Here is a 55,835-nt window from a genome sequence, read left to right as displayed (position 1 = left end):
GGTCGCGACGATCATCACGGCCGTGCCGATGAGCAGCAGCTTCCGGCCCATCTTCTCGGCCAGGCCCGCGCCCGCCGCCACGAAGCCGGCGACCGTGCCAAGCGCCTGCGGCAGCGTGGTGAGGCCGGCCTTGAGCGGCGAGTAGCCGAGGCCGATCTGCAGGTAGAACGTGAAGACCAGGCCGGTGCCGATGAGCGAGGCGAAGAAGACCAGGCCGACCGCGAGCCCGCCGGAGAAGGCCCGCTTGCGGAACAGGCTGGGCGTGACCAGCGGGTCGAGGCGCCGGCGCTCGCGACGCGTCTCGTACCTCGCGAACAGGCCGAAGACGATGACGCCGGCCGCCAGCAGCACGAAGCACCACACCGGCCAGTCCAGCTCGCGGCCCTGCACGAGCGGGTAGAGCAGCAGGAACGCGCCGACCGCGGCCAGCAGCACGCCGAGCACGTCGAGATTTGGCGCCTTCTCGCTCTTGAACTCGGGCAGGAACTTGATCGCGCCGAAGACCGCGAACAGGCCGAGCGGCAGGTTGATGAAGAAGATCATCCGCCAGCCGGCATCGAGGTAGTTCGCGTCGACGAGCCAGCCGGCCAGGATCGGGCCGCCCACCGAGGACAGGCCCATCACCGGCCCGAACGCGCCGAACGCCTTGGCCTGCTCCCGGTCGGAGAACATCTGCTTGATCATGCCGAGGCCCTGGGGCAGCATGACCGCGCCGAACAGGCCCTGCACGGCCCGGCCCACGATCAGCTGGGTGGGCGACTGGGCGATGCCGCAGGCCAGCGAGGCGAGCGTGAAGCCGGCCGCGCCGATCAGGAACATGCGGCGGCGGCCGTAGATGTCGCCGAGACGGCCGCCGGTCAGCAGGCCGATCGCCATGGCCAGCGTGTATGCGGCGCCGAGCCACTGGATCAAGCTGTACGACCCGCCGAGCTCCAGGCGGATCGACGGGCCGGCGATGTTGGTGACCAGGGCGTCGAGCAGGTCCATGACCTCGACGCTCAGGATCACGAAGAGCGCGACCCAGCGGTAGCGGTAGGCGCTCGCGACCGCGGGACTCGCGGGGTTCTGAACAGCGTTCGTTGTCACGAACACCGTTCTACTAGCGAACATCGTTCGCGTCAAGGTAAATTAGCCGACGATGAAGGAGTCACCGTTCCTCCGCCGGGCGATCAAACCGCAGCGCCCCGCCAAGGCGCCGCTGAGCCGCGACCAGATCGTGCAGGCCGCCCTGCGCATCGTGCGGGTCGAGGGCATCGACGGCGTCAGCATGCGGCGCATCGCGGCCGAGTTCGACACCGGCCCGTCGAGCCTCTACGCCCACGTGGCCAACAAGGACGAGCTGCTCCAGCTCATGTTCGACGAGATCTGCGGCCTGATGCCGGTCCCCGCGGTCGAGCCCGGCCGGTGGAAGGAGCAGATCCTCGAGATGGCTCGCGACGGCCACCGGGTGCTGCTCGACCACTACGACCTGGCCCGCGCCGCGCTCGCCACGATCCCCACCGGGCCCAACGCGCTGCGCATCTCCGAGGCCATGCTGGGCATGATGCTGGCCGGCGGCCTCCCGCCGCGGGTCGCTTCCTGGGCGATGGACCGCATCTTCCTGTACATCACCGCCGACGCGTACGAGATGTCCATCTGGCGCGGTGAGGTGGGCGCGGCCGGCACCGACCGGGAAAGCTTCGTCGCCGAGCTCGGCAACGACCTGATGAGCTACTTCGAGCAGCTCCCCGAGGACGAGTTCCCGCACCTCCGCAAGCACGCGAAGGACATGGTCGGCGGCGGGACCGAGGAGCGTTTCGAGCTCGGTCTGGCGATGCTCGTCGATGGGCTCGACAAATATGTCACGAAATGAGCGATCAACGATGTCTTCAACATCGACTATCCCGGGCCGTCACCCGTAGTTGATCTGACCAGTTTTGTTGATACTGGGTCGCATGGAAGGCCTACCGGTCCCGGTCACCGCGTTCGGTCCACTGCACCTGCACGCCCTGCGGGTGCACCGGCTGGCAAACACGGGCCGGGGCCACGAGGCGATCCAGGCGGCCGACGCCTACCTCGCGCTGGCCCGGCTCTGCGGCGACCGGAAGACCATTCCCTTCCTGGTGCAAGGCAAGATGTACGCCAACCTGAACATGGGCCGCTTCCAGGAGGGCGCCGAGCTCGCCGCCGAGCTGCTGCGCATGCACCGCGCCACCGGTTCGGCCCTCGGCGAGGCCAAGACCCTGTGCGACCTGGCCCAGTTCGACGTGCTGCGGTCCCGCTACGTCGACGGCATGCGCAACCTGGCCCGCGCCTCGGTGCTGCTCGACCTGCCGCATCCCGGCCGCGACCGCCGGACCTCCGCGCTCTGCTCGTTCGCCGAGGCCGCCACCGCCGCCGAGATGTACGAGACCGCCTCCGCCAGCTACGAGCAGCTCAGCGAGGCCACCTCGGCGTTCGACCTGGTGCACGCGACGACGCTGCTCTACTGGGGCCTGCGCCTCGACCACATCGGCCGCCACGACGAGAGCGCCACCCGCCTGCGCCGCAGCGCCGAGATCACCCGCCGGCACGTCGACCAGCGCCCCGACGACGTCGGCCCGGCCGCGATGCTGGCGCTGGCCCTGGCCAAGCTCGGCGACGTGATCCCCGCGGAAAAGCTCGCCCGCGACGCGATCCTCCCGCTGCGCCAGGCCGAGAGCTTCCAGTACGCCCGCATGGCCCACCTGGCGCTCGGCATCAGCCTGCGCGCCCAGGGCGCCCTGCACGACTCGCGCACCGAGCTGGTCGCCGCCCGCGAGCTGTGCGCCTTCGGCGGCCGCCCCGACGAGAAGCCGATCATCCGCTTCGAGCTGGCCCTCACCGCCCTCGAGATCGACGGCGGCCAGTCCAGCCAGGACCTGTTCGACGCCGTCGAGGGCCAGGCCCGCGAGCTGTGGCGGGTCCGCATGCAACGGTTGGCGATGCTGCGCCAGGCCCGCCAGCAGGAGGAAGCCGAGGCCGCGCGGGCGCGGGCCGAGCGCGAGGTCCTCCGCGACCCGCTGACGGGTCTGGGCAACCGCCGCCGCTTCGACCTCCTGCTGGACCGCATCGACTCGGCCCGCCTGACGCCGCCCTTGGTGCTGCTGCTGGTGGACGTCGACCATTTCAAGGCGGTCAACGACGCCTACTCCCACTCGGTCGGCGACCGAGCTCTGCGCGAGGTGGCCCGCATTCTGCGCGCCCATTGCCGCGCCGAGGACGTGCCGGTCCGCTACGCCGGCGACGAGTTCACCCTGTTCCTCCGCGGCGACCTGGCCGTCGGCCGCGAGGTGGCCGAACGCATCCGGGCCGCGGTCGCCCACTCCGACATAATCCCCGGCGTCCGCCTCACGGTGAGCGTCGGCCTGGCCACCCTCACTCCCGACATGACCGGCGAGGCCCTCTTCCGAGCCGCCGACGACCGCCTCTACGCCGCCAAATTCAGCGGCCGCAACACCATCGCCTCCTGATTTTTCCGATACGCGCGACGGCCTCCCCAACCGCAAGTGCGCCGCCCCTGCGCACAGCGCGATCTCCGTGCCACACCGGCCCGTGCCGCGACCGCCGGGCTGAGCTCAGTGGCCGGCCGCCCGGGTTCGTGCACGGCCGACGTGGCTGCCGCCCGTCACGGTTTCCGTCGGCCGAGCTGGGCCGCCATGCCCGGCGCGTGCGTGGCCGACGTCGCTGCCGCCCGTCACGGTTTCCGCCGCCCGAGCTGGGCCGCCATGCCCGGCGCGTGCGTGGCCGACGTCGCTGCCGCCCGTCACGGTCGTCGTCGTGCCGCGCCGTCAAGCGATCTTGATGACTTGCTGCGTGCGGCGCGCACTAAGACGCTCCTATAGATGTCAAGCGGCGGGTTCGTGGGTGTTGGTGGTGATGAGTTGGTAGAGCTCGCGGGCTATGTAGCGTTTGAGGCAGCGGATGATTTCTTTTTTGGACAGGCCGTCTTTGGTGCGGCGTTGCGCGTAGGCGCGGGTGTTGGGGTCGCTGCGGAGCCGGACGATGGCGACGCGGTGGAGGGCGGCGTTGGCTTGGCGGTCGCCGCCGCGGTTGAGCCGGTGCCGGCGGGTTTTGCCGGACGAGGCGGGGATCGGCGCGACGCCGCAGAGCATGGCGAACGCGGCTTCGCTGGTGAGTCGCTGGTGGTTCTGGCCGACGGTGACCAGTAGTTGACCGGCGATGTCGGTGCCGACGCCGTGGGCGGCGGTCAGGGCCGGGTTGATCGCGGCCACCAGGGGTTTGAGCAGGCTGTCCAGGTCGGTGATCTCGGCCGTCAGGTGCTGGTGGCGGCGGGCCAGCGAGCGCAGGGCGATTTTGGTGGCGGTGGCCGGGCTGGCGGCGTCGGCTCGGTCCGGCCGCAGGTTCGCGCAGGTGCCGATCAGTTCTTTGACGCTCAGCTCGCGGAGCCGGGCGCGCAGCTGGTCGTCGGCGGTGACGATCAGGGCTTTGATCTGGCGTTGGGTGTCGGCGCGCTGGTCGATGGCGCTGCGCCGGGCCAGCCGCAGGTGGCGCAGGGCCTCGACCTGGCCGTCGCGTTGTTTCGGCAGGCCGGTGCGTTCGCCGGCCAGGGCGGTCTTGGCCGCGGCGATGGCGTCGATCGGGTCGGACTTGCCCTGTGACCGGCGGGTCTTGCGGTCCGGGCGGTCGACCTCGATCACCTCAACGGCCGCGGCGCGCAGCCGGCGGGCCAGCCCGGCACCGTAGACGCCGGTGCCCTCGACGCCGACCCGCCACAGCCGGCCGTGCCCGCGCATCCAGGCCAGCAACGCCTGATAGCCGGCCGCCGTGGCCGGGAACTGCTCGGTGCCCAGGACCCGCCCGACCAGGTCGATGACCGCCGCGGTGTGAGTGTCCAGGTGGGTGTCGACGCCGCCGACGACATCGAAAAGGGCCGGGTCAGGTGTAATGGAGGGCATCGTCGTCCTGTCGTTCGTGACTGTGGGCAGGGCGGCACGCACCGGCCGGGCAACGATGGACAAGACAGAGATGGGGCCTCTGGCCAGGCTCCTATGAAGTCACAACGCCACGACCCGGCACGTGCACGAGCACCTCCCGACCGGAGCCGACAAGTCTTACGAAGGACCCGAAGTCAGTCATCAAGCGGGTCAGACCCCGGCGGGAGGTGCTCACCCACCATCATCTCTGTCATCAAGCCTCGGCGACTCTCCCCGACCGACGGGGGATATAACCGGATATTTCCGGCGCGCGCGCCGGAGACTTCCCGCATGCTGAACGCCTCGCCCAGCGGCTGGGACACCCCGTCAGCAGGCGGGATCTGCTCCCGCTTTCCGAGAGCCACCGTCCACATCGCGGGAGCTGCAGCCGGCAGCGCCAACCTCGGTCGTCCCACCCCCGCGCCGTGGCAGCCGAGCCTGGGCGTTACAAGGGTTTGACGACGCCCGATTTGCCGCTGTAGAGGCTTCGGGAACCGTCGATGTCGCGTGGGGTGTCGGGGGCGTCCAGCCAGATGATGTACGGCGCACCCGACGTCAACCCGGTGATGGTCGTCGATACCGTGCAGCCCGAGCCCGCGTTGACCGTCTGCCAGGACGGCTCCGGCTGCGGGCCCGCCACCAAACCCTGGGGCACCGCCGTGACGCGGTAGGTCGGCCCGTACGCGGAAGGCCACTCGATCTTGAATCCGCCCGCGACCGGGGTGATGTTCATCGGGATCAGCACCTGGCCGGAGTCGGGCCAGCCGACCGTGCAGGACGCCGCGTCGGTCGGCAGGAACGACACCGGTGGCAGGCCGGCGGGGCGCGAACCGGTGTACCTCGGGGCGCGCGCGCTGGGTGTCGGGTTCCCGGAGTCGAAGAGCACCCAGGGGCCGGCGGTCGGGGTCGGCGACGACGACGAGGCGCTGGGGGTCGAGGCGCCGCCGCAGCCGGTCAGGCAGAGTGGCAGCGCCGCCAGCGCCAGCGCGAACGACCGGCCTCGCATCCGACCCCTTCCCCGCGGCTTCCCCTACCTCCCGATCGGCCTGTGCGCCGCCGCGCTTAGCGGCGGCGCGAACACCCAACCCCCCGCGAGCAGGTCGTCGGTCGCCCGCACTGCCGCGCGCAGGCGCTGCGCATAACTTCCGGTCAATTCCCGATTCCGTACGCCGTGAGCACCCAACTCGTCGCGGAAGCGCCCGGTCATCCACCGGCGGAGGTGCTCCCCGTCGCGCAGGCCGTCGTCTTCGAACGGCACCCCTTCGTCGTCGGTGAGCAGATAGAGGTCGGCCGGGCGCACCAGCTCCCGCACGGCCGCCGAAGCGCTGCCGAGGTAGCGCTCCTCCCAGATCGTGGTGGCGAACGCGTCGGTGTCGCAGAACAGCACCGGCGACCCGTCGCGGGCCGCCGCGTCCGCCATCGCGTTCTGCGTCGCGGCGACCGTCGCGAAGTCGTCGCGGTCCCAGGTCACGTCGAAGATCGTGGCGCCCGGCGCGAGCGCTGCCAGCTTGCGCTCGGTGAGCTCCCGCCCGAACTCGGGCACCCATCGGGTCCGCCCCCACACCCCGCCGCGCAGCCGATAGTGCCGGGCCAGCGCCCGCGCCATCGTGGTGGTCCCGCTCGACTCGGCGCCCACCACGACGACCCGCTTCGCCAGCCAGCCGCGCACTCCCGGCCCGAGCATTCCCCAGTGCCCGATCGGGTCGGCCCGCACCGCCGTCCCCGACACCGGCACCTTCTCGCGCGGCAGGTCGACGATCACCGGCGTCGCGTGGAAGCGGGCCGCCAGCTCCACCCCGTACGCCTCGGAGGAGAAGACCGCGTCGACCCGGTCGGTGCCCGCCGCGGCGCGGAAGACCGCCACGTGCAGCTCCCACGCCTGCGGGTCGTCGTAGTCGATCGGGTGGTCGTCGTGCACGCCGACGAAGCGCACCCGCTGACCGTGCTCCTCGCGCAGCCACTCCAGGCGCAGCTCGAGCGGCACCGACTCGGCCGACGACGGCGCGACGACAACGGTCACCCGCTCGCACTCGCGCTCCGCCGCCCTGATCAACTCGTGGTGCCCGAGGTGCGGCGGGTAGAACTTCCCGACGATCAGACCGTGCCCGAACCTCACGCCGCGACCACCTCCCGGCGGGCGGCCCGCCAGGAGCGCAGGCCGAGGATGCAGAGGACGAGGAACGCCACGTACAGGATCGCGGTCAGCCACAGGTCCTTGTAGCCGTAGAGCGGGATGTAGATCAGATCCGCGGCGATCCAGAGCCACCAGCTCTCCACCAGCTTGCGCGTCTGGCCGTAGGTGGCGAGCAACGACAGCGCGGTGGTGACCGCGTCGGCGAACGGCACGGTCGACTCGGTGAGCCGGTCGAGGAAGAGCCAGAGCCCGCCGGTGAGCACCACTCCCGCGGCGGCCAGCGCCAGCCACTCGCGCGGCGTGGTCGAGCGGACGACCAGCCGGCTGCGGCGCTCGCCGCCGTAGAGCCAGGCCCACCAGCCGTACAGGCCGAGGACGACGTAGACGATCTGCAGGCCGGCGTCGGCGTACAGCCCCGCCGACCAGAACACGACCATGAGCAGCAGAACGTTGAGGATGCCGAGCGGCCAGTTCAGAATGTGCTGCCGCACGAGCAGGGCCACGTTCACCAGGCCGGTGGCGAACCCGAGCAGCTCGGCCCAGGTAGTCGGCGCGCCGAAGGCGGTAAACGCGGCGCTGGTCAACCAATCGATCACGCTGAGATCATTCCGGCTGGTCCGCCCGGTCCGCTGACCACCCCTGGAATCCGGGGCACTGGGTGGGGCCCAGTAGAGCAGCCGGCTACGACATTTCTCGGCCGTCGTCCACAGCGCAGCGGCTCACTCGCCCGGTGGCGGGCCGGCGGTGCCGCGGATGACCAGGTGGGGTGGGATGACGGTCTCGCGGTGGACGACGGGCGTGCCGGCGATGCGCTCGACCGCCCGCGACACCGCGAGCGTGCTCATCGTGTCGATGTCCTGGGCGACCGTGGTCAGGTCGATGTGGGCGAGCCGGCTGAAGCTGCTGTTGTCGTAGCCGACCACGCTGATGTCGCCGGGCACGTCGAGACCGCCGCGGCGCAAGCCGTCCAGCAGGCCGGTGGCGGACAGGTCGTTGAACGTGGTGACCGCGGTCGGCGGGTCGTCCAGCAGGAGGCGGGCGGCCCGGGCGCCGTCCTCCTCGCCGGAGCCGCCGGGGATGACCCGGATGAGCTCCTCGAGCCCGTGGCGGCGCATCGCGTCCTTGTAGCCCTCGCGGCGGTCGCCGGCGGCCACCCAGCGGGCGCCGTCGACGTGCGCGATCCGCCGGTGGCCCAGCCCGACCAGGTGGTCGACGGCCAGGTGGAGGCCGCGCGAGTCGTCGGTGCGCACCACGTCGACGGCGCGGTGGCGTACGGCCTTGAACATCACCACGACCGGCATGCGCTCGGCGAGGGCGGCCAGCTCGGCGGTCGGCGACAGCGGGCCGAGCAGGATCAGCGCGGCGCAGCGGTCCTGCAGCAGGCCGGCGAAGGCGGTGCGCTCGTCGCGGCGCGGGGTCACGGCGCTGAGCGTCAGCTCGTACCCGATCCGGTCGGCCGCGTCGTAGAGGCCGGTCAGCACGTCGTCGTGGAACGGGTGCTGCACGGCGAAGACGACGCCGAGCAGCCGGCTCTCGCCGCTGCGCAGCAGCCGGGCTCGGCTGTCGGGCTGGTAGTCGAGGCGGCGGGCCACCTCGAGGACCCGGCGGCGGGTGGCGGCGCTGGCGCCGGGCGCGTCCCGCATGACGATCGAGACCAGCGCGACCGAGACGCCCGCCTCGGCGGCGACGTCGGCCAGCGTGGGTCGGCGCTCCCCTGCCCGCATGACCCGGAAGTTTACGTGTGATCACTAGAACGTTCTACGACGCCACGGACTAGAACGTTCTAGAGTCGATCACGTGGAGAAACTCACCGCCGGCCGCCGCTGGGCAGCCCTGCTCACCCTCGCCCTCGGCGGCTTCGGACTCGGCCTGACCGAGTTCGTGGCCATGGGCCTGCTGCCCGACATGGCCCGCGACCTGCTGCCGGCCGCGTACGCGCACTCCAGCTCCGACGCCGTCGCCAAGGCCGGCTGGATGATCACGATCTACGCGCTCGGCGTCGTCGTCGGCGCGCCCACGATCGCCGCCCTCACCGCCCGCATGCCGCGCCGCCGCCTGGTGGTCGGCCTGCTGGGGCTGTTCGTGATCGGCACCGTGGCCTCCGCGCTCGCGCCCACGTTCGGCCTGGTGCTCGCCGGCCGGTTCCTGGCGGCCCTGGCCCACGGCGCGTACTTCGGCGCGGCCGGCCTGCTCGCCGCGGCCATGCTCGGTCCCGGCAGCCAGGGCCGCGGCTTCGCGATCGTGCTGGGCGGCCTCACCGCCGCGAACGTCTTCGGCGTACCCCTGATCACGAGCCTCGGACAGGCCGCCGGATGGCGGATCGCTTACCTGGCCGTGGCCGGCGTCTTCGCGCTGACCCTGGTGGCCGTGCTCCTGGTCGTACCCGAGGTCGCGGCGCACCCCGACGGCTCACCGCGAGATGAGCTCGCGGCCTTCCGCCTCCCCCAGGTCTGGCTCGCGGCGCTCGTCGCCGCGGTCGGTTTCGGCGGCTTCTTCGCGGTGAACAGCTACATCGCGCCCGTCACCACCCACGTCACCGGTTTGAGCGAATCTGCCGTCCCATGGGTGCTGGCGTTGATGGGCCTCGGCATGACCATCGGCAACGCGGTCGGCGGCGTCGCCGCGGACCGCAATCTCAAGCGCAGCGTCTTGCTGGGCTTCGGCGGGATGATCGCCGCGGTCGCCCTGTTCGGCCTGATCGCGCGCTTCCCCGTCGGCCTGTTCGCGGGCGCGTTCCTGATCGGCGCCGCCAGCCTCTTCGTCGGTCCCGCCCTGCAGGCCCGGCTGATCGCCGTCGCGCCCGGCGCCCAGCTGATGGGCGCCGCCGTCAACCAGTCCGCCAGCAACGTGGCCAACAGCGCCGGCGCGGCCCTGGGCGGCGCGGTCATCGCGGCCGGCTGGGGCTACCTCTCCGCCGCCTGGATCGGCGTCGCGCTGGCCGTGAGCGGCCTGCTCCTCGCCGTCGTCAGCTTCCGCGGGGACGCCCGCCCGACCGAACAGGCCCCCGAGCGGGAACCTGCACTCGTCTGAAAAACGCGCATCCTGAGCGGCCCACGTGCTGTTGTTGACAGCAAAGGCGCTGGATACGGGGGCACATCATGCGCAAGAGCATCAGGAGTCTGTTCACGGTCTGCGCCGTCGCGGCGGCGCTCGCGCCGGCCGTTCCGGCCGCGGCCGCGCCGGCGCAGGCAAGCCGGATCGAGGTCGAGCGCGCGGGTGGTTTCGCCGGGCGCCATGACACGTACGTCGTAGACCGCTGGACTGACGGCGGCCGGCGCCCGCTGCGGACGGCGAGCAGCGGCGCGTTCCTCCGGCTGCGCGGCTCCTACGGCCAGCTGAACGCGTGCTGCGACCTCTTCTCGTACCGGGTCACCGTCACCTACCGCGGCGGCCGGCAGAAGGAGATCTCGACGATCCAGGGCGCCCCGGCGCCGCGCATCCTCTGGGACGTCATCGCCGACGTCCAGCGAGTCGGTCAGCAGCCCGCCGGGCTCAGGTGATAGCCGGCCATCTCGAGCCCGCCCTCGCCGAGCGCCACCGGCGTGTAGAGGCCCGAGTCGTCGCTCAGGGTCATCGTCGCGCCGTCGATGTAGTAGGTGCCGTGTGCGTGGCGTTTGCGGCCGGCGACCTGCCCGTCGTACGTGCCGTCGTCGAAGATGTCGAGACGGACCGTGCCGTCCTCGCTCAGCCAGACCCCCACCGGCGCCGTGGTTTTGACCTTGGCCGGCTTGCCGGTGGGGCCCATGGCCCGCTTGAGCAGGGCGGTGGCGTCCAGGGCGTGGGGGTCGACGGCGCGCTTGAGCATGGCGGCTCCTGGCTGAAGGGCTCGGCGAAGGGGGAGGGAACGGCCTCTAACTTCGGCCTCGCGGGCCGATCTCGGAGTGCAGGCGGGTTGCAGTTCAGTTGGACGCGCGCAGAGCGGCGGTCACCGCCGTGATCATCTTGTCGAGGTAGTCGTCGCTCAGCGGGGTGCGCGCCACGGCGAGCCGCCAGTAGAGCGGGCCCAGGATCAGGTCGACGGCCACCTCGGGGTCGGTGCCCTGGGGCAGCTCGCCCCGCGCCATCGCCTGACCGATGAGCTTGTCGCCGACCGCCTGCTGGTGGGTGCGCAGCGCCTTCTGGAGGGTCTCGGCGATCTGCGGGTTGCGGGACGCCTCGGCCATCAGGTCGGGGATGATCTGTGAGGCGATCCGATGCTGGAGCGCCCGGCTTACGATCATCATGAGCAGCTGGAGGTCACCGGCGAAGCTGCCGGTGTCGGGCAGCGGGACGCTGCGGCCCGCCACGTCGGAGACAATCTCGAGTACCATTTCGAGCTTGTTGCTCCAACGCCGGTAGATCGCGGTCTTGCCGACCCCGGCTCGGCGGGCCACCGCCTCGATCGAGAGCCGGCCATAACCCACCTCGGCCAGCTCCTGCATGACCGCGTTGCGGATCGCCACGGTGATGTCGCCTCGGAGCACTGCCGCTCCGGCTGGTGCACGCTTCGCTGTCGCCACGCGGTCACTATACGCCAGGACGTAACGGTTGCGTTCCGCCGTTTGGTCGGATAGCCTTCCGTCACGTCGATACGAACCCGTTCCATCGACAGCGGCTTGACATGCTGAAGTTGTGTTCTCGCGGAAAGCAGCGCGTAAAGCAGCAGGTCCCGATGACCCCCTCGGGCCGACGAGATCGGAGCACCACCCCATGGCTCAGACGACCGTCGTCGAGTCCTACTCCGGGCCCACTCCCAAGGAGCTGGCCCGGAAGCACGGACTAGGCGCCGCCGGGCGACTGCCCAGCCTGCCGGAGTACACCAGGCTGATCTGGTCGTACCGGCACTTCATCTGGGAGTTCGCGAGCGCCAAGGTCTCGGCCGCCCTGGGCAACACCCGCCTGGGCATGATCTGGCAGGTCCTGACCCCGCTGTTCAACGCGGGCGTCTACTACGTGATCTTCGGCGTGCTGCTGAACACCAAGCGCGACGTCGACAACTTCATCGCGTACCTGTGCGCCGGTGTCTTCATCTTCGGCTACACCCAGTCCGTGGTGCAGGCCGGCGTCCAGGCGATCAGCGGCAACCTCGGGCTGATCAGGGCACTGCACTTCCCGCGGGCCAGCTTGCCGATCTCGATCGTCCTGGTCGAGGCACGCAACATGATCGCCTCGATGGCCGTGCTCATCGCGATCGTGCTGTTCACCGGCGAGCCGCTCACGTGGGAGTGGCTGCTGGCGATACCGGCGCTGCTGCTGCAGACGTTCTTCAACGCCGGCTTCACGATGCTGGTGGCCCGGCTCGGCTCCAAGCTGCACGACCTGCGCCAGCTGATCCCGTTCATCATGCGCGTCTGGATGTACGGCTCGGCCGTGCTCTACCCGGTCACCCAGTTCACCCAGCACCTGCACGGGTGGAAGCTCGCCGTGGTCCAGGCCAACCCGCTGCTGGTCTACATCGAGTTGATCCGGCACGCGCTGATGGAGGACGTGCCGCTGGCCGGCACGCCGACCCGGCTGTGGATCCAGGCGATCATCTGGGCGCTGGTGGTCGGCATCGGCGGGTACGCGTACTTCTGGCGTGGAGAGAAGGGTTATGGCCGTGGCTGACGACGAGCGGGTCCCCACGATCATCGCGGAGAACGCGCACATCATCTACCGCATCCACGGTTCGGTGTCGGCCGCGCAGAACTCGCCGCTGAGCAGCTTCAAGCGGCTGGTCACCCGCACCAAGAGCGCCGCCGTGCGCGAGGTGCACGCGGTCAAGGGCGTCAGCTTCGTGGCCTACAAGGGCGAGGCCATCGGCCTGATCGGCACCAACGGCTCGGGCAAGTCGACGCTGTTGCGGGCGATCGCCGGGCTGTTGCCGGTCGAGCCGGGCGGCGCGATCTACGCGGCCGGCCAGCCCTCGCTGCTGGGCGTGAACGCGGCGCTGATGAACGACCTGTCCGGCGAGCGCAACGTGATGCTCGGCTGCCTGGCCATGGGCATGAGCCCGGCCGAGGTCAAGGGCCAGGTGCAGGACATCATCGAGTTCTCCGGCATCAACGAGCGGGGCGACTTCAGCTCGCTGCCGATGCGGACCTACTCGTCCGGCATGGGAGCCCGGCTGCGCTTCGCGATCGCCGCGGCCAAGAAGCACGACGTGCTGCTCATCGACGAGGCCCTCGCCACCGGCGACGCGAAGTTCCGCAAGCGCAGCGAGCAGCGGGTGCGCGACCTGCGCGCCGAGGCCGGCACTGTCTTCCTGGTCAGCCACAGCGAGCAGTCGATCCGGGACACCTGCGAGCGCAGCATCTGGCTCGAAGGCGGCGTGATCAAGGCCGACGGCCCGACCGAGGACGTGATGAAGGAGTACGAGACCTTCGTCAAGAAGTGAAGGTCCCGTACTCCCCTCGAGCTACGGGCGCACTGACAGGTGCACGTGGTTGGTGTGGTCGCTCGACGGGTCGCCGTTGCCACCCGAGTACGACTTCCAGCCGCTCGACGGCAGCCAGATGCGTCGGAACCAGATGACGTAGAGCACGCCGAGCTTGCTCGAGTTGTTGATGAAATAGTTCGCCAGGTTGGTCCCGTACGTCTTGCTGCTGCCGGTCGCCACCCCGCCGAACCCGTCCTTGTCGGCGGCGAAGTCGCAGGCTCTCCCCTTCGGATGCTCGCCGCTGTTCTGTTCGCGGAAGCAGTGCACGTAGTGGTTGAAGCCGGCCGACTGGGCCTGCCGCATGGCGAACAGCATGCGCTGGGTGATGCGGCCGCCGCTGGTCGGGTCGTCCACCATGCCGCTGCCGCCCTGGAACGAGCCCGAGCTCGCGCTGCTGCCGCCGTCGCTCGGCTGCGGGTCGTCCTGCCCGGCGTTGGCCGCCTTCAGCGCGCTCTCGGCCTGGACCTTGCGCTTGGCCATCACGTTGACCTGCTTCTGCTGGTCGCGGATGGTTGCGTCGATCGCGAGCTTCGCCTTGGCCTGACCGTCGCGGGTGGCCTCCAGGTCGGCCATCACGGCCTTCTGCTTCGCCGCGACCGTCTGGAGCGTCTCCGCACGGTCCAGGAAACCGCCGGACGAGTCCGCCGTGAGCAGCGCGCTCATCGGGCCGAGCCGGCCGCTCATGTAGGACTGCTGGACGATCTGGTCGAACGCCGCCTGCCGGGGTGCGAGCTCGGTGTCCAGCTCCTTGAGCCGGGCGGTCAGCTCGACCTGCCGTTTCTTGCTCGCGGCCAGCGCGTCCTTGGCTTCGAGGTAGCCCTTGGAGGCCGCCTCGAGCTGCTGGATCAGGGTCTTGGAGCCGCCCTCGCCGTCGTCGCCGGTGTCGCCGGGGGCCGCGCCGGCCGGCGACGCGACCGCGAAGGCCAGGCCGCAGGCGGCCACCACCATGGCGAGCGACGCCGCTAATCGCCGGCGGACAGTAATGTGCCGCACAACCATTCCTTCCGTCGGCCGCCGACCGGGTTAGCTGACGGGTTCGGGACGGAAGTTCCCTACCGCTGAGAGCGGATTCACCCCAACAAAAACCTGGGTCCCCGACTCGCCAAAGGCGATTAGGCGGCGATCCCCGGGCGGGGATCGCGACCGACGATACCCATGACATCGATTGATCGACAGATCTCGCACTCCACGCGATCACCGGATGACCGTGCGTCGACTTATCACGGAAAGTGCTCGAAGGATTACCGCATTCGCATTTTCCGGAGACTGAAGTGTCGCGCGACCTCGGGTAAACTCACCCGCGGCTCTGCCACCGAGGCGCCGCCCCCGAGGTGCCGGCAGGCCGCCGCCCAATCGCCGCAAGGCGAGCCGGGGACCCAATGTCCCACTGGGGTGAATCCGCGAGAGCGGTAGGGATCGCTTCCGTCCCGAACCCGTCAGCTAACCCGGTCGGCGGTAACCCGGAAGGAACGTGGATGACCGTACGCCCCCGCCGGTGGCTGACCCTCGCCCTGGCGCCGCTCGTGGCTGCCTCGATCTTCGCGGCGCCCGCCGCGCCCGCGAGCGCCGATCCCGACGACTCGTCGTCCTCGTCGGCCCAGCCCGACGAGAAGGGTGACGAGATCGAGTCGAACTCCACCCTCAACGAAGTGCTCGAGTCGTCGAACCGCAAGTTCGTGCAGGCCAAGGCCGCCGTGGCGAAGTCGACCACGACGCAGAAGAAGCTGGCCATCCAGATCAACCTGGCCGAGGCGAAACGCGACTCGCTGGTTCCCGAGGTCAACGCGATCGCCGCGCAGCAGTACCGCACCGGTCACCTCGGCGCCGCGAGCTTCCTGCTCGGCAGCCAGGGGTCGGACGACTTCCTGGCCAAGGCGGTCTCGCTCGAGGAGATCAACACCCTGCACGACCGGAAGCTGCGCGAGCTGAACGCGGCCATCGACGACGTGACCGCCAAGAAGGCCGCGCTCGACGCCGAGGTGAAGCAGCAGCAGACCAACCTGGTCGCGATGAAGAAGCAGAAGGACGCGGCCGACAAGGCGCTGTCGCTGGTCGGTGGCGAGAGTCTCACCGGCGGCTTCGTGGACGCGGTGTCCAAGCAGGCGGCGCCGGCCCCGCGCAACTCCGAAGGCGGATTCTCGGCGGAGAAATGCACGGTGAAGGATCCGACCACAAGCGGTTGCATCACCGCCCGTACATTGCACATGTACCAAGAGGTGAAGAAGGCGGGCTTCAATCGCTTCGTCGGTTGTCACCGCAACGGCGGTCCGTTCGAGCACCCGAAGGGCCGGGCCTGCGACTGGTCGTTGCAGAAGAGCGGATTCTCGGTCGCGCACAACGCCGACATGAAGAACTACGGCAACGACCTCATGGCGTTCCTGGTGCGCAACGCCGACCGGTTGGGCATCTACTACGTCATCTGGTACGCGCAGATCTGGTTCCCGGCCACCGGCTGGCACGCCTATCACGGCGCGAGCAACCACAAGGACCACGTACACGTATCAATGCTTTAAGAAGTCGTTTCAAGAAAAGGGCCCCCAAGGGGGCCCTTTTCAGTCAGTGCGTCAGTCCTGCGGCGCCCGGCGCACCGGGGAGCGACCGGCCGGCTGGGTCGGCGGCGGCCCGACCGGACCCTGCGGCGGGATCGGCACGGTCACCGGCTTCACCTGGGTCACCTCGATCTCCTTGCCGTGGTGGCTGAACACCAGGCGGGCCGAGCCGCCACCGTTGCGCAGCGAGTAGGTGGCCTCGTCGGCGGTCACGTTCACCCGCACCCGCAGGCCCCGCCACAGCAGCGAGAACTCCAGGTTGCTGATCCGGCTGGGCAGGCGCGGCGCGAACGACAGCTGGCCGTTGAAGTCCCGCATGCCGCCGAGGCCGGCGATCAACGAGATCCACGTTCCGGCCAGCGACGCCACGTGCACGCCGTCCCGCGAGTTCTGGTGCAGGTCGTGCAGGTCCATCAGGGCGGCCTCGCCCAGGTAGTCGTGGGCCAGCTCGAGATGGCCCACCTCGGCCGCCATGACGGCCTGGATGCACGCCGACAGCGACGAGTCCCGGACGGTCCGCGCGTCGTAGTAGGCGAAGTTGCGCTGCTTCTCCTCTGGCGTGAACGCGTCGCCGCGGATGTACATCGCCATGACCAGGTCGGCCTGCTTGACCACCTGCTTGCGGTACAGGTCGAAGTACGGGTAGTTCAGCAGCAGCGGGTACGCCTCCGGGGGCGTGTTCTCGAAGTCCCACTCCTGCAGCCGGGTGAAGCCCTCCGACTGCTGGTGCACGTGGAGCTCCCGGTCGTACGGGATGTGCACGGCCGCCGCCGCGTCCCGCCAGGAGGCCATCTCCTCGTCGTCCACGCCGAGCTGACGGGCCAGGTCGGGGTGGCGCTTGGCCGCCTCGACCGCGCTGAACATGTTCTGCTGGGCCATCAGGTTGGTGTAGATGTTGTCGTCGACCACGGCCGTGTATTCGTCGGGGCCGGTGACGCCGTCGATGTGGAAGCGGCCGTGCCGGTCGTGGTGGCCCAGCGACCGCCACAGCCGGGCGGTCTCGATCAGCAGCTCGAGGCCCACCTCGCGCTCGAAGTCGTAGTCGCCGGTGGCCTGCACGTAACGGCGGACCGCGTCGGCGATGTCGGCGCCGATGTGGAAGCCCGCGGTGCCGGCCGGCCAGTACGCGGAGCACTCCTGGCCGCGGATCGTGCGCCACGGGAAGGCCGCGCCCTGCAGGCCGAGCGTCTGCGCGCGCTCCCGGGCCAGGTCGAGCGTCGAGTGCCGCCAGCGCAGCACGTCGGCCGCCGCCGAGGGCTGGGTGTAGGTCAGCGCGGGCAGCACGAAGGTCTCGGCGTCCCAGAACGTGTGGCCGTCGTAGCCGGGGCCGGACAGTCCCTTGGAGCCGATCGGGCGCTGCTCGGCCCGGGCGCCCGCCTGCAGCGTGTGGAACAGCCCGAAGCGGACCGCCTGCTGCACCTCAGGGTCGCCCTCGACCTTGACGTCGGAGTGGTCCCAGAAGGCGTCCAGGTACTCCCGCTGGGCGTCCACGAGGCCTTCCCAGCCGTCCAGCCGGGCGCTGGCGAGCGCGGCGCCCACCTGGTCGCGGATGGCGGGCAGCGAGCGGCTTCCGGACCACCCGTACGCGGCGAGCTTGACCACCCGCAGCTTCTGGCCCGGCTCGAGCTTGGTGGCGACCGTCGTGCGCAGCCAGTCGGGGTGGCCCTCGGTGGTGATCGCGTGCTTGCCGGGCGCCTCGACCAGGTGTTCCATGGCCGCGGCCATCCGCAGGTCGCTGGCCTTGGTGCGGTGCACGAGCAGGCCGCCGGTGCGCTGCTCGAGCATCTCCTCGGCCTGCAGCGGGTGGTCCAGCACCGCCGCCACGCGCGGGTCCTTGCTCATCGGCGGCAGCTGCTCGTTGGCGACCAGCTCGGACTGCAGGATCAGCCGGCAGGACGCGTCCAGCGGCTCGACCTCGTACATGTAGGCGACCACGGCGCGCTGGGTGAACGAGACCAGCCGTACGGTGCGCACGCGGATCGCCTGGCCGGACGGCGAGACCCACTCGACGTTGCGCTCGAGCGTGCCGGCCCGCAGGTCGAGCACCCGCTCGTGGGAGCGGAGCTCGCCGTACCGCACGTCGAACGGCTCGTCGTCGACCAGCAGCCGCATGAGCTTGCTGTTGGTCACGTTGATCATCGTCTGGCCGGACTCGGGGAATCCGTAGCCGGCCTCGGCGTACGGCAGCGGGCGCAGCTCGTAGAACGAGTTCAGGTACGTACCCGGCAGGCCGTGGGGCTCGCCCTCGTCCAGGTTTCCGCGTATCCCGATGTGCCCGTTGGCCAACGCGAACACCGACTCGGACTGGGCCAGCAGGTCCAGGTCCAGCCGGGTCTCCCGGATGTGCCAGGGGTCCACGGGATATGCCCGTTCACGGATCACGGTGGTGCCTCTCGCGAATGAGAAAGAGAAAGACGTCGAAGATATAAGCGCTGATGCGTGCTCAGCGCTTCAGCAGTTCGGACAGGTCCGTGACAACGATGTCGGCCCCGTGCTCCACCAAAGCGGCACGTTGCCCGACTCGGTCCACGCCGACCACGATCCCGAAATGACCGGCCCGACCTGCGGCAACGCCCGCTTGGGCGTCCTCGAAGACGGCACACGCCTCGGGCGGAAGACCCAGGAGTTTCGCCCCGTACAGGAAAGTGTCGGGTGCCGGCTTGCCAGGCAAGTTTTGCTCGCGTGCGGTCACACCGTCCACGCGTTCCTCTATGAGGTCGGCTATACCCGCCGCCTCGAGCACGTCCTTGCAGTTGGCGCTCGCCGAGACCACCGCGCGGCGCAGGCCCGCGTCGCGGGCGGCCTTGAGGTACTCCACCGAGCCCTCGTAGACCTGCACGGCGCCCTCTTTGATCTTCTGCAGGACGAGGATGTTCTTCTTGTTGCCGAGCCCGTTCACGGTCAGCTGGTCGGGACCGTCGTCGGGGGTGCCCTCGGGCAGGGTGATACCGCGAGAGGCCAGGAAGGTGCGGACACCATCGGCGCGTGGCCGGCCGTCGACATAGTCGTGATAGTCGGCGCCGGAGTCGAACGGCACGAACTCTTGCCCGTGCTGTGCCGACCACGTCTGGAGGAACGCGTCGAACGTCTGTTTCCACGCAGCATTGTGCACAAGTGCGGTCTGCGTAAGCACGCCGTCAAGATCAAAAAGGCATGCCGTCACATGCGGAGGTAGTCCGAGCACGCGCCCAATGTAGTCGCATGCGGCCCGCCGCGAGCCCCGAAGGGCGCCTTCACATTTTCTGTGACCTTTACGCCCAGTTCAAACTGCTGTTTCAGGCGGATGTCGCCCGGCGTGGCAAAGCGATCCTCAGCCCGATCGTGGTACCGATGGGGCCGGTCGCCACCGTCACCTCGTCGCAGAGCTGATGGGCGAGCCAGATGCCCCGGCCGCCCACCTCGAACGAGTCGGGCACCTCGGGCGGCCGCAGGTACCGCGCGGGGATGCCGGGGCCCGAGTCGGTGACCGTGCACCAGGCCGAGCCGCCGGCCAGCCAGAGCACCGCTCGCCCCTGGCCACCGGCGTGCAGCACGACGTTGGTGATCACCTCGTTGACCGCCAGCACGAAGCCCTGGAGCCGGTCGCCGGTCAGGCCCGCGGCGGCGAGCCGGGCGGACACCTCGTGCCGCACCACGGCGATCTCGTCGCGGCCGAAGCGCCGGTCGAGAAGCTGGGGAGCGCCCGCCGACTCGGCTTCCGGGGCCGAAGTGCCCGGAGCCGATCGCACGCTCTGTCCCATTCTCTCCTCCACCGTGGTGCAGCCTACGCGGTGTGCTCGCCCCGTGGCAGGAGGCCTCGCAGAAGAGATCGTCACCGCCAGCCGACATCGATGCGGTCGCCGCGCTCGTCGAAGAAGTGGAGCATGTCCATGCGCACCGCGACCGACAGCGGATGCCCGGGCGAGACGGCCGGGTACGGCGCGAGGCGCACCGCCAGCTCGGCGGGGCGCCGGTGGTGCCGGCCCGGGTCGAGCACGCTCGTGCGGTCCTCGCGGGTCTGCACGGCCGTGGCGCTGCCGTTGGCGGTGCGGCCGGTCAGCTTCTGCAGCGCCCCGCCGAACCGCCGGAACGCGCCGTTGGGCTCCGGGTCGGGCTTGCCGGTGCCCATCTCGTCCACCACGATCGCGGTCGCCCCGATGTCGAGGTAGGCCAGCGACTCGTGCCCGTGGTGCTCGAGGTAGCGGATCCGGCCGCGGAGCACGTCGCCCTGCACCTCGGGCGCCACCGGGGTGAGCGCCTCGGCCCGCATGCCGACCACGATGCGCTCGCCGTGGTAGTGCGCCACCGCGCGGGCCCGGATGTCATTCCACGGCAGGTACAGCGCCTGCTCGCCGAAGTTCAGCGCGACGTACTGGTCGAGGTGGACGTAGACGGACGCCTCGAGCAGGTTCATCCGGGGCGAGCCGAGGAACGCGGCGACGTAGAGGGTGGCCGGCCGGCCGTACACCTCGGTGGGCGTGCCGACGTCCTGCAGGACGCCCTTGCGCATGATCGCGACACGGTCGGCCATGGTGAGCGCCTCGGCCTGGTCGTGCGTGACGTACATGGTGGTGACGCCGAGCTCGCGGGTGAGGCCGGTGATCTCGGCGCGCAGCTCGGCCCGGAGCCCGCTGTCGAGATTGGACAGCGGCTCGTCCATCAGGAACAGGCCGGGGCGGCGCACGATGGCGCGGCCCATGGCGACGCGCTGGCGCTGGCCGCCGGAGAGCTGGCTCGGCTTGCGGTTGAGCACGTCGCCGATGCCGAGGGCGCTGGCCACGTCGCCGACCCGCTCGAGCCGGTTGCCCGGCTCCATACCGGACAAACGCAGCGGAAAGCCGATATTGTCATTCACCGTCATATGCGGATAAAGAGCGAAGTCCTGGAAGACCATCGCAATGCTGCGGTCCCGCGGCGCCAATTCGAGCACCGGGTCGCCATTGAGAAGGATGTCCCCTTCGGACGGATCCTCAAGACCCGCGATCATTCGCAAAATCGTTGATTTCCCGCAGCCGGACGGACCCAGGAGCACGAGAAACTCACCGTCGTCCACGTCGAGACTCACGTGGTTGACGGCAACCGTGCCATCGGGCCAAATCTTGGTGACGTCCTTGAGCAAGACGGTGGACACCGTCTCTACCTCCTGCCGGGAAAGTACGCAATGATCCCGGTCCCACGATGGCCGGCGATCTAGCTCACTTTGACGAGGAGTATCGATATGCCGCCATCGGGTGAACGTGCCATTTGCCCACAGTAACGGATCGATTACACCTAACTATCGCTGGTCGAGAAAGACCCGGCGAACCACGCGTTCGGCCGCACGGCCGTCGTCGAGGTAGCAGAACCGCTCGCGGAACGCCGCGCGCGCCGCGTCGTCCCGGCGATCTTCCTGGAAGATCGTCACAAGCTCGTCAAATGTGGTGGCGACCGGTCCGGGCGGCTCGGCCGTCAGGTCGAAGTAGACGCCGCGCAACTCGCGGTAGACCTGCCAATCGGGCGCGTAGATCACGACGGGCTTGTCAAGGACTGCGAAATCGAACATCGCGGACGAATAGTCGGTGAGCATGACGTCGGCCGCCAGATAGAGGTCCTCGACCTCCGGGTGGCCCGAGACGTCGACGATCTGCCCGGCGCCACCGACCGGGCGGGCCGGGCCCACGTAGAAGTAGTGCGCGCGCACCAGCAGCACGGTCTCCGGGCCCAGGGCGGAAGCCAGGCGCTCCACATCGAGCACGGCGGTGCCCTTCGGCAGCCACTCCCGATGGGTGGGGGTGTAGAGCACCACCCGCTTGCCGGGGGCGATGCCGAGGCGCTCCCGGACCGCGGCGGCCTCCGCGGGAGACGCGATGGCGAGCCGGTCGTTGCGCGGATAGCCAACCTCCAGCGTCTCGTACCCGCACGGGTACGCCCGCTCCCACGCGATCGTCGTGTGCGCGTTGGCCGTCACGCTGAAGTCCCACCGGTCGGCCCGGCGCATCTGCCCGGCGAAGTCGGTGTCGCGCACCGCCGCCGGATGGTCCAGCTGGTCCATCCCCATCATCTTCAGCGGGGTGCCGTGGTGGGTCATCACGTGCGTGGTGCCGCGCCGCTTGACCATCATGTTCGGCCAGTTCACGTTGTTGACCAGATAGCGGGCGCGGGCCAGGGCGCGGTAGTAGGGCAGCGTGCCGGCCACCACGTGGTCGACGCCGGGCGGCACGGCGGCTACCCGGGACGGGCCGATCACCCACACCGCGCGCACGCCCGGGGCGAGCTCGGCGGCCTTCGCCGCGATCGCGGCCGGGTTGCAGGTGACACCCCGGTACCAGTACGCGGCGTAGAGCGCGAGCGACCCGTCCACCGGCAACAGCAAGTGCAACCGGTAGTAAAGAAGTCCGGCCACCTGCCGGGAGCGCTTGGCAACCTTCCAATGCGGCCGGCGCAGCGCCGCGCGCGCCGTCCGCATGCCGATCTCGGCGGCCCGGAACGCCGAGTACGACCCCCGGGCGACCAGCCGGTAGCGCAGGCCCTCTCCCCCGCCCGGCGACGGGAAACCGGCCGGCGGCAGGTGACGGCGGTACATCTCCTGCATCCGGGCGAAGAAGCGGCGGCGCGCCGACGCCGGCACCCGGTTGTCGTGCCGCAGCACCCGCATGAAGTGCCACAACATCCGGCGGAACAGCAGCCCGCGCACCTCGTCGCCGGGATCCGCGTACTTGGCGCAGAGCGCGAGCGCGTGCTCCCAGTGGTCGAAGACCTCGAAGTGCCTCTCGCCGACGGTCTGGGTGATCGCCCCGGTCCGCCGCTGCCGGTAGTGCACGCAGGTGCGTGGCAGCCCGCTGATCCGGCTCGCCGCCAGCATCAGCGGGAACGTGAACGAGACGTCCTCGTACCAGCCGGCCTCGAACGCCAGGCCGAGCCGGCTCAGCAGGTCGCGGCGGATCACCTTGTTCCACGCCACGTGCAGGATCTCGAGCACCTGCGGCCACTGCTCCGCCGAAAAGACCCGGGGCGCGTCGCCGAGCAGCCGCTTGGCCGAGCCGGTCTGCACCGGGCCGTCCCAATGCACCCTGTCCCAGCCCACCACCAGCACCTCGGCGTCGGTGGCCCGCAACCTGGCGGCGACCGCGGCGAGCGCGCCGGCGGCCAGCCAGTCGTCGCTGTCCAGGAACCAGACGTACTCGCCGCGGGCGTGCTCGAGGCCCAGGTTGCGGGCGCGGCCGAGGCCGACGTTGGACGGCGAGGTGATCACCCGGAGCCGGGGGTCGCGGGCCGCGTACTCGGCCAGGATCCGGCCGCTGTAGTCCGGCGAGCAGTCGTCGACCGCCACGATCTCGAAGTCCTCGAAGCTCTGGCTCAGCAGCGAGTCGAGGCACTGCCCCAGGTACCCCTGGACCCGGTAGACCGGCAGAACGATGCTCAGGAACGTCACGAGCGTCGCCAGTCGGCGATCGCGTGGACCAGGAACGAGCCGCCCACCAGCGCGGCCAGCCCGGCCTCGGCGAGCGTGGGGTGCCCGGCGAGCGCGAGCGCCACGAGCACCACCACCCGCACCTCCCAGCCGAACAGGGCGCCGGCGCCGCGGACCGCGGGCGCGCCCTTCTCCATTCTCGCGGTCAGGTCGTAGTGGCGCAGGGCGAGCGTGAACAGCAGCAGGAACACCACCGGCGGCGGCACCGAGCCGGACAGGCCGACCGCGACCACGAAGAGGTACTCGGCGGCGCGCAGGAAGGCGGGGACCAGCCAGTCGAGGGGGCCGTCGTGCCGCGCCTTCGCCGGGATGCCGGCGCCGAGCAGCACGAGGGCGACGGCCCCGGTCGCGGCCTCGGACGACGAGCCGAACAGCTCCGAGACGACCAGGATCAGCGAGGCCAGGGCGGCGAGCGCGGCGAAGGCGAGCGGCGCCGGGGCGCCCGGGAAGGCGATCAGGTGGCGGACAAGCGGACCGTCGTCGCGGTGCCGCATGGTGTCGACCTTGTCGAGCACGCCCACCCGCATCGAGAGCGACCGCAAAGAGCGCAGGGCCAGGGTGTACGCGAACGCGAGCAGCCCGAAGCCGACCACCGCGCCGAGCGCCACCCGCCCGTTGGTCAGCATCGCCAGCACGGCGATCAGCGCCCACCGCTCGCCGATCGGGAACACCACGATCCGCTTGAGCCAGTACGCCGCCGACCCGGTCTGGCCCTGCACCTTGTTCGACGCGGCGGACAGGCGCGCGCCGACCCCGCCGGACGCCTGGGCCCGCGGCCGGGCAGCGGCCTCGTCGTGCAGCGCGCCGTACCAGGTGTCGGTCATGTGCCGGACGGTCTGCAGCACGATCGCGGTGATCGCCAGCGGCCACGCGTACGGCAGGCCGATCCGCTCGGCGCCGGCGGCGAGGCCGGCGTACACGGCGTATTCCTTCGCCCGGTCGGCCATGGTGTCGAGCCAGCCGCCGAACGCGCCGAACCGGCGGGTGTACCGGGCCAGCTGGCCGTCGACGCAGTCGAGCACGAAGCCCAGGTAGAGCAGGATGCCGCCGGCGATCATCGCGGGCCGGGAGGCCTGCCAGAAGGCGAGCGCGGCGGCCACCGCGAACAGCACCGAGATCCAGGTGACGGCCGTGGGCGACAGGCCCAGGCGCGCGGCGGTCCGGGTCACGATCGGCGACCAGGTGCTGACCGCGTACGTCGTGAAGAAGTCGTCTTTCTCCTTGACGGCCAGACGCAGGCGCGCGGCGTCCTCGTCGACGGCCGCGACCTCGGCGCGGGCGTGGGCCAGCTCGGCCGATGTGTGCACCTGCTCGGCCCGCAGCAGCCGCACCGGGGTGGCAACCGGCACCACCCCCGCGTCGAGCAGGGCGGACAGCAGGTCGGGACAGTCGGCGACCTTTTCCAGCGCGGGCAGGTCGGCCGGGGCGAGGCAGAGCGCGCCGAGGTAACGGACCGTGCCGCCACCGGGCTCGGCCGGCAGCAGCTTGCCGCGGTCGTCGCGCAGGTCACCGGCCGGGTCGGCGATCACCAGCGCGGTGCTGCGCCCGCCCGGCTCGGTGGCCAGGGTGCGGAGCAGGCTCGGGTGGGCGACCAGATTGTCGGCGCAGATCAGCAGCCGCTGATCGGTGTCGTGCGCTCGACGGGACATCACCCGCAACCGCGCCGGGTCGCCGAGGCGCTCCACCTCGGAAGCGCCCGCCGCCCGCAGCGCGCTGACCAGATCGTTCTCCAACCGGCCGGCGTCGCTCGGGTCGAGGGCATTGCCGCTGCCGGCGGCGAGGACGGCCAGCGTCACGGAACTATCACCGCCTTGACCGGAGACCCGCAATCGGCGTCCAGGTTAACAGCGAGTGTCTCTCGGGTACGGGTCACCCTTACGGGAACGGAGCCGCTCATCTCCATCTGCGGACCGAGGGACACGGGCCTCGGCGCACCTACCGTCGGCTCAAGGAAACAGAACCAGAAGGAGTGAGTGACAGTGACCCGCCGCCTCGCCCGCCCCCGCGACGACCGCTGGATCGCCGGGGTCTGCTCCGGACTGGGCCGCCGCTTCGGACTTTCGTCCGGCGTGGTCCGCCTGATCTTCGTGATCTCCTGCTTGCTGCCCGGACCGCAGTTCCTCATCTACCTCATCCTCTGGGCCCTGCTGCCCAACGAGTGAGGTCCGCGCCGGGCTCGCTCCGCGAGCGAGCCCGGCATCATCTCACGGCGTCCCTCCTACGGCGTCCCTCCTACGGCGTCGTAAAGGTGACCGTCACCGAGGTGTAGCCGAGACGGCTGAACAGGCTCTCCAGCATGCGCTGGGTGTTGTCGCGGGCCCGCTGGTCGAGGCCGCTCGAGTGGGCCGCCTCGGTGATCCGCTGCTGGGCGACCTGATAGACCCGCTGCTGCTTGTCGGTGTCGCTCTTGAACGCGTCGCCGATGCTGGTCAGCAGGCCGCGGTTCTCCTCGACGACGTAGCTTTTCTGCAGGTCGAGCGCCGCGTCGCCCTGCTGCGGCGGCGGCAGGGTGATCTTGATGGTCTTCTTCTCGTTGTCGACCTCGAGCGCCTTGTCGGAGAGCGTGGAAAAGTCCACATACTCCTCCACGGTGCCGGAGCCGACGAACAGGATCCGGCGGTTGAGAAGCCAGTCGGGGATGTACTTGCGATCCTCCTGAAGGTCGACGATCACCTGGAAGGTGCCGTCGGCCGCGACGTAGCGGCTGAGGTCGCGCATGGACTGCAGCAGCACGGGCTGGCTGCGGTCGGTGGTCTGCTGGTCGAAGGGATTGTCGAAGCTCGGCAGCACGTTCAGCGAGCGCAGCCCGAAGCAGGCGGCGACGATGACGGCGAAGACCACGCCGAAGAAGATGAGGACACGAGCGACGATGCTCTTGCGCGGGGGTTCGGGGGTTTCCGGGGTTTCCGGCGGGGACTCATCGGGAACCGACGGGTACTCCCGTGTGGGTTCGTCGACATCCGGTGACTGAGCCATACCCATAAGGTACGAGGGGGGTACGACAGTCGCACGTCAGTCGGAGACGACCAGCACCCGGGCGTGGATCTGGTTGCGCTGCTGCAGGGCGGCCCGCAGCGCGCGGTGCAGCCCGTCCTCCAGATAGAGGGAGCCTTGGTACTCCACCACGTGGGGGAAGAGGTCGCCGTAGAAGGTCGAGTCCTCGGCCAGCAGCTTGTCGAGCGCGAGCTCGCGTTTCGTGGTGATCAGGTCGGCCAGCCGGATCGGCCTGGGCGGAATCTCGGCCCAGGCCTTCAGCGTGGTGTGGTGATCGGGATACGGGGCTCCGTCCCGGACCGCTTTGAAGATCACGCCGGTTGCCCCCTTCCCGAAGCACCCAAGTTACCGGCTAGCCTAGCCGCGCCCATCGGCCATGATGCACCACCTCGTCTACCGGGCGGTGCCCCCGCTTCAGCGACGGCGACTTCTTGTCGGTGGCCCGGTAACCCACCGTGAGCGTGCCGATCGGGTTGTACTCCTCCGGCACGCCGAAGGCGTCCTTGAAGCTCTGCGTCATCTCGACCGGGATGCCGAAGAAGCACGAGCCGAGGCCCTCGTCGACCGCGCTGAGGTGCATCAGCAGCGCCGCGAACCCGGTGTCGATGTCCCAGTACGGCACCGGCCAGTGCTTCTCGGACTTGTCGGTCCAGCCCTTGTCGGGCTGCGCGTACCGCTCCAAGTAGGCCGACTTGTTGGCAAGGCAGACGATGATCACCGGGGCGATCCGCATGCGGGTCAGCCAGTCGCCACGCCAGACCGGCTCGGCCTCGCCGCCGGTGGTGACCGACCAGTACCGATCGCGGTCCGCCTGGTCGGTGAGCACCAGGAAGCCCCAGCCCTGCGAGAAACCGGCGCTCGGCGCCCGCAGGCCGTGCTTGACGATCTTGTCGACGATCTCCGGGGCGACCGGGCGGTCCGGGTCGTAGGTGCGCACCATCCGCCGCTTGCGGACGACCTCGGCGAACTCCATCAGTTCCGGATCCCCCACGCCGCGGTCCAGCTCTCGCCGGGGGCCAGCACGATCAGGTCGCGGCCGGTGCGGAACGCGTCGGGCGGGCAGGTCATCGGCTCGATCGCCACCGAGCGGCGGAACCGCTCGCCGTGCAGGGTGTCGCCGGAGAAGACCTGCCAGTACTTGAACTTCTCGTCGGCCCAGACCACGACCTTGGCCGGCGAGGCCGGGTCGGCGATGGTGACCTCGGTGATCCCGGCGGCGTCGTGCTCGATGTCGCCGAACGTCGTATCGAGCACCAGGTCACCGATCTTGCGAGGCTCGGTGAAGTCGTACTCGGTGCCGGCCACCCCGACCGCGCCGATCGGCAGCAGCCGGTTGTCGGCCAGGATCCGGGTCTTGCCGGGGACGTGCAGCAGGATGTCGTCCACGGCGACGCCGGTCAGCTGCAGGTACGGGTGGACCGAGTACCCCCAGGGCGCGTTGGAGGCGCTGTTGTTGACGACCTCCTGCTCGCAGCGCAGGCCGTCGGCCGAGACCGACCAGCGGGCCCGCAGCGTCAGCCACCACGGGTAGCCGATCTGGGCCGGCAGCTCGAGCTCGAGGGTGACCGCGTCGGCGGACTGCTCGGCGAGCGTCCAGCGCGACCAGTTGGCCAGGCCGTGGATCGCGTTGTGCCGGGCCGGCTCGGTCAGCGGCAGCTGATGGCTCTGCTCCTCGAACGTGTACTTCCCGTCCCGGATCCGGTTCGGCCAGGGCGCCAGGATCTGACCGGCCGACGCGGGCGACAGCTCATCGGCCTCGAATCCGTCCAGCACCTGCACGTCACCGACGGAGTAGTGGCGCAGCGTGCCACCGACCTCGACGACGACGGCCCGGGTGCCGCCCGACTCGATCGACCACTGGGTTCCGGATATCGCCGGCACGACACTCGTCATGGTTTTTGAGACTAGCCTTCAGGCCGCTTTTGGGTGGTGGGTGGGGCGGTTGGATGGCGGTTCGGGGTCCTCCGACGGAGGCCGGTAGCGCACCAACGCGGGGAACGTGAGCCCCAGCACGACGGCCAATCCGGCCGCCACGAAGCCGCCACCGGCCCAGGATCCGGTCGCCCCGGCGAAGTCGGCGGTGGCGCCGGCCCGCAGATCGCCCAGGCGCGGGCCGCCGGCCACCACCACGATGAAGACGCCCTGCAGCCGGCCGCGCAACCGGTCCGGCGCGAAGGTCTGCAGCATCGACTGCCGGTACACGGCGCTGACCAGGTCGGCCGCGCCGCCGACGGCGAGCAGCAGCACCATCAGCCACAGCGAGTGCGCGAACCCGGAGAACCCGATCGCCACACCCCAGCCGACCACCGCCACCACCAGCGCGACGCCCTGCCGTTTGATGCGGCCGATCCAGCCCGAGGTCAGGCCGGCCACCACCGAGCCGATCGCGATCGCGGCGTACAGCCAGCCGACCGCCGAACCGCCGCCGAACCGGTCCGCCGCCACCTCGGGGAACAGCGCCCGCGGCATGGCGAACACCATCGCGATGATGTCGACCGCGAAGGAGAGCAGCAACACCGGCTGGGTGGCCAGGAACCGCAGGCCGTCGAGGATGCCGCGCACGCCGGCCGAGGGCTTCTCCTCGTCCTCGGCGTGCACGATCGGCGGGATCGGCGGCAGCTTCCAGGTCGCCCAGAAGGAGATCGTGAACAGCACCGCGTCGACCAGGTAGGCCACGGTCACCCCGGCGCCGGTCGAGGCCACGCCGAAGATCAGGCCGGCCGCCAGCGGGCCGAGCACGCCGCCCGCGGTGGTGGTCGTGTAGCTGAGCGTGTTGGCCGCCGGGACCAGGCCGGTCGGCACGATCCGGGGCACGATCGCCTGCCGGGTGGGCGAGCTCACCGCGAAGCCGGCCGACTGCAGCGCGGTCAGCGCGAGAAGCAGCCAGCCGCTGTGCACGCCGAGCAGCGCCTGCGCCAGCAGCCCGACGGTCGACAGCCAGGCCAGCGTCGAGCTGATCAGCAGCAGCTTGCGCCGGTCGATCACGTCGGCCGCCGCGCCGCCCCACAGCCCGAAGATCAGCAGCGGGATCAGGCCGGCGATGCCGAGCAGGCCCACCCACGCCGAGGAGTGGGTGATCGCGTACATCTCGACCGGCACCGCCACCGACGTGAACTGGAAGCCGAAGAACGAGACCCCGTTCCCGATCCACATGCGGCGATAGGCGGTGACTTTGAGCGGCCGGGTGTCGATCACCCAGGACTTACGCTCCCGCTCCTCGACTATCTCCTCGGTCGCCTCCACGGCTTCCTGGCTCAAGGGGCAAGCCTTTCCAAATTCCAAGACCCGTTTCCCGTACGGCGAAAGCGCAGTCGATCGTGCAGGCGATTCGAGCGCCCTTGCCAGAACTCCACGGTCTCCGGCACGACCCTCAGCCCACCCCAGTGCGGGGGCGCCGGCACCGGCCCGTCACCGAACCTCTCCTCCGCCGCCGCCAGTCCCGCCTCGACCGCGGCCCGCCCGGGCAGCACCCGCGACTGCGGGCTCGCCCACGCGCCGAGCTGCGAGCCGCGCGGCCGGGAGGCGAAGTACTCCTCGGTCTCGGCCCGCGACACCCGCTCCACCGCTCCGGTCACGATCACCTGGCGCTGCATGGCAAACCACGGGAAGACCAGGCTCGCGTACGGGTTGGCGGCCAGCTCCGAGCCCTTGCGCGACTCGTAGTTGGTGAAGAACGTGAAGCCGCGCTCGTCGTACCCCTTGAGCAGCACGGTCCGCGCCGAAGGGCGACCGTCCGCGCCCGCCGTGGCCACGATCATCGCGTTGGGCTCCGGCAGGCCGAAGGCCGCCGCGTCCGCGAACCAGGCCTCGAACTGCCTGGTCCAGCTGGTGGCGAGGTTCGATTCCAGCAGTTCGCCACGCTCGGTGTAGTCGCGCCGCATCGCTGCGGGCGAGGGGGGTTCCACGGTCACGAGCGCTCCCTGAATACTTTCGGCCACAACGACCGTAAGTCCGAGCGGCCCTTACGTCAGCTCGGTAAGGATGGGTGTCGCCGAGAGCACATCGCATCGCCCCTATCAAGCGGGCAATATGAAAGACTCGTAGCATTTCTTCGCAGGGAGCCTGTCTCAATTGTCCGACTTTAAGCCCGGCCTCGAAGGCGTGGTCGCGTTCGAGACCGAGATCGCCGAGCCTGACAAGGCCGGTGGCTCACTGCGCTATCGCGGCGTCGACATCGAAGACCTGATCGGCACGGTCTCCTTCGGCGACGTGTGGGGCCTGCTGGTCGACGGCAAGTTCGGACCCGGGCTGCCGCCCGCCGAGCCGTTCCCGGTTCCGGTGCACTCCGGCGACATCCGCGTCGACGTGCAGTCCGCGGTCGCCATGCTCGCCCCCTACTGGGGTCTGCGGCAGCTGCTCGACATCGACGACGAGCAGGCGCGGCGCGACCTCGCCCGGGTCTCGGTGACCGCGCTGTCGTTCATCGCCCAGTCCGCCCGCGGCCTCGGCCTGCCCGCGGTCCCGCAGAAAGACATCGACAAGGCGTCGACGATCGTCGAGCGGTTCATGCGGCGCTGGCGGGGCGAGCCCGACCCGCGGCACGTCAAGGCCGTCGACGCCTACTTCATCTCGGCCGCCGAGCACGGGCTCAACGCGTCCACCTTCACCACCCGCATCGCCGCCTCGGTCGGCGCCGACGTGGCCGCCTGCATCTCCTCCGGCATCGGCGCGCTCTCCGGCCCGCTGCACGGTGGCGCCCCCTCCCGCGTGCTGCACATGATCGAGGCGGTCGAACGCAGCGGCGACGCCGAGGCGTACGTGAAAAACGCTCTTGATCGTGGCGAGCGGCTGATGGGCTTCGGCCACCGCGTCTACCGCGCCGAGGACCCCCGCGCCCGGGTGCTCCGGCAGATCGCCCGCGAGCTCGGCGCGCCCCGCTACGAGGTCGCCGCCGCGCTCGAACAGGCCGCCCTGGCCGAGCTCCAGGCCCGCAAGCCCGACCGGGTGATCGCCACCAACGTCGAGTTCTGGTCGGCGGTCGTGCTCGACTTCGCCGAGGTGCCGGCCCAGATGTTCACGCCGATGTTCACCTGCGCGCGGGTGGCCGGCTGGAGCGCGCACATCCTCGAGCAGAAGCGGCTCGGCCGGATCCTGCGCCCGAGCCTGCACTACGTCGGGCCCGGCCCGCGCGAGCCGCAGGATGTCGATGGCTGGGCCCTGCTCGCCGCCGCATAATGTTTCCTCGTGACTGACATCCGGATTCCTGACGAGATCAAACCGGTCGACGGACGCTTCGGCTCGGGCCCCAGCAAGGTGCGACCGGAAGGCGTCGAGGCGCTGTCCGCGGTGTCACGCACATTCATGGGCACCTCCCACCGGCAGAAGACGGTGAAGGACCAGGTCGCCCGGCTGCGCCGCGGCCTCGCCGAGTTCTTCTCGATGCCGGACGGATACGAGGTCGTCCTCGCCAACGGCGGCACCAGCGCGTTCTGGGAGGTCGCGACGTTCGGCCTGATCCGCGACAAGGCCCAGTTCGCCGAGTTCGGCGAGTTCGGCGCCAAGTTCGCCAAGGCCGCCGCCGACGCGCCCTTCCTCGCCGACCCGACCGTGCACAGGGCGCCCGGCGGGCAGGCGGCGTTCCTCACCGCCGAGGCCGGCGTCGACACGTACGCGTCGGTCCAGAACGAGACCTCGACCGGTGTCGCCGTGCCGGTCCGCCGCGTCTCCGGCGCCGACGAGGGCGCGCTGATGCTCATCGACGCCACGTCCGGCGGCGGCAGCCTCGACGTCGACCTGCGCGAGACCGATGTGTACTACCTGGCCCCGCAGAAGGCGCTCGGCTCCGACGGCGGCATCTGGCTCGCGCTCATGTCGCCGGCCGCCATCGCGCGCGCCTTCGAACTGAAGTCCTCCGGCCGGTACATCCCGCAGTTCCTCGACCTGGTCACCGCCATCGAGCAGTCCCGCCTCGAGCAGACGTACAACACGCCCGCCCTGGCCACGGTCTTCCTGGCCGCCGAGCAGCTCGACTGGATGAACTCGCAGGGCGGCCTCTCCTGGGCGGTCAAGCGCAGCGCCGAGAGCGCCTCGGCCATCTACGGCTGGGCCGACCGCTCGTCGTACGCGACCCCGTTCGTCACCGACCCCGCGCTGCGCTCGGCCGCCGTCGCGACCATCGACTTCGACGAGAGCATCGACGCGGCCGCGATCGCCAAGGTGCTGCGGGCCAACGACGTCGTCGACACCGAGCCGTACCGCAAGCTCGGCCGCAACCAGCTGCGGATCGCGCTCTACCCGACCGTCGACCCGACCGACGTCACCGCCCTCACCGCCTGCATCGACTACGTGGCCGAACGCCTCTCATAGGCTCTCCACAGCTCGATTCGCTTCACTGTCCGGATGGGTGATCCGGACAACGCGGCCTTCGTACGCCGCGTCCACGACAAGGGCCTGCGCTTCGACCGCCGGCGGCTGCTCGGCATGCTGGGCGGCGCCGGCGCGCTGGCCGCCCTCAATGCCTGCACCTCCTCCTCATCTTCTTCCTCGTCGTCGTCACTGAAAGAAATCGAATCGGAGACGGCCGGCCCCTACCCCGCCGACGGCTCGAACGGCCCCGACGTGCGCACCATCGACGGGGTCGTGCGCAAGGACATCCGCACCTCGTTCGGGACCGCCTCGGGCACCGCGCCCGGCGTCCCGCTCGAGTTCGCCCTCGTGGTGCAGGACCGCGCCGGCAAGCCCCTGAGCGATCTCGCCGTCTACGCCTGGCACTGCGACCGGGACGGCAACTACTCGCTGTACTCGACCGCGGTGACCGACCAGAACTACCTGCGCGGCATCCAGACCACCGACGCGACCGGGACCGTGAGCTTCACCAGCATCTTCCCGGCCTGCTACTCCGGGCGGTGGCCGCACATCCACTTCGAGGTGTACGGCACCCTGGCCAACGCCACCAGCGGCGACGGGCCGATCGTGAAGACCTCGCAGATCGCGCTGCCCGAGGACGTGTCGAGCAAGGTCTACGCCACCGAGGGCTACACACAGAGCGTCACCAACCTGAAGCGGGTGACGCTGGCCTCGGACAACGTCTTCGGCGACGACTCGGCCGTCACCGAGATGGCCACCGTGACCGGCTCGGTCGAGGCGGGTTACAAGGCCACGCTGACGATCTCGATCGACCCCGCCGACGAGGAATCCGGAGGCGGCATGGCCCCACCCGGCGGCGGCGCCCCACCCAGCGGCATGCCCGGCGGCCCGGGCGGCACTCCACCCACCGGCATGCCCGCCGGCCCAGGCGGCGCCCCACCCAGCGGAGCGCCCGCTTAGGACGCACCCCTGTCGATCATGCCCCAGGCCGACCCCGCCCTCCCTGGGGGCGCCCCCGCTGGTCATTTTCCAGGAAAAGCGGCTCGATCGCGCGGCGTGCGCGCCGCGCCTGTGGATAACTCACGACTGTGGAAAACGTGCGGCCGGTCGCGCCGCGTCGCTGGCCCGGCTGGGCTGCCACGGCCCGGGCGGGTGCATGGCCAGGGTGGCTGCGGCCCGTCGCGCTCTGCCCCGGCCGGGCTGGGTCGCCATGGCCCGGGCGGGTGCATGGCCAGGGTGGCTGCGGCCCGTCGCGCTCTGCCCCGGCCGGGCTGGGTCGCCATGGCCCGGGCGAGTGCATGGCCAGGGTGGCTGCGGCCCGTCGCGCACTGCCCCGGCCGGGCTGGGTCGCCATGGCCCGGGCGAGTGCATGGCCAGGGTGGCTGCGGCCCGTCGCGCACTGCCCGGCCGGGCTGGGTCGCCACGGCCGGACGGGTGCACGGGCCAGCGTGGATGCGGCCCCTTGCGGTCGTCGTTGGGGCACCCGCTTGGGCAATCTTGATGACGTCCTGCTTGGTGCGAGCGGCAAGTCATCAGTGCTAGCTGGTCGCGCTTGGCCGCTGGGTGAATATGGGTCGATATTTCCGGCAGCGGCGGCGCGGATTTCTCGCTTGCTGGACGGCCGGCCAGCCAGCGGGACGCGTGGTCAACATGCGGGAGTCGGGCCACGATCCGAGACGTGCCGCCACATCGCGGGATGGGTGCTCAGGGCGACGGGCCGCACCGCGCGCGACGGGCGCCCCGAGTGTGGGGGCACGGCGGGCGCGGCGGTACGGGGGACGGCGGGCGCGGGGATGCGGGCTTGGCGGGCGCGGGGCGTGGCGGCGCGGGGCGTGGCGGGCGCGGGGCGTGGCGGGCGTGGCGGGCGCGGGGAGTGGCGGGCGCGGGGAGTGGCGGGCGCGGGGAGTGGCGGGCGCGGGGAGTGGCGGGCGCGGGGAGTGGCGGGCGCGGGGGCGCGGGGGCACGGGGGCGCGGCGGCAGCTCAGCCCGGCGGGCGCGGCACCGGGCGTGACGGTGCAATAAGGTCGCGGTGGGAGCCGCGGAGTGTGCCCGTGCTTCTGGTCACTCGCCTGCTCGTACCCTAAATGGGGTTTATGGGGGTTGATCTGTGAAGTTGAAGATCATCTTCGCAGGTCAGCGAATGTGAAGGCCACTTGAACACCGGCGCGTCATCCCCCAAAGGGTGAGGTTGGCGCGTACCGTGTTCCAGAACGCGCCCGGGTGACCGACTCTCGGGGACACAGGCCAACGCGACGGGACGGAGGCAACGCATGCGGCCGGTACGCTTCGTCGCCCTCTCCGAGGATGGTCAGGCTCTGGTGCTCGCCGATGAGGTCGGCCGGCTTCTGGCCCTCCCCCTCGACGACCGGATCAACAGCGCGGTTTCCCACGAGAATCACCCGACTTCGCCGGGTGCCGTGGCGGCCGTGATGTCACCCGAGGGCCCGCCGTCGTTGTCTCCGCGCGACATCCAGGCCCGCATTCGCTCCGGCGAGTCCGCTGAGGATGTTGCTCGCATCGCCGGCGTCCCGGTCGACCGCGTGCTGCGCTACGCCGGGCCGGTGCTGCAGGAGCGGGCCATGCTCGCCCAGCACGCGCGCCGCACCCGGCTCAAGACTTCGGACTCGGGCGCGCCGCTCGCCGAGGTGGTCGACAGCCGCCTCGCCCAGCACGGCATCGACACCGAGAAGATCTCGTGGGACGCGTTCCGTCGCGAGGACGGCACCTGGCGCATCGTCGCCACCTGGCCGTCCGGCAAAGCGACCGCGCAGGCCATCTGGGATCTCGACAAGGGACGCCAAGTCGTCTCGCCGCACGACGACATGGCTCAGTACCTGTGCGCCGAGCGCCCCACTCAGATCCTGGGTCAGGACCCGGTGCCCGAGCGCACGTTCCTCGAGCCCGCCCGCGGCGGTCACGGCCTGCCCGGTCCGGCCCGCACGACCGAGCCCGCCCGCGGCGGGCACACCCTGCCCGCGGCCGAGACTCCGGCGGCGCGGCCCGCGCGCGACCCGATCCGTGCCGGGCGTGACGCTTTGCTCGCCGGCCTCGACCGGCCGCTCGGCGGTGGCCGCGGCCTCGAGTCCAACGAGCCCCGGCGCCCGGTCGCCGGCGGCGCGGCAGCCCTGCTCGGCGGCGGTTCCGGCTCGGCCTTCGACGACGACGCCGACCTGCCCAAGGAGGTGCCGGCCGTCCCGTCGCTCGCGGTGCTGCGGCCCCGGCGCACGGTCGGCCAGGCCAGCCAGCAGCAGGGCGAGTCCACCGACGAGACGAAGCCGCGCAAGCGCCTGCCCAGCTGGGACGATGTGCTGTTCGGTGGCGGTCCGGCGGCTCGCGAGTCGTCCTGACCCGGCTTTTCGTCGCGGTTTTCCCGCCTTCGTCGGCCGTTGAGCCGCTGAGGGCTTGCCTTCCCGCGGGCGCCAAGCTGACCCGGCCGTCCCAATGGCACGTCACGCTGGTGTTCCTGGGTGAGGCGCAGCCCGATGAGGTGGCGGCTGCTCTCGACACAGTGCCCGCCCAAGAGCCGTTCTCGTTGCGGCTCGCCGGGGGCGGCCGTTTCGGGACAGCCGCATGGGCGGGAGTAAGCGGAGATGTCGCAGCACTAGGTGCTTTACAGGTGAACGTCCGAAATGTTCTCGGAAGAAACGACCGGCCCTACCGGCCTCATCTGACGGTGTCTTACCGCAATGACCGCGAAGTGCAGGCGGCCCTCGCCGGCTTCGCGGGCGATGAATGGATCGTGGACGAATTCGCGCTGGTCAACAGCCACGACGGCAAATACGAGACGCTCAGGACGTGGCCACTGCGGCCGCCAGCAGGGCGTGGGCCGAGTCGCGCATCAGGCTGACGGCGTCGTCGCGGGTCAGGCCGGCGATGTCGGTCAGCCAGATCAGCGACTCGATGCCGGTGGTGGCGCGGATGGCGATCGCCAGGCGGCGGATGTCGACGCCGGGGTGGCTGTCGCGCAGCGGGAGCAGCGCCTCCTCGATCCAGCCGATGGCCCGGCCCTGGCGCAGCACGGGCTGCTCGGCGCCCGGCTCCAGCGAGAGGCGCAGCGATGTGCGCAGCTGCGGCTCCCAGTCGAGGTTGACCCGGGCGAAGGCCTGCAGCACCAGGTCGAGCCGGGCCGGCACGTCGTCGGGGGCGTCGGCGGGCAGCAGCGAGGGCTGGACGATCTCCGGGTGGGCGGCCAGCAGCAGGGACCGCTGGCTGGGGAAATAGCGGTACGCCGTGGTGCGGGAGATGCGGGCCGCGGCGGCGGCCTGCTCGACGGTGGGGTCGATGCCGTCGGCCAGCAGGCGGCGGGTGGCGGCGACCAGGGCCTCGCGGGTGCGCGCCTTCTGGTCGCGGCGGCCCGTTGACTCATATGGCACTGGCATGGCCATAATGGTATCCGAGTCCCACGATGGCGCACAGAGAGGATCAGCGATGGATCCCACCGAGGTCAGCCCCGAGCTCTACCAGGTCGCCTTCGAAAACGAACGGGTGCGAGTCCTGAAATATCGGGACAAGCCCGGGGATCACACGCGGCCGCACGCCCACCCCGACTCGGTCATGGTCACGCTGTCGTCCTTCCGCCGCCGCATCTCGAGCGGCGAGCGCAGCGTCGAGGTCGAGCTGGGCGAGGGCGAGATCCGCTGGCTCGACGCCCAGGAGCACGCCGGCGAGAACATCGGCGACACCGAGACCGTGAGTGTCTTCATCGAGCTCAAGGAGCCGGCGCCGGAAAGAACGCCGGTCCTGGGCCCGCGCTAGCGCAGAGCCAGCCCGGCAGCCTGCAACTCGCTCTCCACCCGCAGCCGCTCGAGCTCACGATCCATCCCCTGCAGCGGCCCGAGGTGCTCGGTCAGCCCGAGCGCCCGGCAGGCCAGGCACAGCCGCTCGTCATAGGCCCGCAGCACGGCCGCCCGCCACTTCTCCGACTGCTGGCTCGGGCCGCCGCGCCGTTGCTGGGCCAGCCGGCGCAGGTCGAACGCCAGCTGCTCGATCGACGGCGTGTCGAGCAGCGCCAGCGACGGGATCGGGTCGGAGGCGCGCAGGGCACGGTCGAGCCGCCGCAGAGCTCGGAGCTCGCGCCGGCCCTGGCGGGTCCACCAGCGGCGCGGGCCCGCCTCATCGGCGCAGAACACGGCCGCCACGACGCACGGCAGGAACAGCAGCGTCAGCACCGCCACCAGAAGCACCACAATGTGCGCCACGCTCAAAACCTAGGACGGACGGGAGCCGGGCCGGAATGACCGTTCGGCCGACCCGATCTGCCAATCCCTGAGGATGCGGCCGGGCGGTACTGTCGAGCCCGCCATGCGCCCCTCGACCGTTCTCGCCGTGCTCGCCGAGCTGGCGCCGGCGGGCGGTGACCGCGTGCTCGACGTGACCCGGGGCGGGCAGGCGCTCGCCTGGCTCGACGACGCCGAGCGCACCCGACGCCGCAAGGAGATCGACCGGCTCGCCGCGCTGGACGCCCTGCATCGCGACGAGCGGCTGCTGCGCCGCGGCTGGGGTTTCCTGGCCGGCCGCACCGAGGTGGACGGCAAGGCCCGCAAGATCCGGTTGCCGTTGCTGAGCCAGCCGGTGCGCCTCGAGCGGGCGCTCACCGGCTATCGCGTCGTCCCGGCCGGCGATGTCGAGGTCACGCCGTTGGTCACCGACCGCGATCTGGCCGCGGCGCTGGAGGCAGCGCCGGGCCTGGCCGCTCCCGGCTGGCTCGAGGCGACGGGCACGAAGGCGTGGCTGCGCTCGGCGGCCGCGGCGACCGGGCTGACGATGGACGCGCTGGTCGACGACGCCCGCCACATTCCGGCCGACCGCATCGTGCTGGTCGCTCGGGCCGCGCTGTTCGTGGCCCGCGACGTCTTCGGCGGCGGCCTGCAGGACAGTCTGCGCAGCTGGGCGGGGCGCGATCTGAGCGGGACGGCGCTCGCGGCGATCTACAACGGCACAGCGACGGAAACCCCGGACAACTCCCCCGTCCTCTCGCCGCTGCCGTTGACCGCGGCGCAGGCCGAGGTGGTCGCGCGGGCGCGCACGGCGCCGATCACGGTGGTGTCCGGTCCGCCGGGCAACGGCAAGAGCCACACCGTCGTGGCCGCCGCTCTCGAGGTGGTGCATCGGGGCGGGTCCGTGCTGGTGGCGACGCAGTCGCCGCACGCGGCCGAGGTGCTGGCGGCGCTGCTGGCCCGCTATCCGGGTCCGACGCCGGTGCTCTTCGGCGACGCCGGGCGACGCGAGAGCCTGGCGGCCGAGCTCACGGCCGGTGCCGAGCAAGGACCAAGCGAGCGAGACCTGCGTGCGGACCTCACGGCCGTCGATCAAACCCATGATTCCGTACGCCGAGAGCGCACCCGGATAATCGACGCACTCGACCAGGAGCTGCGGGCGGCGGAGCTGTCCCATTGGGAGCCACGCCTCCCCGGGTTGGCCGCCGACGTGCCGGGCGCGTTCGCCGACGACTTCGACCCGGCCCGGTTGACACGCCGGGGCCTGGTCGGCTGGTGGGCCCGCCGGCGGTTGCGCGCGCGCCGGGGCGTACCCGGGGAAAGAGTCACCGAAGCCGTCACCGCGGCCACCGCGCAGCGTGCCGCCGCCCGCCTCGCCGCGACCGGCGGCACCGACCTCGTGCCGCACTGGCTCGCCCTGCACGCGGCCGAGCAGGAGCTGGCCACCGCGGTCGGCATCGCCATGCGGAACGCGGCCCGCAGCGAGAAACGCTGGGACCGGGACGCCCGCCGCGGCGCCGCCTCGCTGGCCGCCGCCCTGCGCGCCGGCCGCAACCGCCGCCGCGAGCTGCTGGCCCAGCTGGACGCGCCGCCGCTGGTGCGCGCGCTGCCGCTGTGGATCGGCACGGTCGCCGACGTGGAAGATCTGCTGCCGTCGTCGCCCGGGATGTTCGACCTGGTGGTGATCGACGAGGCGTCGCACGTGGACCAGGTGCGGGCCGCGCCGGTGCTGGCCCGGGCCCGGCGCGCGCTGATCGTCGGCGACCCGCGGCAGTTGCGGTTCGTGTCGTTCGTGAGCGACGTCGACGTGGCCGAGGTGCTCGACCGGCACGGCGCCGACGAGCGGCTGGACGTGCGCCGGGTGAGCGCCTACGACCTGGCGGCGGGCGCGGCGCCGGCGACGTGGCTGACCGAGCACCACCGCAGCGCCCCGCATCTGATCGGTTTCTCGGCGCACCGCTTCTACGGCGACCGGATCGAGGTGATGACCCGCACGCCGGCGGCCGAGGCGACCGACGCGATCGACGTGGTGCGGGTGCCGTCGGCTTCGCTCGCCGGCGAGGTCGACGCGGTCCTCAAGGTGGTGGGCGACCTGGTCGCCGAGGGCCGGCGCGGGATCGGGGTGATCTCGCCGTTCCGGGCGCAGGCCGAGGCCTTGGAGGCGGCGCTGGTGGCGGCCTACTCGGTGGAGCAGATCGAGGAGCTGGGCCTGCGGGTCGGGACGGTGCACGCCTTCCAGGGCAGCGAGGCTTCGGTGGTCGTGGTCTCGCTCGGCCTGCTACCCACCGACCCGGCCGGGCGCCGACGCTTCGTCGCGGATCCGCACCTCTTCAACGTGATGATCACCCGAGCCCGCCGCCGGATCGTCGTGGTGACAGCGCTCGCCGAGGCGGACGGCCTGATCGGCGAGTACCTCGCTTACGCGGCCGCCGCCCTCGCCGCTGTCCCCTCCCACGGGGCCGCCCTCGCCGCCGGCGGCCCTTCCTCCGCGGCCGTTCTCGCGCCCGCCCGCAAATCCCCCATTCCCGATTTATCCGTAAAGGGGGACGACGTCTGGAGGGCCGAGCTCACGGCCGAGTTGCAACGGCTCGAAGTCGAGGTGCGCGCCGGCTATCGAGTTGGTTCGTGGACGGTTGACCTCTGCGTCGGGTCGGCCGAGGAGCCGGTGGGCATCATCTGCGGGGCGCATCCTGAGGGGCCCGAGGCGCATCTCGCCCGCCAGCGCGCCCTGCATCAGGCCGGATGGCGCCTGCTCGACGCCTTCGCCAGCCGCTGGGCCGGTGACCCGCGCCGCGCCGCCCTGGAGATAGCGGCGGCGCAGCGCCCGGCCACCACGCCGTCGTCCGGTTAGCAGCGGCGCGGAACCCGATCGCCGCCGCCGACGGCGGGACACCCACTCACCGCGTCGCGCTCAGCGCCGGTGAGGGGCCAGATTCGATCTCCGCGTCCCGCCCGGTGGTCCCGCTCGCTGCCGGCTCGGTGAGCTCCGCGAGCTCGCTGGTGGCCGGCACCGGCGCGCCGCCGCCGGCCACCGCGTCCACCGGCGGCTCGTCGATCACCGGCACGTCCTCGGCGGGCGCCTCCTCGCGGACCCGCCGCACGACCTGCACCCGGGGCCACGGCCGCACCCGCACGACGATCCGGTCGCCGCTGACCCGCAGCTGCCAGACCAGCGCCACCGCCGCGGCCACGAAGCACACCAGCCCCGCGCCCCAGATGCTCGACGGCACCCCGTAGTGGTCGCCCCACCAGCCGACCACCGACGCCCCGATCGGCGTCGTCCCGAGGAAGACCAGCACGTAGAGGGCCATCACCCGGCCTCGGTACTCGGCGTGGACGCCCATCTGGACGCGGTGGTTCGCGGCCTGGGCCAGGAAGATCGAGAAGAAGCCGGTCGGCAGCAGGACCGCCATCGCGACCACGAAGTTCGGCGCGAAGCCGACCGCGAACTCCAGCAGCCCGAACGCCAGCGCCGCGCCCAGCACCAGGTAGGCGCCGGGCCGCGCCCGCCGCGCGCTGCCGGCCAGCGCCCCGCAGAGCGCCCCGACCGCGAGCGTGGTGGTGAGCAGCCCGAACGACTCCGGGCCGGCGTGGAAGTTGATTTTCGCGAGCGCAGCGAGGGTGACCGGGAAGTTGAAGCCGATCATGCCGACCACCGCCATCAGGCTTATCGGCAACAGCAGGTCGGGGCGCTTGCGCACGTACTGGAGGCCGTCCATGACCCGGGCGTCCTTCTTGGCCGCCGCCTCCTTGCGATACAGGTCGGCCGGCCGCATCCGGGTGTAGCTGAAGATCGGCGCGATCGACAGCACGGTCGCGATCAGGAAGACCGGGCCGGTGTTGAAGGCGGCGAGCGCCACCCCGGCCAGCGCCGGGCCGCCGATGCGCGCCGTGTTGAAGGTCGCGGCCGACAGCGCCAGCGCGTTGGGCAGCAGCGGCAGCTCGACGAGCTCGGAGACGAACGCCTGCCGGACCGGGGTCTCGACGGCGTTGGCGATGCCGAGCAGGCCGGCGAAGAGGAAGACGTGCCAGAGGCGTACGACGCCGGCGGCGACCAGGACGGCGAAGACGATCGCGGTGATCGCGAACGCGGCGTTGGAGGCGACCAGGATCTTGCGCTTGTCGTACCGGTCGGCGAGCCGGCCGGTGTAGAGGGTGAGCAGCAGCACCGGCAGGAACTGGAGGGCGGCCACCGTGCCGAGCGCCCCCGGCGAGTTGCCGGAGAGGTCGAGCACCAGCCAGTCCTGAGCGGTGAACATCATCCACACGCCGACCAGCTTCACGAGCTGGCCGGTGGCGAAGAGCCGGTAGTTGTGGACCCTCAGGGAACTGAACGTGGTACTCAGCACTGCCCGCACTAGGCTGCGCCTCCTTCTCGGCCGTACGCGTCATCGACGTGTGATGAAGCGCGGCGACCGGGAAGCCGGTCAGGCCCGGGCGACCTGCTGCATGATCTCCGCGGCCCGGACGAGCACCTCGCGGTCCTCGTCGCCGAGGGTGGCCAGCTGTTCGGCCAGCCACTCATTGCGCGCCTTCTCGAACTGGGCGTACATCGCCCGCCCCTGCTCGGTGGGCGCCAGGATGACCTGCCGCCCGTCGGTGGGGTGCGGCGTGCGGACCACGAGCCCGCGGTCCTCCAGCTTTCCGACGATCTTGGTCATCGTCGGTGGCTGGACCCGTTCGACGTCGGCGAGCTCGCGCGGGGTCAGCGCGCCGGCCAGCTGGAGGCTGGTCAGGGCGGAGAGCTGGCTGAACGTGAGATCGCCGACCGCTCGGGTCTGCCGGACCCGCCGGTTGAGCCGCTGGATGGCCTCGCGCAGCGTCCTGGCCAGCTCGTCCGCTGTCCCTCGCTCCGTAGCCACCGGCCACTCCATCACGATTCTTAGCCTAGCTAACGAGATAGGCTGACGACCATCGAAAACGCGTATGACCGCCGTCACCGGACGCGCGCGAGCACGCCCGGTAGACGGAAGTCTAAGTAGTACGTCAGAGGATCCAGGTCTCCAGGGGACCCCGGAGGAAATACAGAACGAAGAGCGCGGCAACGCCGTACAGAATGGGGTGAATCTCCCGGGCCTTTCCGACCGCCACCTTGAGCACGACGTACGAGATGACCCCGGCCCCGATGCCGTTGGAGATCGAGTACGTGAACGGCATCAGCGTGATCGTCAGGAACGCCGGCACCGCGATCGAGTAGTCGGTCCAGTCGATCTGCCGCACCGACATCATCATCAGGAAGCCGACCACGACGAGCGCCGTCGACGCCGCCTCGAACGGCACGACCTGCACCAGCGGCGACAGGAACATGGCGAACAGGAACAGCACGCCGGTGACCAGGTTGGCGACGCCGGTCCGGGCGCCCTCGCCGACGCCGGCCGCGCTCTCGATGTAGGACGTGTTGCTGGACACGCTGGCCGCACCGCCGGCCGCGGCGGCGACCGAATCGACCAGCAGGATCTCCCGCGTACGCGGCGGCATGCCGTTCTCGTCGAGCAGGCCGCCCTCCTGGCCGATCGCGACCATCGTGCCCATGGTGTCGAAGAAGTCGGTGATCAGCAGCGTGAAGACGAACATCAGGCAGACCAGCCAGCCGGCCGTCGACCAGGAGTCGAGCACGTTGAAGTGGCCGATCAGCGAGAGGTCGGGCGAGCTGACCACCTTCTCCGGCAGCTTGGGCACGTTCAGCGACCAGCCGTGCGGGTTGGTCGCCGACGAGCCCACGCCCGCGATCGCCTCCACGATGATCGCCAGGATCGTGCTGCCGAGGATGCCGATCAGGATCGCGCCCTTCACCCGGCGCACGAACAGCACCAGCGTGAACAGCAGGCCGATCACGAAGACGAACGACGGCCAGGTCAGCAGGGCGCCGCCGAGGCCCATCTCGACCGGCACGGTGGTGTTCGCGGCGTCCGGCACCCGGTGCACGAACCCCGCGTCGACCAGCCCGATGATCATCAGGAACAGGCCGATGCCCACGCCGATCGCGGTCTTGAGCTGGGTCGGGACGGCGCGGAACACGAGCTGGCGAAGGCCGGTGAGCACCAGGATGGCGATCAGGACACCCTCGATCACCACCAGACCCATGGCGTCGGCCCAGGTCATTTCAGGAGCGATCTCGTACGCGACGAGGGCGTTGACGCCGAGCCCGGCCGCCAGCGCGAGCGGGAAGCGGGCCACCACGCCCATCAGGATGGTCATCACGCCGGCTACCAGGGCAGTGCCGGCCGCAAGCGCCGCGAGCGGTAGCTTCGCGCCGTCGCCGTCGACCGCCGAACCCAGGATCAGGGGGTTGAGGACGACGATGTAGGCCATGGTGAAGAAGGTCGCGAAGCCACCGCGGATCTCCCGGGACAGGTTTGATCCGCGCGCAGATATCTCGAAATATCGGTCGAAAGAGTTACGCACACCTGTATCGGCGGCGGCGGTCGACATGCGGGTCCTCCGGAGGAGTCGGAAAAACTACGACTCGCGCATGCTTTCAGATGCAATGACCTGCGAAAAGTCCAGGACGGTAAAATGATCTACCCTGTCCGTGTGACTCAGCCGAAACCTCGGGTCGAACCGCTCGACCCGCCGATGGTTCCGTTCGCGATCGCCGGACTCGCCGCCTTCGTGATCGCCGGCCTGATCATCTGGCTGGCGAACGGCCCGGACACCTGGCTCGACACCTGCATCGCCGGCTTCCTCGTCGGCATACCCGGCCTGATCACGATGATCATCCACGACCGGAACCGGAAGCGGCGCCGCGCGATCACCCACGCCGAGTTCCGGGAGAACTAGCTGTGGCCGTAGTCCTCGGCGGGCTCTTCGTCCTCGACCGAGCCGTGGCCGCGGCTCACCGCGACCGACTCGACCTCGCTGTCGTCGTAGACGGTCGGTAGCTCCTCGACCGGCTGCTCGGCCGAGCCAAGCAGCGCCTCCGAATGGGCGCCGCAGCCGTGGTCGGCGCTGACCGCCTTGCCGTCGTCGGGCGCGTACAGATTGCCGCAGACGCCGAACATCGCGCGCAGCGAGCCCGCCAGCGGGAGGTAGAAGCCGCAGGTGCCGCAGCGCGCGTTGCGCGGCGCGGCGGTGGAGATCGGCGCCTCGGGGCCGGCCTCGCCGTCATACCACCGCTGGGCGGCGTCGATGCGGCCCTCGCGGGACATCACCCGGGAACGGCCGAGACCGAGCTCCCAGCTGACCTCCTCGACCGCGGGGTCGTCGCTGAGCACGTAGCCCTGGGCGAGCCGCTCGTCGTCGGGCGCGGTCGGCATGAGATCGCCCACACCGAGGTCGCCGGGCTGCAAGCGCTCGTTCCACGGGACCCAGCCGGGCGCCAGCAGCGCGTCGGGGCCGGGCAGCAGGACCGTCTCGCAGACCGTGACGTGCCGGCTGCGCGGGACCCGGGTCACCGTGACCGCCCAGCGCCAGCCCCGGTAGCCCGCGAGGTGGCTCTCGAAGAAGTGGGTCACGACCCGGTCGCCCTCGGCGATGGCCTCGAGGTGCTCGCCGATGTCGGCCGGGTCCACCTCGGTGATCGCACCACGAGCCACCCCGACGGCATCGGCACAAACCTGGTCGAGGCGGGCGGCGCGCGCGGTGGTCCTGGTCGTCACGAATCCATTGTCCCCTACCGGGACTTGTGAGCCGCAGCGACTCCCCCGAATTCCACGGCCCCGGGATGGGACGCGGGTCGCGGGGATCAGTCAGGATGGGTGCATGCCGCTGCTTCCCACACTCGGACGCACCGTCGGCACCGGGATCAAGGCCGCCCGCATGATGGTGCGCGGTTCCGTGCGCGGCGGCGCCTGGGCCACCCGCCGCGTCGGCACCGCGCGTGCCAAGGGCGCCGCCAACGAGATCGGCATGATCCGGCTCTTCGACCTGCACGCGGTCTCCTGCGCCGGCGACACGCTGATCGCGATCGGCCTGGCCGGCACGATCTTCTTCAACGTTCCGCTCGGCGAGGCGCGCAGCAAGGTCGCGCTCTATCTGCTGATCACGATGATCCCGTTCGCGCTGCTGGCGCCCGTGGTCGGCCCGCTGCTCGACCACTTCCGGCACGGCCGGCGCTACGCCCTGGCCGCCACCATGCTGGGCCGCGCATTCCTGGCCTACGTGATCTCCGATCACCTTTTCGGCTGGGGACTTTATCCGGCGGCGTTCGGGGTGCTCGCTCTTTCTCGCGCGTACGGTGTGGCGCGCTCGGCCGCCGTGCCCCGGCTGCTCCCCGAGGGGGTCGGCCTGTCCCAGGTCGGCGCCCGGGCCAGCGTCTACGGCACCTTCGCCGGGGCGGTGGTGGCCCCGCTCGGCCTGCTCGCCTTCAAGATCGGTCCGCAGTGGCCGCTGCGCGTCGCCACGGTCATCTTCGTGGTCGGCATGGTGATCTCGCTGCGCCTGCCCCCGCGCGCCGACTCCGACCCGCCCGAGGCCGTGCCCCGCCCGTGGCGCGCCGCGCTGGGCCTGGGCCGGGGCGGCGACCGCCCGCTCTCCGGCAAGCTGGTGATCGCCACCCTGATCGGCAGCGCCAGCCTGCGCCTGCTCTACGGCTTCCTGCTGCTGTTCCTGGCCTTCGTCATCATGGCCGGCCAGCTCGACACGATGCTGCTCGGCCGCGACATCGGCAACAAGGGCGCGGTCGGCCTGATCGGCGGCGCGCTCGCGGTCGGCACGTTCCTGTCCACGGCCGCCGGCACCCGCCTGCGCATCCGACGCCCGCTCGCCCTCCAGTCGGCCGGCCTGACCATCACGGCCGGCGTCGCCGTGCTCTCCGCGATCTTCTACAGCCTCGCCATGCTGGCCCTGCTCGCGCTGGTCACCGCGATCTTCAGCGGCATCTCGAAGCTGGCCATCGACGCGAGCATCCAGGAACGCGTCCCCGAGCGCCTGCGCGCCAGCGCCTTCGCCCACTCCGAGACCGTCCTCATGATCGCCTGGGTGGCCGGCGGCGCGATCGGCATCATCCCGCTCCCGGGCCGCCTCGGCATCGCCGTGGCGGCGCTCATCGCGGTCGCCATGGCACTCCGCGCCGGCTGGGCCGCCGCCCGCCTCCACGGCGAACACCTGAGCGGCCGAGCCGGCGCCCTCGACGAGGCGTCCCCCGACGCCGAGACCGAGACCGCCCAAACCGGGGCCGCCGAGACCGGTTCCACCAGCAACGCGACCACACACAACGCCGAGCCCACCGACCCGTGGCCCGACGCCCCCACCGTCCCGGTCCGCAACCGGCCCAACCCACCAGCCACGGGCACCCGCACCGCGACCCGCCCGTCCGACCGCACCACAACCCGCGCATCAGACCGCGCCGCGACCCGCGCGCCAGACCACGCCGCGGCCCGCCCGTCAGACCGCACTGCGACGCCGATGCGGTCCCCTGACCGGACCCGGATCGACTCGGCGAGCGCGACCTCGGTCGAGCCCGGCCTGCCGCCCACCTCTCCGCCCATTCCCGACATTTCTGAAAAGGGCGGTAGTAGGGGTGGACGCCGATGGGGCTTCGGCAAGCGGAAGCAAACCCCGCCGCCCGCGCCACGCTCCACCCCGCCGCCCGCACCAAGCTCCACGCCGCCGGCCCCCACGTCACGCTCCGCCCCGCCACAGTCCGCCTCGCGGTCCACCCCGCCGGCGTCCGCGCCGTCGTCGCCCGCGGCGGAGCCCGCCAGGCCGGATCCCGCGCTGGCGCCACCCGGGTATCACGTCTATCGGCCGAGCTCGGTCGACAACCCGGCGTCATCCGACCGTCGCGAGGATGACGACCGCTGATGGCGTACCCCCTGCTCGTGGTCACCGCCGTGGCCGCCGAGGCCGAAGCCGTGCGCGCCGGCGCAGACCCCGCCCACGTCGTCGTCGAGGCCGTCGGTGTCGGCCCGGCAGCGGCCGCCGCCGGGACCGCCCGGCTGCTCGCCACCGGCAACTACCGCGCGGTGATCAGCGCCGGCATCGCGGGCGGCTTCGACGGCCGGGCCCCGGTCGGCGCGATCGTGCTCGGCCGCCGCAGCATTGCCGCCGACCTCGGCGCCGAGACCCCCGACGGCTTCCTGCCGGTCGAGGAGCTGGGCTTCGGCACCAGCGTGCTCCCGGCCGACCCGTTGCTGCTCAAGGGCCTCACCACGGCCCTGCCCGGCGCGATCGCCGGCGACGTCCTGACCCTCGCCACGGTCACCGGCACCGCCGCCACCGCCGACGCGCTGCGCAACCGTTTCCCGCAGGCCGTCGCCGAGGCGATGGAAGGCTTCGGCGTGGCCGTCGCCGCCGGCGGGCTGCCCTTCGCCGAGGTGCGGACGATCTCCAACCCGATCGGCCCGCGGGACCGCGCCGCCTGGCGTCTCAAGGAGGCGTTCGCCGCGTTGTCCACAGCTTCGGCTGCCCTGTGGACAGCCTGTGGATAACTTCACCATGTGGGATGGTAGACAGCTGTCGTGACGCGCGCGGCCCAGGTGACCGGTCTAGCGTGAACCCGTGGCCCTTTCTCTAGCCGTCTCGCCGTGCCCCAATGACACGTTCGTCTTCCACGCCCTCGTGCACGGGCTCATCCCCGGCACGCCCGAGGTCAACCTGACCTTCGCGGATGTGGATGTCACCAACACGGCGGCCGAGCGAGGCGAGTTCGACCTGGTCAAGGTGAGCTACGCGGCGCTGCCCTGGCTCCTCGACGACTACGATCTGCTGCCCACCGGCGGCGCGCTCGGCCGGGGCTGCGGCCCGCTCGTGCTGGCCCGCACGGCCGGCCAGGAGCTGACCGGCGCCACCGTGGCCGTCCCCGGCGACCGCACCACGGCGTACCTGTTGTTCCGCCTCTGGGCGGCCGACCAGCGGCCGGCCAAGATCGAGGTGGTCCCGTTCGACAAGATCATGCCCGGCGTCGCCGACGGCACGTACGACGCCGGCCTGGTGATCCACGAGGCCCGCTTCACGTACCAGCGCTACGACCTCGTGGCCCTCCAGGACCTCGGCGAGTGGTGGGAGGGCGACACCGGCCTGCCCATCCCGCTCGGCGCGATCCTGGCCCGGAAGGGCTCGGTCGACCCGGCCGAGGCGACCGAGTGGATCCGCAAGTCGGTGAGCATGGCCTGGGCCAACCCGGCCGCCAGCCACGACTTCGTCCTCGCCAACGCGCAGGAGATGGAGCCCGAGGTCGTCAAGCAGCACATCGACCTGTACGTGAACGAGTTCACCCTGGAACTGGGCCGAGACGGACTCGCCGCCGCCGACGCCCTGTTGCAGCGCTCGGCAGCGGCGGGTCTGACGCCTGCTGTGAAGCCGTTTAACTGAGCTGGCTGGCTCCGCTTCGCTCCGCGGGCAAGCGCCTTGTAACCGGTGAGATGCCAGGCAATTTTCCGCCGTCCGCAAACCCCGCGGCCGTCGAAAAATCGACTGGCATCTCACCGGCGGCGCTTGCTAGACCTCGAACTCCTTGGCGACCGCGTGGACCAGCTGCGCGATCTTCTGGGATGTCTTCTTGTCGGGGTGACGACCGCGCGAGAGGGCCGGCTGCACCGACTGCTCCAGCACCTTGATCATGTCTTCGATCATGCTGTGCAGCTCGTCGGCCGGGCGCCGGCGCAGCTCGGCCAGGGACGGCGGCGCATCGATCAGCTTGACGCCCATCGCTTGGGCGCCCTTGCGGCTGTCGACCACTCCGAACTCCACCCGCTGACCGGCTTTGAGTTCGGCCACGCCAGTAGGCAGCGCGCCCTTGGGCAGGAACACATCACCGCCCTCATCGCTGGTGACGAACCCGAATCCCTTCGCCGCGTCGTACCACTTCACTCGACCCGTGGGCACCGCTGACCTCAACTTCACTCAATGGAAACAACCGCTCACCGCAAGGCTACTGAAGTCGCGGGCTAGTACCCAACTGCAATCTGGCCGAGAAGGGCCGGGAAGCCCGTGAGGTCGGGCAGGACGTGCGTGGCGCCGGCCGCGCGCAGCTCGCCGGCCGGGCACGGCCCGGTGGTGACGCCGATGCCGGGCACACCCGCCGCGCGGGCCGCGACCATGTCGGCCGTGTGGTCGCCGGCGTACCAGCGGACGCCGTGCTCGGTGAGCGCGGCCGCCTTGCCCTCGGCGAACAGGTCGCCGGCCACCTCGTCCGCGACCATGCCCAGGTGATCGAGGTGCAGGTGGGCCAGCCGGCCCAGCTTGGAGGTCACCACGACCACCCGCAGGCCGAGCTCGCGCACGGCGGCCAGCGCCGCGAGCGCGCCCGGCATGGGCACGCTCGGCGTGATCGCGTAGTCCGGGTACAGCGCCCGGTAGGTGGTCACCGCCTCCTCGACGTCCTCGGCCGGGAACCACTCGCTCAGCTCCGCGCGCAGCGGCGGGCCGAGCCGGGTGACCGCCAGATCGGCGTCGACGAAGACACCGGTCTTGGCGGTCAGCGCCCGGTAGGCCGCGTGGATCCCCGGCCGGGAGTCGATCAGGGTCATGTCCAGATCGAAGCCGACCGCCGCACTCACGCGGGCGTGGACGGGATGTACGTCAAACGCTCCACCGGAAGCGGAAAGGTCAGGTCGTCGCCGAACGGCGAGGGGGCGGCGGCACGGTCGGCCACCAGCTCGGAGACCGCGTGCGGGCCCTTGTCGGGGGCCACGCCGGTCGACGGACGCGAACCGGCGCCGCCCCGCACACTGGTACCCGGCAACTTGTTCTGAGCGGCCACGGATCTCCCCTTCAGGTGTTTCACAGAGCCGGACGGGTCGCCCGGACACCTCAATATCGTCCCACGGCGGCTAGCGTTGAGAACGATGGCCACCACATTCGCCGATCAGCTCCGCTCGCTCACCGACGAGGCCCTGGGCGCGCTCCTGCAGCTGCGCCCCGACCTCGTCGTGCCCGTGCCCGCCGACGTCTCCGCGCTCGCCGTGCGCGCCCAGTCCCGCGGCTCGGTCGCCCGCTGCCTCGACGGCCTGGACGAGTTCACCCTGCGCATCCTCGACGCCGCCCGGCTCAGCCGCGCCGCCGACACCGCGCTCACCTCGATCGACGCCATCCTCGAGCTGGCCGCCGGGGTCGCCGCCGACGACGTGCGGGTCGCCGTCGACCGCCTGCGGGTCCGCTTCCTGCTGCACGGCCCCGAGGAGGCGCTCGAGGTCACCGGCGCGGTCGACGAGGTCACCTCGCCCTACCCCGCCGGCCTCGGCCGCCCCGCCGACTATCTCGACGCGCAGGCCGCCGCGCTCGTCGCCGACCGGGCCAAGCTGCGCCGCACCGTCCTGGCCGCGCCACCGGCCAGCCGGGCGGTGCTCGACCGTCTGGCCGCCGGGCCACCCATCGGCGCGCTCAGCCGCGAAAGCCTCCGCGACGGAGGCCGCGAAAGCGCCCGCGACGGCAGCCGCGACGGCGGCCGGGACAGCGGCCGGGAAGGCAGCGGCCGCGACGCGATGGCCGAGCCGGTGCGCTGGCTGGTCGAGGAGCACGTGCTGGTGCCGATCAGCGAGGCCGGACGCGCCCCGCGGCCGGACGGCGAGCTGGTCGAGCTGCCCCGCGAGGTGGGCATGCTGCTGCGCCGCGAGACCGGGCCGCTAGGCGCGCTGCGCCCGTTCCCGCCGCTGCCCGAGGGCACCTCCCGCGACCCCAAATCGGTCGACTCGGCCGGCGCCGGGCAGGTGATGGAGGCGGTCCGCAGCGCGGAGGCGCTGCTCGACGCGCTCGCGGCCGAGGCGGCGCCGGTGCTGCGCGCGGGCGGCCTCGGCGTGCGCGACCTGCGCCGGCTGGCCCGGGCCGCCGGTCTCGACGAGCCGGCGGCGGGGCTGCTGCTCGAGATCGTGTACGCGGCCGGCCTGCTCGGCGAGGCCGATGCGCACGGCTCCTCCCGCTCGGTGACGGTCAGCCGCGCCACCGGCCCGGTCGACGAGATCTTCCTGCCCACCGGCGGGTACGACCTGTGGCGGGCGCTGAGCATCGCGCAACGCTGGCACACCCTGGCCCGGGCCTGGCTGTCGCTGACCCGCCAGCCCGGCCTGATCGGCAGCCGCGACGAGCGGGACCGGCCGATCAACGCGCTCGCCCCCGAGGCCGAGCGGGCCGGCGCGCCGCAGGCCCGGCGGGAGGCGCTGCTCGTGCTGGCCGACCTCGCCCCCGGCGTCGCGCCCGCTCCCGACGAGGTGCTCGAGCTGCTGGCCTGGCAGGCGCCGCGGCGCGCCCGCGGCCGGGAGGCGGCCCACCGTGACGCCCTCGCCGGCGCGGCCGTGCTGGGTGTCACGGCGTTGGGCGCGCTGACCTCGTACGCGAGACTGATTTTGGAAGATCCTGACGACGACACGGAAACCGATCCGCTGGGGGTGCGCGCCGCGGCGACCCAGCAGCCCAGCGATGCCATCCGCACGCTGGACGCGCTGCTTCCCGCGCCGGTGGATCACATCCTGGTCCAGGCCGACCTGTCGGTCGTGGTCCCTGGGCCTCCGGAGCCCGAGCTGGCGGCGGAGCTGGACGTGGTGGCCGAGCCGGAGTCGGCCGGCGGCGCGAGCGTGTTCCGGGTGACCGCGGCCAGCGTGCGGCGGGCGCTCGACGTCGGCTACACGGCCAACGACCTGCACTCGCTCTTCAAGCGGCGCTCGCGCACCCCGGTGCCGCAGACGCTGACGTACATGATCGACGACGCCGCCCGGCGGCACGGCGGCCTGCGGTCCGGCTCGGCGGGTTCCTACCTGCGCAGCGACGACGAGGCGCTGATCGCCGAGGTGCTGGCGGACAAGCGGCTGGTCGCGCTGGCGCTGCGGCAGATCGCGCCGACGGTGCTGGTCAGCCCGGCCCAGGTGGCCCGGCTGCTGTCCCAGCTGCGGGAGGCGGGCTTCGCCCCGGTCGCCGAGGACGCGGGTGGGGCGGCCGTGCTGTCGCGTCCCAAGGTGCGCCGTGCTCCCACCCGTACGCCATTGGCAGCGCGACTCTCCGACCAGGCCGGACCCCCCATCCTCGCCGGCCCTCGGCTGGCCGGGGTCGTCGAGCAGATCCGCCGCGGCGACATCGCCACCCGCGCCGCCCGGCGTGCCCCGGTCACCGTGCGCGCGGCGAACGGCCAGGCCGTGACCGGTCTCACCTCGGTGCAGCGGCACGGCGAGGCGATGGCGGTGCTTCAGCAGGCGGTCCGGGAGAAGGCCCGGGTGTGGGTCGGGTACGTCGACTCGCACGGCGCGACGCTGTCCCGGCTGGTGCGCCCGGTCTCGCTGAGCGCCGGATACCTGCGCGCCGAGGACGAGCGCACCGAGACGCTGCACACGTTCGCCCTGCACCGGATCACCGCGGCGGTGCCCGAGGAGGAATGAGGGGTCGCACGCCCCCGAACAATCGCGCGACCCCTTTAATCAAACGCGGCGTTCGCCGGACAGGTTGCATGGAATTTTCCCGTGGCAAACTGGAGGGTCGGCAATTGCTAGGGGGACTTCGGTGAGCGGCGGACCACTTATCGTGCAGTCGGACAAGACTCTCCTGCTGGAGGTCGACCATCCGGACGCGCAGGCGTGCCGGATGGCGATCGCGCCCTTCGCCGAGCTGGAGCGCTCCCCCGAGCACGTGCACACCTATCGGCTGACCCCGCTCGGGTTGTGGAACGCGCGGGCCGCCGGCCACGACGCCGAGAGCGTGGTCGACTCGCTGATCCGCTTCTCGCGCTACCCGGTGCCCAACGCGCTGCTGGTCGACGTCGCCGAGACGATGGACCGGTACGGCCGGCTCCAGCTGGCCAACGACCCGGTGCACGGGCTCGTGCTGCGCGGCCTCGACAAGATCGTGCTGATCGAGGTGGCGAAGTCGAAAAAGCTGGCCGGCATGCTCGGCGCCCGGATCGACGACGAGACCATCGTGGTGCACCCGTCCGAGCGCGGCCGCCTCAAGCAGGCGCTGCTCAAGCTCGGCTGGCCGGCGGAGGATCTGGCCGGGTACGTCGACGGCGAGGCGCACGCGATCTCCCTCGCCGAGGACGGCTGGCACCTGCGCTCCTACCAGCAGGAGGCGGTGGACGGCTTCTGGGCGGGCGGCTCCGGGGTGGTGGTGCTGCCCTGCGGCGCCGGGAAGACCCTGGTCGGCGCGGCGGCGATGGCCACGGCGTCGGCGACAACCTTGATCTTGGTGACGAACACCGTGGCGGGCCGGCAGTGGAAGCGGGAGCTGATCGCCCGCACCTCGCTGACCGAGGAGGAGATCGGCGAGTACTCCGGCGAGAAGAAGGAGATCCGCCCGGTCACCATCGCCACGTACCAGGTGCTCACCTCGCGCCGCGGCGGCGCCTTCACCCACCTCGACCTGTTCGGCGCCCGCGACTGGGGTCTGGTCATCTATGACGAGGTGCACCTGCTGCCCGCGCCGATCTTCCGGTTCACCGCCGATCTGCAGGCCCGCCGCCGGCTCGGGCTCACCGCCACGCTGGTGCGCGAGGACGGGCGCGAGGGCGACGTGTTCTCGCTGATCGGGCCGAAGCGCTACGACGCGCCGTGGAAGGACATCGAGGCGCAGGGGTGGATCGCGCCGGCCGAGTGTGTCGAGGTGCGGGTCACGCTCACCGAGGCCGAGCGGATGACGTACGCGGTGACCGACGCCGAGGAGCGCTACCGGGTGGCCGCCACCGCGCGCACCAAGCTGCCGGTGGTGAAGGCCCTGGTCGACAAGCACCCGGGCGAGCAGGTGCTGGTCATCGGCGGGTACATCGACCAGCTGCACGAGCTGGGCGAATATCTGGACGCGCCCATCGTGCAGGGTTCGACCACCAACAAGGAGCGGGAGCGGCTGTTCGACGCGTTCCGCGACGGCTCGGTGAAGACCCTGGTGATCTCCAAGGTGGGCAACTTCTCGATCGACCTGCCCGAGGCGGCGGTGGCGATCCAGGTCTCCGGCACGTTCGGCTCCCGGCAGGAGGAAGCGCAGCGGCTCGGCCGGGTGCTGCGGCCCAAGGCGGACGGCCGGCAGGCGCACTTCTACACGGTCGTCTCGCGCGACACGATCGACACCGAGTACGCCGCGCACCGGCAGCGGTTCCTGGCCGAGCAGGGGTACGCGTACACCATCGTGGACGCGGACGACGTGCTCGGCCCGCCCCTCCCGCAGATCGATTAGTCGGGCGTCGGAGGCGCCGTCACGCTGATCGGGGCCGGCGACGGCGACTGCTCGCTCCGGGCGAAGGCGAAGAACCCCGCGCACAACGCCGCCATGATCAGGAAGGCGACGAACCCGACGCCGATCACCGGCAGCACCCACGGCGGGCGCTCCTTCAGGACCGGCGGTGGCGGCGCCGGCGGCCCGGCCACCAGGGGCGGCGGCAGGGGCCCCGCCTCCTCGTAGGCGGCCCGCGCCACCACCGCGGGGCTGCCGAGCCGCTCGAGCACCTCGATCAGCTCGGCCTCGCCCCGCAGGTGGCGCTCGACGCGCTCGTTCTCGATGTGCGCGGCCAGATCGGCGAGGAGCTCGCGCCGCTGCAGCACGGGCAGCCCGGCCAGGCGCAGGTCAACCTCGCGCAGGTACTCCGCGACGACGTCGGTGTACTGGGTCCTCATACGGCCTCACCGGTTCCCACGAGACGGTCGACGGTCTGTCGAAACGAAACCCATTCGGTGCGGAAGTGCTCGAGCGCGGCCCGCCCGGCGGCGGTCAGCCCGTAGTAGCGGCGCGGCGGGCCCGACGGGGACTCGGCCCATTTGCTGTCGAGCCAGCCGACCCGGCGCAGCCGAGAGAGCAGCGGATAGATGGTGCCCTCGCTCGCGGCCAGGCCCGGCTCGTCGCCGAGCCGCCGGACGATCTCGGTGCCGTACCGATCCTCGAGCTCGACCATGGCGAGCACGCAGAACTCGAGCGTCCCGCGGCGCAGGCTGGTCGCCAGATCTCCCATGCCTCACACAGTATCTTGCGACGCAAGGTAGCTCAATCCCGCGTCGGCAGCACCGGCCCTTTCGTCATCAGATCGGCCA

54 protein-coding genes and 2 riboswitches (2 of these 56 only partly in view) are annotated in these 55,835 nt (G+C 71.2%); of the genes, 21 read left to right on the top strand and 33 right to left on the bottom strand.

Annotated features, from left to right (window positions below):
• Positions 1-1,086, bottom strand: partial view of an MFS transporter gene (locus ACQPZX_RS02160; RefSeq protein ID WP_433373561.1) — the 5' portion only. The gene continues 588 nt to the left of window position 1, outside the view; the window shows 1,086 of its 1,674 coding nt (coding positions 1-1,086); the start codon lies at positions 1,084-1,086; its stop codon lies off the left edge, out of view.
• 52 nt (positions 1,087-1,138) lie between these two features.
• On the opposite strand from ACQPZX_RS02160, the gene ACQPZX_RS02155 reads away from it, so the two are divergent.
• A complete protein-coding gene (locus ACQPZX_RS02155) occupies positions 1,139-1,852 on the top strand; it encodes a TetR/AcrR family transcriptional regulator (protein ID WP_433373558.1) in 714 nt (237 codons plus the stop codon).
• 82 nt (positions 1,853-1,934) lie between these two features.
• Positions 1,935-3,470: a diguanylate cyclase gene (locus tag ACQPZX_RS02150; RefSeq protein WP_433373556.1), complete on the top strand. Its 1,536-nt coding sequence runs from the start codon at positions 1,935-1,937 to the stop codon at positions 3,468-3,470.
• A 375-nt stretch (positions 3,471-3,845) separates the two neighbouring features.
• On the opposite strand, the gene ACQPZX_RS02145 is transcribed toward ACQPZX_RS02150, so the two are convergent.
• From ACQPZX_RS02145 to ACQPZX_RS02125, 5 genes are all read right to left on the bottom strand, one after another.
• The gene (locus tag ACQPZX_RS02145; protein ID WP_433384968.1) at positions 3,846-4,916 is read right to left on the bottom strand and encodes an IS110 family transposase; all 1,071 of its coding nucleotides are present in this window, start codon (positions 4,914-4,916) and stop codon (positions 3,846-3,848) included.
• A gap of 463 nt (positions 4,917-5,379) precedes the next feature.
• Positions 5,380-5,940 carry a hypothetical protein gene (locus ACQPZX_RS02140; RefSeq protein WP_433373554.1) on the bottom strand — a complete coding sequence of 187 codons (561 nt, stop codon included), beginning with the start codon at positions 5,938-5,940 and terminating at the stop codon, positions 5,380-5,382.
• A gap of 24 nt (positions 5,941-5,964) precedes the next feature.
• Positions 5,965-7,050: an AAA family ATPase gene (locus ACQPZX_RS02135; protein WP_433373551.1), complete on the bottom strand. Its 1,086-nt coding sequence runs from the start codon at positions 7,048-7,050 to the stop codon at positions 5,965-5,967.
• Positions 7,047-7,664, bottom strand: coding sequence for a nicotinamide riboside transporter PnuC (gene pnuC, locus ACQPZX_RS02130; RefSeq protein WP_433373548.1), 618 nt, complete (start codon positions 7,662-7,664; stop codon positions 7,047-7,049). Before pnuC ends, ACQPZX_RS02135 begins: the two co-directional genes overlap by 4 nt.
• Before the next feature lie 123 nt (positions 7,665-7,787).
• A complete protein-coding gene (locus ACQPZX_RS02125) occupies positions 7,788-8,792 on the bottom strand; it encodes a LacI family DNA-binding transcriptional regulator (protein ID WP_433373545.1) in 1,005 nt (334 codons plus the stop codon).
• 73 nt (positions 8,793-8,865) lie between these two features.
• Between ACQPZX_RS02125 and ACQPZX_RS02120 the strand changes: the two genes are divergently transcribed.
• Both ACQPZX_RS02120 and ACQPZX_RS02115 read left to right on the top strand, forming a co-directional pair.
• Positions 8,866-10,098: an MFS transporter gene (locus tag ACQPZX_RS02120; RefSeq protein WP_433373543.1), complete on the top strand. Its 1,233-nt coding sequence runs from the start codon at positions 8,866-8,868 to the stop codon at positions 10,096-10,098.
• 68 nt (positions 10,099-10,166) lie between these two features.
• On the top strand, positions 10,167-10,568 hold the full coding sequence (locus ACQPZX_RS02115; protein ID WP_433373541.1) for a hypothetical protein: 402 nt from the start codon (positions 10,167-10,169) through the stop codon (positions 10,566-10,568).
• On the opposite strand, the gene ACQPZX_RS02110 is transcribed toward ACQPZX_RS02115, so the two are convergent.
• Together ACQPZX_RS02110 and ACQPZX_RS02105 are read right to left on the bottom strand one after the other, a co-directional pair.
• Positions 10,544-10,873 carry an Atu4866 domain-containing protein gene (locus tag ACQPZX_RS02110; protein ID WP_433373539.1) on the bottom strand — a complete coding sequence of 110 codons (330 nt, stop codon included), beginning with the start codon at positions 10,871-10,873 and terminating at the stop codon, positions 10,544-10,546. The two genes, ACQPZX_RS02115 and ACQPZX_RS02110, sit on opposite strands and share 25 nt — an antisense overlap.
• Positions 10,874-10,967: 94 nt before the next feature.
• Positions 10,968-11,567 (bottom strand): TetR/AcrR family transcriptional regulator, encoded by a 600-nt coding sequence (locus ACQPZX_RS02105; RefSeq protein ID WP_433373536.1) that lies wholly within the window; start codon positions 11,565-11,567, stop codon positions 10,968-10,970.
• Positions 11,568-11,757: 190 nt separating this feature from the next.
• Here ACQPZX_RS02105 and ACQPZX_RS02100 point away from each other — a divergent pair, with 190 nt between their 5' ends.
• Both ACQPZX_RS02100 and ACQPZX_RS02095 read left to right on the top strand, forming a co-directional pair.
• Positions 11,758-12,654: an ABC transporter permease gene (locus tag ACQPZX_RS02100; protein WP_433373533.1), complete on the top strand. Its 897-nt coding sequence runs from the start codon at positions 11,758-11,760 to the stop codon at positions 12,652-12,654.
• Positions 12,641-13,423: an ABC transporter ATP-binding protein gene (locus tag ACQPZX_RS02095; protein WP_433373530.1), complete on the top strand. Its 783-nt coding sequence runs from the start codon at positions 12,641-12,643 to the stop codon at positions 13,421-13,423. Before ACQPZX_RS02100 ends, ACQPZX_RS02095 begins: the two co-directional genes overlap by 14 nt.
• A 21-nt stretch (positions 13,424-13,444) precedes the next feature.
• Here ACQPZX_RS02095 and ACQPZX_RS02090 read toward each other — a convergent pair whose 3' ends face one another.
• Positions 13,445-14,413 carry a coiled-coil domain-containing protein gene (locus ACQPZX_RS02090; RefSeq protein WP_433384965.1) on the bottom strand — a complete coding sequence of 323 codons (969 nt, stop codon included), beginning with the start codon at positions 14,411-14,413 and terminating at the stop codon, positions 13,445-13,447.
• 48 nt (positions 14,414-14,461) lie between these two features.
• Positions 14,462-14,594: riboswitch (cyclic di-AMP (ydaO/yuaA leader) on the bottom strand.
• A 207-nt stretch (positions 14,595-14,801) separates the two neighbouring features.
• A riboswitch (cyclic di-AMP (ydaO/yuaA leader) is annotated at positions 14,802-14,935 on the top strand.
• A 5-nt stretch (positions 14,936-14,940) separates the two neighbouring features.
• Here ACQPZX_RS02090 and ACQPZX_RS02085 point away from each other — a divergent pair.
• Positions 14,941-15,978: a coiled-coil domain-containing protein gene (locus ACQPZX_RS02085; RefSeq protein ID WP_433373527.1), complete on the top strand. Its 1,038-nt coding sequence runs from the start codon at positions 14,941-14,943 to the stop codon at positions 15,976-15,978.
• Between the two features lie 51 nt (positions 15,979-16,029).
• On the opposite strand, the gene ACQPZX_RS02080 is transcribed toward ACQPZX_RS02085, so the two are convergent.
• From ACQPZX_RS02080 to ACQPZX_RS02055, 6 genes are all read right to left on the bottom strand, one after another.
• Entirely contained in the window at positions 16,030-18,396 is a 2,367-nt protein-coding gene (locus ACQPZX_RS02080) for a glycoside hydrolase family 65 protein (RefSeq protein ID WP_433373525.1), read from the bottom strand.
• A 61-nt stretch (positions 18,397-18,457) separates the two neighbouring features.
• Positions 18,458-19,198: an HAD family hydrolase gene (locus ACQPZX_RS02075; protein WP_433373522.1), complete on the bottom strand. Its 741-nt coding sequence runs from the start codon at positions 19,196-19,198 to the stop codon at positions 18,458-18,460.
• Between the two features lie 91 nt (positions 19,199-19,289).
• Complete coding sequence (locus tag ACQPZX_RS02070) at positions 19,290-19,742, bottom strand: ATP-binding protein (protein WP_433373520.1); 453 nt, start codon at positions 19,740-19,742, stop codon at positions 19,290-19,292.
• Between the two features lie 83 nt (positions 19,743-19,825).
• Entirely contained in the window at positions 19,826-21,124 is a 1,299-nt protein-coding gene (locus ACQPZX_RS02065; protein ID WP_433373517.1) for an ABC transporter ATP-binding protein, read from the bottom strand.
• A 144-nt stretch (positions 21,125-21,268) separates the two neighbouring features.
• The gene (locus ACQPZX_RS02060) at positions 21,269-23,404 is read right to left on the bottom strand and encodes a bifunctional glycosyltransferase/CDP-glycerol:glycerophosphate glycerophosphotransferase (RefSeq protein ID WP_433373515.1); all 2,136 of its coding nucleotides are present in this window, start codon (positions 23,402-23,404) and stop codon (positions 21,269-21,271) included.
• The gene (locus ACQPZX_RS02055; protein ID WP_433373512.1) at positions 23,401-25,239 is read right to left on the bottom strand and encodes a DUF5941 domain-containing protein; all 1,839 of its coding nucleotides are present in this window, start codon (positions 25,237-25,239) and stop codon (positions 23,401-23,403) included. The genes ACQPZX_RS02060 and ACQPZX_RS02055 overlap by 4 nt, the downstream gene beginning before the upstream one ends.
• A gap of 183 nt (positions 25,240-25,422) precedes the next feature.
• On the opposite strand from ACQPZX_RS02055, the gene ACQPZX_RS02050 reads away from it, so the two are divergent.
• The gene (locus ACQPZX_RS02050) at positions 25,423-25,605 is read left to right on the top strand and encodes a PspC domain-containing protein (RefSeq protein WP_396033681.1); all 183 of its coding nucleotides are present in this window, start codon (positions 25,423-25,425) and stop codon (positions 25,603-25,605) included.
• Positions 25,606-25,675: 70 nt separating this feature from the next.
• Here ACQPZX_RS02050 and ACQPZX_RS02045 read toward each other — a convergent pair whose 3' ends face one another.
• From ACQPZX_RS02045 to pdxH, 6 genes are read right to left on the bottom strand one after another with little or no spacing between them, the layout of a single operon-like run.
• On the bottom strand, positions 25,676-26,419 hold the full coding sequence (locus tag ACQPZX_RS02045; protein WP_433373509.1) for a DUF4230 domain-containing protein: 744 nt from the start codon (positions 26,417-26,419) through the stop codon (positions 25,676-25,678).
• Between the two features lie 36 nt (positions 26,420-26,455).
• Positions 26,456-26,752 (bottom strand): type II toxin-antitoxin system VapB family antitoxin, encoded by a 297-nt coding sequence (locus ACQPZX_RS02040; RefSeq protein WP_433373506.1) that lies wholly within the window; start codon positions 26,750-26,752, stop codon positions 26,456-26,458.
• A gap of 37 nt (positions 26,753-26,789) precedes the next feature.
• Positions 26,790-27,410 (bottom strand): nitroreductase family protein, encoded by a 621-nt coding sequence (locus tag ACQPZX_RS02035; RefSeq protein WP_433384962.1) that lies wholly within the window; start codon positions 27,408-27,410, stop codon positions 26,790-26,792.
• Complete coding sequence (locus tag ACQPZX_RS02030; protein WP_433373503.1) at positions 27,410-28,330, bottom strand: aldose 1-epimerase family protein; 921 nt, start codon at positions 28,328-28,330, stop codon at positions 27,410-27,412. Before ACQPZX_RS02030 ends, ACQPZX_RS02035 begins: the two co-directional genes overlap by 1 nt.
• Positions 28,331-28,348: 18 nt before the next feature.
• A complete protein-coding gene (locus ACQPZX_RS02025; protein WP_433373500.1) occupies positions 28,349-29,695 on the bottom strand; it encodes an MFS transporter in 1,347 nt (448 codons plus the stop codon).
• Complete coding sequence (pdxH, locus tag ACQPZX_RS02020; protein ID WP_433384959.1) at positions 29,692-30,318, bottom strand: pyridoxamine 5'-phosphate oxidase; 627 nt, start codon at positions 30,316-30,318, stop codon at positions 29,692-29,694. Before pdxH ends, ACQPZX_RS02025 begins: the two co-directional genes overlap by 4 nt.
• A gap of 190 nt (positions 30,319-30,508) precedes the next feature.
• Between pdxH and ACQPZX_RS02015 the strand changes: the two genes are divergently transcribed.
• From ACQPZX_RS02015 to thpR, 5 genes are all read left to right on the top strand, one after another.
• Complete coding sequence (locus ACQPZX_RS02015; protein ID WP_433373498.1) at positions 30,509-31,612, top strand: citrate synthase 2; 1,104 nt, start codon at positions 30,509-30,511, stop codon at positions 31,610-31,612.
• 9 nt (positions 31,613-31,621) lie between these two features.
• Entirely contained in the window at positions 31,622-32,743 is a 1,122-nt protein-coding gene (serC, locus tag ACQPZX_RS02010; RefSeq protein WP_433373495.1) for a phosphoserine transaminase, read from the top strand.
• Between the two features lie 33 nt (positions 32,744-32,776).
• Positions 32,777-33,703, top strand: coding sequence for an intradiol ring-cleavage dioxygenase (locus tag ACQPZX_RS02005; protein ID WP_433373492.1), 927 nt, complete (start codon positions 32,777-32,779; stop codon positions 33,701-33,703).
• 1,310 nt (positions 33,704-35,013) lie between these two features.
• Positions 35,014-36,090 carry a septation protein SepH gene (gene sepH / locus ACQPZX_RS02000; RefSeq protein WP_433373489.1) on the top strand — a complete coding sequence of 359 codons (1,077 nt, stop codon included), beginning with the start codon at positions 35,014-35,016 and terminating at the stop codon, positions 36,088-36,090.
• Complete coding sequence (gene thpR / locus ACQPZX_RS01995) at positions 36,039-36,590, top strand: RNA 2',3'-cyclic phosphodiesterase (RefSeq protein WP_433384956.1); 552 nt, start codon at positions 36,039-36,041, stop codon at positions 36,588-36,590. Before sepH ends, thpR begins: the two co-directional genes overlap by 52 nt.
• Here thpR and ACQPZX_RS01990 read toward each other — a convergent pair.
• Positions 36,532-37,122, bottom strand: a complete 591-nt coding sequence (locus ACQPZX_RS01990; RefSeq protein WP_433373486.1) for a TetR/AcrR family transcriptional regulator — start codon at positions 37,120-37,122, stop codon at positions 36,532-36,534. The two genes, thpR and ACQPZX_RS01990, sit on opposite strands and share 59 nt — an antisense overlap.
• A 49-nt stretch (positions 37,123-37,171) precedes the next feature.
• Here ACQPZX_RS01990 and ACQPZX_RS01985 point away from each other — a divergent pair, with 49 nt between their 5' ends.
• A complete protein-coding gene (locus ACQPZX_RS01985; RefSeq protein WP_433373483.1) occupies positions 37,172-37,498 on the top strand; it encodes a cytoplasmic protein in 327 nt (108 codons plus the stop codon).
• Here ACQPZX_RS01985 and ACQPZX_RS01980 read toward each other — a convergent pair.
• Positions 37,495-37,941, bottom strand: a complete 447-nt coding sequence (locus ACQPZX_RS01980; protein WP_433373481.1) for a hypothetical protein — start codon at positions 37,939-37,941, stop codon at positions 37,495-37,497. The two genes, ACQPZX_RS01985 and ACQPZX_RS01980, sit on opposite strands and share 4 nt — an antisense overlap.
• Positions 37,942-38,044: 103 nt before the next feature.
• Between ACQPZX_RS01980 and ACQPZX_RS01975 the strand changes: the two genes are divergently transcribed.
• Entirely contained in the window at positions 38,045-40,810 is a 2,766-nt protein-coding gene (locus tag ACQPZX_RS01975; RefSeq protein WP_433373478.1) for an AAA domain-containing protein, read from the top strand.
• A 46-nt stretch (positions 40,811-40,856) separates the two neighbouring features.
• Here the strand turns inward: ACQPZX_RS01975 and ACQPZX_RS01970 are convergent, their stop codons facing one another.
• The 3 genes from ACQPZX_RS01970 to ACQPZX_RS01960 form a co-directional block, all read right to left on the bottom strand.
• On the bottom strand, positions 40,857-42,317 hold the full coding sequence (locus tag ACQPZX_RS01970; RefSeq protein ID WP_433373475.1) for an MFS transporter: 1,461 nt from the start codon (positions 42,315-42,317) through the stop codon (positions 40,857-40,859).
• Positions 42,318-42,386: 69 nt separating this feature from the next.
• Positions 42,387-42,833, bottom strand: coding sequence for a MarR family winged helix-turn-helix transcriptional regulator (locus ACQPZX_RS01965; RefSeq protein WP_433384953.1), 447 nt, complete (start codon positions 42,831-42,833; stop codon positions 42,387-42,389).
• Positions 42,834-42,945: 112 nt separating this feature from the next.
• On the bottom strand, positions 42,946-44,391 hold the full coding sequence (locus ACQPZX_RS01960) for an NCS2 family permease (protein WP_433373472.1): 1,446 nt from the start codon (positions 44,389-44,391) through the stop codon (positions 42,946-42,948).
• A 144-nt stretch (positions 44,392-44,535) separates the two neighbouring features.
• Here ACQPZX_RS01960 and ACQPZX_RS01955 point away from each other — a divergent pair, with 144 nt between their 5' ends.
• On the top strand, positions 44,536-44,739 hold the full coding sequence (locus ACQPZX_RS01955; protein ID WP_433384949.1) for a DUF2530 domain-containing protein: 204 nt from the start codon (positions 44,536-44,538) through the stop codon (positions 44,737-44,739).
• Here ACQPZX_RS01955 and ACQPZX_RS01950 read toward each other — a convergent pair.
• Entirely contained in the window at positions 44,736-45,608 is an 873-nt protein-coding gene (locus ACQPZX_RS01950) for a DUF3027 domain-containing protein (protein WP_433384946.1), read from the bottom strand. The two genes, ACQPZX_RS01955 and ACQPZX_RS01950, sit on opposite strands and share 4 nt — an antisense overlap.
• Before the next feature lie 52 nt (positions 45,609-45,660).
• Here ACQPZX_RS01950 and ACQPZX_RS01945 point away from each other — a divergent pair, with 52 nt between their 5' ends.
• From ACQPZX_RS01945 to ACQPZX_RS01935, 3 genes are all read left to right on the top strand, one after another.
• Entirely contained in the window at positions 45,661-47,703 is a 2,043-nt protein-coding gene (locus ACQPZX_RS01945; RefSeq protein ID WP_433373469.1) for an MFS transporter, read from the top strand.
• Complete coding sequence (locus tag ACQPZX_RS01940; RefSeq protein WP_433373466.1) at positions 47,703-48,329, top strand: futalosine hydrolase; 627 nt, start codon at positions 47,703-47,705, stop codon at positions 48,327-48,329. The genes ACQPZX_RS01945 and ACQPZX_RS01940 overlap by 1 nt, the downstream gene beginning before the upstream one ends.
• A gap of 70 nt (positions 48,330-48,399) precedes the next feature.
• Positions 48,400-49,212: a 1,4-dihydroxy-6-naphthoate synthase gene (locus tag ACQPZX_RS01935; protein WP_433373463.1), complete on the top strand. Its 813-nt coding sequence runs from the start codon at positions 48,400-48,402 to the stop codon at positions 49,210-49,212.
• Positions 49,213-49,338: 126 nt separating this feature from the next.
• On the opposite strand, the gene ACQPZX_RS01930 is transcribed toward ACQPZX_RS01935, so the two are convergent.
• The 3 genes from ACQPZX_RS01930 to ACQPZX_RS01920 all read right to left on the bottom strand — a co-directional run bounded on the left by ACQPZX_RS01930 (position 49,339) and on the right by ACQPZX_RS01920 (position 50,602).
• On the bottom strand, positions 49,339-49,725 hold the full coding sequence (locus ACQPZX_RS01930) for a cold-shock protein (protein ID WP_433373460.1): 387 nt from the start codon (positions 49,723-49,725) through the stop codon (positions 49,339-49,341).
• Between the two features lie 62 nt (positions 49,726-49,787).
• Positions 49,788-50,369: an HAD family hydrolase gene (locus ACQPZX_RS01925; RefSeq protein ID WP_433373457.1), complete on the bottom strand. Its 582-nt coding sequence runs from the start codon at positions 50,367-50,369 to the stop codon at positions 49,788-49,790.
• Between the two features lie 26 nt (positions 50,370-50,395).
• On the bottom strand, positions 50,396-50,602 hold the full coding sequence (locus ACQPZX_RS01920) for a hypothetical protein (protein ID WP_433373454.1): 207 nt from the start codon (positions 50,600-50,602) through the stop codon (positions 50,396-50,398).
• A gap of 85 nt (positions 50,603-50,687) precedes the next feature.
• On the opposite strand from ACQPZX_RS01920, the gene ACQPZX_RS01915 reads away from it, so the two are divergent.
• Together ACQPZX_RS01915 and ACQPZX_RS01910 are read left to right on the top strand one after the other, a co-directional pair.
• A complete protein-coding gene (locus ACQPZX_RS01915) occupies positions 50,688-53,204 on the top strand; it encodes a helicase-associated domain-containing protein (RefSeq protein ID WP_433373451.1) in 2,517 nt (838 codons plus the stop codon).
• 121 nt (positions 53,205-53,325) lie between these two features.
• On the top strand, positions 53,326-54,987 hold the full coding sequence (locus ACQPZX_RS01910; protein ID WP_433373448.1) for a DNA repair helicase XPB: 1,662 nt from the start codon (positions 53,326-53,328) through the stop codon (positions 54,985-54,987).
• Here ACQPZX_RS01910 and ACQPZX_RS01905 read toward each other — a convergent pair.
• The 3 genes in view from ACQPZX_RS01905 to ligD are tightly spaced (at most 32 nt apart) and all read right to left on the bottom strand, a layout consistent with a single transcriptional unit that may run on beyond the window.
• Positions 54,984-55,424: an HAAS signaling domain-containing protein gene (locus ACQPZX_RS01905; RefSeq protein WP_433373445.1), complete on the bottom strand. Its 441-nt coding sequence runs from the start codon at positions 55,422-55,424 to the stop codon at positions 54,984-54,986. The genes ACQPZX_RS01910 and ACQPZX_RS01905 overlap by 4 nt on opposite strands.
• On the bottom strand, positions 55,421-55,756 hold the full coding sequence (locus tag ACQPZX_RS01900) for a PadR family transcriptional regulator (RefSeq protein WP_433373442.1): 336 nt from the start codon (positions 55,754-55,756) through the stop codon (positions 55,421-55,423). Before ACQPZX_RS01900 ends, ACQPZX_RS01905 begins: the two co-directional genes overlap by 4 nt.
• 32 nt (positions 55,757-55,788) lie before the next feature.
• Positions 55,789-55,835: the end of a non-homologous end-joining DNA ligase gene (gene ligD / locus ACQPZX_RS01895; protein ID WP_433373439.1), read on the bottom strand. Its footprint extends 868 nt past the window's final position; 47 of the gene's 915 nt are visible here — the last part of the coding sequence; its start codon lies off the right edge, out of view; its stop codon occupies positions 55,789-55,791.

It is taken from the genome of Actinoplanes sp. CA-142083 (assembly GCF_050942195.1).
Taxonomy (GTDB): Bacteria; Actinomycetota; Actinomycetes; order Mycobacteriales; family Micromonosporaceae; genus Actinoplanes.
This window is presented reverse-complemented; position numbering and strand designations above follow the sequence as displayed.

Excerpts from the sequence above, each read along its gene's own strand:
- ACQPZX_RS01915 (WP_433373451.1), top strand. The coding sequence starts at position 50,688 with ATGGCCACCACATTCGCCGATCAGCTCCGCTCGCTCACCGACGAGGCC.
- ACQPZX_RS01955 (WP_433384949.1), top strand. The coding sequence starts at position 44,536 with ATGGTTCCGTTCGCGATCGCCGGACTCGCCGCCTTCGTGATCGCCGGC.
- ACQPZX_RS02140 (WP_433373554.1), bottom strand. The coding sequence starts at position 5,940 with ATGCGAGGCCGGTCGTTCGCGCTGGCGCTGGCGGCGCTGCCACTCTGC.
- ACQPZX_RS02005 (WP_433373492.1), top strand. The coding sequence starts at position 32,777 with ATGGGTGATCCGGACAACGCGGCCTTCGTACGCCGCGTCCACGACAAG.
- ACQPZX_RS02090 (WP_433384965.1), bottom strand. The coding sequence starts at position 14,413 with ATGGTGGTGGCCGCCTGCGGCCTGGCCTTCGCGGTCGCGTCGCCGGCC.
- ACQPZX_RS02150 (WP_433373556.1), top strand. The coding sequence starts at position 1,935 with ATGGAAGGCCTACCGGTCCCGGTCACCGCGTTCGGTCCACTGCACCTG.
- ACQPZX_RS01940 (WP_433373466.1), top strand. The coding sequence starts at position 47,703 with ATGGCGTACCCCCTGCTCGTGGTCACCGCCGTGGCCGCCGAGGCCGAA.
- ACQPZX_RS02085 (WP_433373527.1), top strand. The coding sequence starts at position 14,941 with ATGACCGTACGCCCCCGCCGGTGGCTGACCCTCGCCCTGGCGCCGCTC.
- ACQPZX_RS01985 (WP_433373483.1), top strand. The coding sequence starts at position 37,172 with ATGGATCCCACCGAGGTCAGCCCCGAGCTCTACCAGGTCGCCTTCGAA.
- ACQPZX_RS02030 (WP_433373503.1), bottom strand. The coding sequence starts at position 28,330 with ATGACGAGTGTCGTGCCGGCGATATCCGGAACCCAGTGGTCGATCGAG.
- ACQPZX_RS02035 (WP_433384962.1), bottom strand. The coding sequence starts at position 27,410 with ATGGAGTTCGCCGAGGTCGTCCGCAAGCGGCGGATGGTGCGCACCTAC.
- ACQPZX_RS02110 (WP_433373539.1), bottom strand. The coding sequence starts at position 10,873 with ATGCTCAAGCGCGCCGTCGACCCCCACGCCCTGGACGCCACCGCCCTG.
- ACQPZX_RS02095 (WP_433373530.1), top strand. The coding sequence starts at position 12,641 with ATGGCCGTGGCTGACGACGAGCGGGTCCCCACGATCATCGCGGAGAAC.
- ACQPZX_RS01990 (WP_433373486.1), bottom strand. The coding sequence starts at position 37,122 with ATGCCAGTGCCATATGAGTCAACGGGCCGCCGCGACCAGAAGGCGCGC.
- ACQPZX_RS02145 (WP_433384968.1), bottom strand. The coding sequence starts at position 4,916 with ATGCCCTCCATTACACCTGACCCGGCCCTTTTCGATGTCGTCGGCGGC.
- ACQPZX_RS01925 (WP_433373457.1), bottom strand. The coding sequence starts at position 50,369 with ATGACCCTGATCGACTCCCGGCCGGGGATCCACGCGGCCTACCGGGCG.
- ACQPZX_RS02125 (WP_433373545.1), bottom strand. The coding sequence starts at position 8,792 with ATGCGGGCAGGGGAGCGCCGACCCACGCTGGCCGACGTCGCCGCCGAG.
- ACQPZX_RS01960 (WP_433373472.1), bottom strand. The coding sequence starts at position 44,391 with ATGTCGACCGCCGCCGCCGATACAGGTGTGCGTAACTCTTTCGACCGA.
- ACQPZX_RS02155 (WP_433373558.1), top strand. The coding sequence starts at position 1,139 with ATGAAGGAGTCACCGTTCCTCCGCCGGGCGATCAAACCGCAGCGCCCC.
- ACQPZX_RS02115 (WP_433373541.1), top strand. The coding sequence starts at position 10,167 with ATGCGCAAGAGCATCAGGAGTCTGTTCACGGTCTGCGCCGTCGCGGCG.
- ACQPZX_RS02100 (WP_433373533.1), top strand. The coding sequence starts at position 11,758 with ATGGCTCAGACGACCGTCGTCGAGTCCTACTCCGGGCCCACTCCCAAG.
- pdxH (WP_433384959.1), bottom strand. The coding sequence starts at position 30,318 with ATGCGGCGCGACTACACCGAGCGTGGCGAACTGCTGGAATCGAACCTC.
- ACQPZX_RS01975 (WP_433373478.1), top strand. The coding sequence starts at position 38,045 with ATGCGCCCCTCGACCGTTCTCGCCGTGCTCGCCGAGCTGGCGCCGGCG.
- ACQPZX_RS01900 (WP_433373442.1), bottom strand. The coding sequence starts at position 55,756 with ATGGGAGATCTGGCGACCAGCCTGCGCCGCGGGACGCTCGAGTTCTGC.
- ACQPZX_RS01945 (WP_433373469.1), top strand. The coding sequence starts at position 45,661 with ATGCCGCTGCTTCCCACACTCGGACGCACCGTCGGCACCGGGATCAAG.
- ACQPZX_RS02045 (WP_433373509.1), bottom strand. The coding sequence starts at position 26,419 with ATGGCTCAGTCACCGGATGTCGACGAACCCACACGGGAGTACCCGTCG.
- sepH (WP_433373489.1), top strand. The coding sequence starts at position 35,014 with ATGCGGCCGGTACGCTTCGTCGCCCTCTCCGAGGATGGTCAGGCTCTG.
- ACQPZX_RS01965 (WP_433384953.1), bottom strand. The coding sequence starts at position 42,833 with ATGGAGTGGCCGGTGGCTACGGAGCGAGGGACAGCGGACGAGCTGGCC.
- ACQPZX_RS01905 (WP_433373445.1), bottom strand. The coding sequence starts at position 55,424 with ATGAGGACCCAGTACACCGACGTCGTCGCGGAGTACCTGCGCGAGGTT.